Raw genomic sequence first — 48,345 nt, 5'->3', positions numbered from 1 at the left:
TCTGACGGCGCTTAGTGCTGAATTCACTATCGGCGAAGGTGAGTTGATGGCTCATGATGTCCCTCTGGGATGCGCTCCGGATGAATATGATGATCTCATATCAGGAACTTGTTCGCACCTTCCTTAGTTGTAGGTTGCGCTGGCTGGCTAGTCTGTAAGGTTATACCCAATGAAGAAAATGAAAAGCAGCACAACTTGTTCATGGGGGAAATTGTCGGAGCATGGAGTGATGACCGCGTTTTCAGGAATGGGCACTGGATTTTTGATGATGCGCCTGATGAACTACGTACTGTCCATTACGTAGCTGGCGGACAGTTTTACGCCATTGGCAAAGGTACAAAATTTAATTATGGTCCGGGAAAAGACTAATCCTTACTTCTGTATAAATGTAGCCATAGAAAATGGCTCCATAGAGGTAAGAACACCAAAATCAACCCATTAAAGATGTCCGCTCTTCGCTCTTAGCAGACCTAACGTTACCTCCCCCACCTCTTCCCCCAACGCTACCAGCCATAAAACCTGGTAGCTATACAAACACGCCAGACTGTTACGTTAATACGTGTTTACCCTTTAACGAGGAATCGTGCATGACCCCACATCCGCTACGCCAGATAATCGAATCCTGCGACCACGCCATTACCACCAAAAACTATGACGCGCTGATGGAATACTACGCCGAAGACGCGGCTCTGGTAGTTAAGCCCGGCATGACGGTGAAAGGCAAAGAAAACATCCGCAACGCGTTTATTGCCATCTCGGATTATTTCCTGGACCAATTGATTGTGGAACAAGGAGAGATGCAGGTGATCGAAGGTGGCGGCAATGCCCTCGTTATCATGGAAACCGTTCTGCGTTTTCCTGATGGTCAGGGTGGAATTACGGAAATGTCGCGCCGCGCGACCTATGTTTTTCGGCTGGAAAGCGACGGTCGCTGGCTTTGTACTATCGACAACTCCTACGGTACGTCGCTTCTGGATACCGGGAACCGATCGCGCTAATCACGGTTTCAAAGGGGCGCTGCCGCCCCTCCACGCCAGCCACTTAATGCGCAGTAATGCGCGGCTCCTTCACAAACTCAGCCAGCAGCCACACCATATCGTGCAGCAGGCCCGTCAGCTCTTTCGCTACGTGAGCGGGCAGCGTTCCACCCATCACCGCCTGTGTCAGCGCCAGAACATAGTCCACCTGAGTCAGCGTGTCCTGCCAGCAGTCCGGCACGCAGGAGTTTATTTTCTCACCCATGATCAACTGTTCAATCAGGTATGGCGGAAGCTCGACATCACAGAGTTCACGCAGCCTGCGCAGAGCCTGAAGGAGACGCTCGTACAGCGCAGTACGGCTCGCGACATCATCGGTTTCGACCAGCACGCTTACCAGCGCGGCGCAGTTGTCGGCGACGTCAAAGAGATCGGCATCGGCCGGAAGCGGTCGGGAGATACGTTGCAGAATGACGTTTTTGTCAGACGGGAGATAAGTCAGAGTTGGGATAGTCGCCATACAAGGCTTCCTTCTATATGGAGTTTATTTACCACCCTTTGAGTTCCTACGCTCGGGGGGTAGCGCTGACAGAGGTAGGAATACCGCCCATATAGAAAACGGCCAGCCTAACGGCTGCTCCGTCAGCGCCACCGTTATTGTAACGAGATCGGCACTGCTGCGACATACGTAATGTCACTATATGGTTGACGGGTTCCTACGCCCGATTGCGGATGTGCCGCAACGCAGGCACTTTACGACCGCGACCCGTTGAGGAAAAGACATAACGCTGAATTTCATAAGGTTACTTTGCGGTTTGCGAGGCGCCTTCCAGAAACATTCACCGGGGCCACACAGAGCACACCCCACCAAATTTTGCCCCAACCTCTCTGGCACATCTGGTGTATTGTTTTTAAACAATAACATCCATTAAAGGACACCTGCGCAATGATCAGCATCCTCGGCAAAACCACTTCCATCAACGTTCGTAAAGTGCTCTGGACCTGCGAAGAAGCGGGCATAGCCTATCAGCAGGAAGATTACGGCAGCGGTTTTGCCTCGACGGAAACGGATGCCTTCCGCGCACTGAACCCCAACGCCATGGTGCCGGTGCTGATTGATGGCGATTTCGTGCTGTGGGAGTCCAATTCCATCTGCCGTTATCTGGCGCGCAAGGCCGAACGTCACGATCTGCTGCCCACAGAACCGCAGGCCTGCGCCAACGTTGAGCGCTGGATGGACTGGCAGGCCACTGAATTTAACAACGCCTGGCGCTATGTCTTCCCGGCCCTGGGGCGTAAAAACCCGGACTTTAACGACCCTGAGCGCATTGCGGCGGGAATCAAAGAGTGGAACCACTGCATCACCATTCTGGAAAACCAGCTGCAGCGCACCGGGGCTTTTGCGGCGGGCGAGACGTTTACCCTTGCGGACGTGGTGCTTGGGCTGTCGGTGAATCGCTGGAAAATGACGCCGTTTGATAAGCCAGACGTGCCCGCCATTGAGGCGTGGTTCGAGCGCCTTAACCAGCGTCCGGCATTTTTGCGTCACGGCAATAACGGTATGGTGTAAAACTTAATGCCTGAATGAATACCGCAACGAGGCTGTTTTATTTAATTACGAAACCCTGAAAGTCGTCAGAGGGAATAATAATTAAGCCATATCCTGGACAGCCCGTTGAATCGCTTTGCTAGCCTGAATAGGCAGGCAAAGCTCAACCCGGAGGTATTCTTGCTGATAAGACTCAAGAAAGAACGAACGCATAAGGAGGATCGCCGGCTTGCTCTCTGGCTGGCGACCTCGGCAGGTTTGCTTAACGCCATCGCCCTTGGGGCATTTGGTTTTTTTCCCTCACACATGACCGGCAACACCTCACAGTTATCCAGCGAAGTTTCTTCTACCGATCTGAGCGATATTATTTTCTTCGGCTCGATTATTCTCTCATTTGTGGCTGGCGCCATTATTGCGCGCACAATTGTCATATGGGGTATTATCCATAACGTCAGGCTGGTTTTTTGCCAGATCCTTTTTGTCGAGGGGATATTACTGACCGGCGTTTCCTTCTACGAAATGTATTTCCATGCGCTCAACAACAACCGCGAAATTATTCTTTTTCTCTGCTTTCTGATGGGCATTCATAATTCCACCTCCACGCAGCTTTCCGGCGGACGAGTGAGGTCGACGCACATTACCGGCACGCTAACGGACGCGGGGATTTCCCTGGCCTCCGTAATGGTCGCGATGCTGCGCAGGGATTACTCCAAAGATACGGCGGCGCAAAAAAGTCAGCTAAAAACCCACTTAACCACCCTGTTTTCGTTCATTACGGGCGGTATCGCGGGGCTGCTGCTGTTCAGATGGATTGGCTTCAACGCCATGCTGGCGCTGGGGTTGATGCTTGCGGTTGTCGCCGTGGTATCAATTATCACCGTCTCGTCGCGGGTTCGACGGGTGCGTGCCACTCTATGAAGATAATGACCTTTTTTCGGTGTAAGATCTCTTTAGATGTGACGTTGTCACATCTAAAGATTCGCTTTAGGACTATTCTGCCCGCCACACAATCAGGCCTTTCGCCGTAAGGCCTGGCTTAAGGTTGCCACTGTTTTCATAGGGTTACTGATTTTACCCCTTCGCTGGAACCCTTCCCAAACGCTTGCTATAGGTGAAATACCCCTGCCGAAACATGGCATAACAACAGGCAACCGGTGGTTGCTATAACGCATGCGCACAGGGAGACACACCGCAATGCACCCTTTACTCAAACGTTCGCTGCTGTTTGTCGGCGCCATTATCGTGGTCCTCGCCCTCCTCGTCTGGGGTATCGGACTGGAAACGATCAAGGCGCGTCAGGTTGACCTGGTCTACCTCGGGCAACAGCACATGATTCTGGTTTTCTCATCAATGTTCTTTGCCCTGATGGTGGGTATTCCGGCCGGTATTCTGCTGAGCCGCCCGGCCGCACGGGGTATCGCCGAATATGTGATGCAAATCTTCAACGTAGGCAACACGCTGCCGCCGCTGGCCGTGCTCGCACTGGCGATGGTGGTGATCGGCATTGGCGATACGCCCGCCATTATCGCCCTGTTCCTCGCCTCGCTGCTGCCGATCGTCCGCAATACCTATGCCGGGCTGTGCTCGGTCCCGCCGTCGCTGCTGGAAGCGGCAAACGGCATCGGGATGACCAAATGGCAGCGTCTGCGCCAGGTTGAGCTGCCTGCCGCCTGGCCGGTGATGCTCTCCGGCATTCGCATTGCGACCGCCATTAACGTTGGTACCGCGCCGCTGGCGTTCCTGATTGGCGCCAGCAGCTACGGCGAGCTAATTTTCCCCGGCATTTACCTGAACGATTTCCCGACCCTGATCCTCGGCGCGGCTGCCACCGCCCTGTTCGCCCTGATCCTCGATACCCTGCTGGCGGCGCTGGGTCGCGTGATGAGTCCCCATCTCCCCCGATAACAATAACAAGGAGCTTTTATGAGACTGATATCCGGCCTGGCGGCGCTGTGTGCCGCGGCGCTGTTTACCAGCCAGTCGATAGCGGCCCCGCTGATTCTGGCAACCAAGAGCTTTACCGAGCAGCACATTCTCTCGGCGATGACCGTGCAGTACCTGCAGAAGAAAGGATTCCAGGTGCAGCCGCAAACCAATATCGCCACGGTGATCTCCCGCAACGCGATGATCAACAAGCAGATTGATATGACCTGGGAGTACACCGGCACGTCATTAATCATCTTTAACCACATCAACAAGCGCATGTCGCCCCAAGAGTCTTACGAGACGGTGAAACGCCTGGACGCGAAGCACGGTCTGGTCTGGCTCAAGCCCGCCGACATGAACAACACCTATGCGTTCGCCATGCAGCGCAAGCGCGCCGAGGCGGAACATATCAACACCATGTCGGAGATGGTGGCCAAGATTGAGCAGGTCCGTAAAACCAACCCGGACAAAAACTGGCTGCTGGGCTTAGACCTGGAATTCGCCGGGCGTAGCGACGGCATGAAGCCGCTTCAGGCCGCCTATAAGATGGACCTGGACCGCCCGCAGATCCGTCAGATGGACCCCGGACTGGTCTATAACGCGGTGCGCGACGGCTTCGTCGACGCCGGGCTGATTTATACCACCGACGGCCGCGTGAAGGGCTTCGACCTCAAGGTGCTGGAAGATGATAAAGGCTTCTTCCCGAGCTATGCGGTGACGCCGGTGGTACGTAAAGACACGCTGGAGGCCAACCCCGGCCTGGAAGAGGCGCTCAACACCCTCTCGGCCCAGCTCAACAACGACGTTATCACCGAGCTAAACAAAAAGGTGGATATCGACCATCAGTCACCGCAGCAGGTCGCCCGCGATTTCCTGCGTAGCAAACAGCTGCTGTAGGAGGCACTATGGAGACGATTCACTACATTCTGGACAACTGGGATTACCTCTTAACCCTGACGCTGCAGCACCTGTGGCTGGTGGCGCTGGCCGTGGGCTTAGCCATTCTCATCGGCGTACCGCTGGGCATTCTGATTGTCCGCCACAGGTGGCTGGCGACGCCGGTGCTGGGGATTGCCACCATCGTGCTGACCATCCCGTCCATTGCGCTGTTTGGCCTGATGATCCCGCTGTTTTCGCTGATCGGTCAGGGAATTGGCGCCCTGCCTGCGATCACGGCGGTATTTCTCTACTCGCTGCTGCCGATTGTGCGTAACACCCATACGGCGCTCGACAGCCTGCCGCCGGGCCTGCGTGAAGCCGGACGCGGCATCGGCATGACCTTCTGGCAGCGCCTGCGCTGGGTCGAAATCCCGATGGCGCTGCCGGTGATTTTCGGCGGGATCCGCACCGCCGTGGTGATGAACATCGGCGTGATGGCGATTGCCGCGGTGATCGGCGCGGGCGGTTTGGGCCTGCTGCTGCTCAACGGCATCGGCGGAAGTGATATCCGCATGTTGATTGCGGGCGCGCTGATGATTTGTCTTTTAGCGATTGTGCTCGACTGGCTGCTGCACCGTCTGCAGGTGGTTCTGACTCCGAAGGGGATTCGATAATGATAAAACTGGAAAACCTCACCAAACAATTTTCACAGAAGCACGGCCAGACCTTTAAGGCCGTCGACAACGTCAACCTGAACGTGCCTGAAGGGGAAATGTGTGTGCTGCTGGGCCCGTCCGGCTGCGGGAAGACCACCACACTGAAGATGATTAACCGCCTCATTACCCCAAGCAGCGGGACGATCCTGATCAACGGCGAAGACACCAGCGGGATGGACACCGTCACACTGCGCCGCAACATTGGCTACGTGATCCAGCAGATTGGCCTGTTCCCGAACATGACCATCGAAGAGAACATTACCGTCGTGCCGCGCATGCTGGGCTGGGATAAAGCGCGCTGTAAAACCCGCGCCGAAGAGCTAATGGATATGGTGGCGCTGGATCCGCATAAGTTCCTGAATCGCTATCCGCGCGAGATGTCCGGCGGCCAGCAACAGCGCATCGGCGTGATCCGCGCCCTGGCGGCGGATCCTCCGGTACTGCTGATGGATGAACCTTTCGGCGCGGTGGACCCGATCAACCGCGAGGTGATCCAGAACCAGTTCCTGGAGATGCAGCGCAAGCTGAAAAAAACCGTCATGCTGGTGAGCCACGATATCGACGAAGCCCTGAAGCTCGGCGACCGTATCGCGGTGTTCCGTCAGGGGAAAATCGTGCAGTGCGCCAGCCCGGACGAACTGCTGGCGAAACCAGCAAACGAGTTTGTCGGCTCGTTTGTCGGTCAGGACCGCACCCTGAAGCGCCTGCTGCTGGTATCGGCGGGCGACGTCACCGACCAGCAGCCGACCATTACGGTGCGGGGCTCTACTCCGCTTTCCGAAGCCTTTGCGACCATGGATGATAATGATATTCGCGCAATTACCGTAGTCGACGAGCACGGCAAGCCGCTGGGCTTTGTGAAGCGTCGCGAAGCGCGTAACGCCAGCGGGACCTGCGCCGACATCCTGCATCCGTTCCGCATGACCGGCAAGGCGGAAGACAACCTGCGCGTGGTGCTGTCACGCCTGTATGAGAGCAACACCAGCTGGATGCCGATCGTAGATGAGGACGGGCGCTACAACGGCGAGATTTCTCAGGACTATATTGCCGAGTATCTGAGTTCAGGTCGTACGCGCCGGGCGCTGAATATTCACACCGACAGCTAACCTTTCTGGCCGGGCATCGCCCGGCTTTTCCGCACGCATACCTTTTGCTACCCCCGCGATTTCCCGCCACAATATTATATCTTTCCCGTTTACTCGCGACCCATGCAACGTCTTCATACGTACCCAGACATCCGCGCGATGTTTCGTCGACTGCTGATTGCTACCGTCACCGGCGTGCTGGCCGCGCTGGCTGTTGCGGTGTTCCGCCACAGCATGTATCTGCTGGAGTGGCTGCTTCTCAGCAACGACAGCGGCAGCCTGGTGAATGCCGCCGCGTCGCTCTCACCCTGGCGGCGCGCGCTGACGCCCGCGCTGGGAGGGCTGGCTGCCGGGCTGCTGCTCTGGGGATGGCAGCGCCTGACCGCTCAGCGGCCACATGCCCCTACCGATTACATGGAAGCGCTGGAGACGGGCGACGGTCAGTTTGACTACGGCGCCAGCCTGGTTAAATCCCTTGCCTCTCTGCTTGTCGTTGCCAGCGGAAGCGCAATCGGGCGTGAAGGGGCGATGATCCTGCTTGCTGCCCTCGCCGCCTCCTTTTTTGCCCGGCGCTTTACGCCCAAGTCCGAATGGAAGTTATGGATCGCCTGCGGCGCAGCGGCCGGGATGGCCAGCGCCTACCATGCTCCATTAGCCGGAAGCCTGTTTATTGCGGAGATTCTGTTTGGCACCCTGATGCTGGCCTCGCTCGGCCCCGTCATTATCGCGGCGGTGGTGGCGCTGCTCACCACGCAGCTCCTGGCGCCGGGTACCGGCACGCTCTACGCGGTCCATTTGAGCGGCACACTCACCGCAGCCGATTATGCCCTGCTGGTCGCCATGGGGCTGCTGGCAGGGCTTTGCGGACCGCTGCTGATGTGGTTGATGGCATTCAGCCACGGTCTTTTCCTGCACTTAAAACTCTCGCCTCCGTGGCAATTAGCGCTGGGCGGTGCGCTCGTTGGGCTGCTGTCTCTTCTGACGCCGAAGGTGTGGGGGAATGGCTACAGCGTGGTTCAGGCTTTTCTGCTCGCGCCGCCGCTGCTGTCGGTGATTGCCGGAGTGTTCATCTGTAAGCTGCTGGCTGTACTGGCGAGCAGCGGATCGGGTGCGCCGGGCGGGGTGTTCACGCCCACGCTGTTTGTCGGCATGGCAACAGGCATGCTATTCGCGCAGTTTTTCGCGCTGTGGCTGCCGGGTTCTGAAACGGCTATTTTGCTGGGGCTGGCAGGGATGGCAACGCTACTCGCCGCGACCACGCATGCGCCCATTATGTCGGCGCTGATGGTCTGTGAAATGACCGGACAGTATTTTTTACTGCCCGGTTTGCTGGTCGCCTGCGTGGTGGCGTCCGTATTGTCGCGGACGTTACGCCACGACTCGATCTACGGTCAGCACGCCACCGAGGGCAGAGAGATCGATGTACTGCGCTAGCTCGCGCTGCTCGGCGCGTGGCAAATAAGGCAGCTCGCCGACTAATGGGCCAGGCAGTTTGGTGCTCAGCACGTCAATAATCTCGGCGTAGTGCGCCAGGCCCGGGTTGATGCGGTTTGCCACCCAGCCAATCAGCGGCAGGCCGTCATTGGCAATCGCCTGCGCCGTCAGCAGCGCGTGGTTGATGCACCCTTCCTGGATCCCTACCACCATTACCACCGGAAGCTGCTCCTGCACAACCCATTCAGACAGCGGGCGCAAATCATTCATCAGGCTGCGCCAGCCGCCCGTCCCTTCAACCACTACGTGGTCAACCTTCTCGCTCAGGTTCGCCAGTCCGTCGGACAACAGGGGATAATTAATCAGGCCGCTGTGCGCTACGCTGCTCTCCTCTTCGCTTAACGCAATGGGATTGACCGCGTGATAAGGCAGTTCCAGTGACGAGACGCTTTGCAGCACCAGGGCGTCTTTATTACGCAATCCTTCTGGCGTCTCTTTACTGCCTTTTGCGACCGGTTTGTACCCTGCCACGCGTTTACCGCTTGCTGCCAGCGCCTGCAGCAATGCGCGGGATACGACGGTCTTGCCGACAGAGGTATCTGTACCAGTAACAAAGAAACGCTTAAGCATGACTCACTCCACCTCTTGGGTATGCTTCGAAAATATAAACCAGGTAAATAATTCAGTGGAGGAAGTCTACGGGATGCATGCGCTACCCGGCTTGAGATAGCGCAATTTTTCTTACATCAGCGGAAAAGAGTTAACCCTGTAGCAGGCGGATCAACAGCGAGCCGTTATACATGGCATCTTTGACCAGCGCCGCGCCTGCCATCGTGCCCTGGTTGGAAAACTGGGTGCTTTCTACCGCAATATTTTTGCTGTAGGCGGGAAGCGACTGCTGATGGATACAGGCCGAGATCGCCGGGAAGAGGATTTCCGCCGCCTGGCTCAGCGGTGAGCCAATGAGGATTTTTTGCGGGTTGAAGAGGTTCACCATAATGGCCAGAATGCGGCCAACGTTGTTCCCTACTCCAGTAATAATGTCCTTCGCCAGCAGATCGCCCTGGCGCGCGGCGGCGCAGAGAGAATCCACCGTTAAGGGTTGTCCGTGCAGCGAGGAGCTCATGGACTGGCTGAGCCGGACCTGCGCCAGTTCCAGCACGCTTTCCACGCTGGCAATGGTCTCCAGACAGCCGTGGTTCCCGCAGTAGCAGCGCTTGCCGTAAGGGTCGACCTGGGTATGTCCGATTTCCACCAGGCTGCTGCTTCCGGCGTGGAGAAGCCGTCCATCGGTAATCACGCCCGCCCCGACGTTATGGTCGATAACCACCTGAATCACATCCCGCGCGCCGCGGGACGCGCCGAACAGCGCTTCCGCCATCGTCCAGGCGCTGATGTCATGCTGAATATAGACCGGCACGCCGGTATGGTTTTTCAGCACCTCTCCCAGCGGCATCTCTTTCACATCGTCGTAGAACGGCATGCGGTGAACAATACCATTTTCGGTATCAATAATACCCGGCATGGTGATGGCGATCGCCGTTAAGCGTTCAAGGCGCTGCTGATGGCGGATAAAGAAGCGATCGATGTGCGAGACAATCGCCTCAAGGAGCGACTCCTCGGCGTTGAGCGGCAGTTCAAGACGGTCTTCCACCACCAGCTTGCTGCTCAGGTCGCGCAGCGCAAGGAAGATCTCCCCCCGGCTGATGCGCAGCGACAGATAGTGCCAGGCCTCCGTCTCCACCACCAGCCCAACGGCCGGACGGCCACGGCTGCCCGGCTCCTGAATTTCCGTCTCCTGAACCAGGTGTGCTTCCAGCATCTCGCGGACTATCTTGGTGATACTGGCAGGTGCCAGCTGTGCCAGGCGCGAAAGATCGATACGCGAAACCGGACCAAGCTGATCAATCAGGCGATACACCGCGCCAGCGTTGGTCTGCTTAATCTGATCAATATGCCCTGGCTGACTATCCGCGACCACCTCGTACTCCCTTATTTTCGAGCTTCGAAATAAACTGTTGGCTATGGTGAAGCACTTGTATGGCTGCCGTCAAATATTTACTTAGCCATGTGATTTACCGCACATTTTTGCCCACTTTTGCCTGAAAATGCTGCCCGGCAGAGGCGTTCATCAACTGCTGTTTGAAGCGCTGCGCGGCGTGGCTCTGTTCTCGATGTTTTGACCAGACCAGCCACATCTCTGAAACGGCATCCTCTTCGGCAATGGTTACCCAGCGCATTTCGCGCAGTTGTACCCGTTTAAAGGAGGCTGGAAGAATAGAGACGCCCAGCCCGGCGGCGACCAGGCCGATAATCGTCATCGCTTCCCCGACTTCCTGGGTGATGACCGGGGCAAGATCGTAGCGGCGCATCAGCCCCAGAATATCGTCATACAGACCCGTTCCAACCTGCGGGTCAAAAAAGACAAACGGCTCTTTTGCCAGCTCAGCCAGCGAAACCGTCGGACGCGACGCCAGCGGGTGATCGTGTGGGATCATGGCCATCAGCGGCTCACGCAGGATCACCTCCCACTCCATCGAGTCCGCCAGCTGGGTATTACGCATCAGCCCCAGATCCAGCGAGCCTTCATTCAGCGGCGCGATCTGCTCGCGGGTGTTGATCTCGCGCGTTTGAATGTGAACATCCGGGAAATGGCGGCGGAATGACGACAGGGTTTCCGAGACGGCGCTGATAAACGGCGCGGACGAGGTAAACCCGATGCGCAACTCTCCGGCTTCCCCGAGATAGAGCCGTTCTGCCCGAGCGGCGGCGTCATCGACCATGCTCAGAATTTGTCGGCTGTCGTTCAGAAACTGCTTACCCGCCGCCGTCAGGCTCACGCTGCGGTTGGTGCGGGCCAGAAGGCGCGCCCCGACCTGCTGCTCCAGGATCTGAATCTGCTGGCTTAACGGTGGCTGAGAGATGTTTAGCCGTGCCGCCGCGCGGCCAAAATGCAGCTCTTCGGCGACGGCGACAAAGTAGCGGAGATGACGCAGCTCGATATTCATATTTCTAAAGTATCATTTGAGATTATTAATATATTAGACAGAATATTTACATTTTCCTACCCTAAACAGGTGGTCATACCCGTCACCAGAAATCACGGGGATGTTTAAGCAAGGAAACTGTGTGAGTCGTACAACTACTATTGATATCGATCCGGCCAGAGATATCAATGATTTACCCGCAGCATCGCAGCCGGTTCAGTTCATTAAACGTGGTACTCCCCAATTTATGCGCGTCACGCTGGCGCTCTTTTCCGCCGGTCTGGCAACCTTCGCCCTGCTCTATTGCGTACAGCCGATCCTGCCCGTTCTCTCCCATGAGTTTGGCGTATCGCCTGCCAGCAGCAGCGTTTCACTCTCTATTTCTACCGGCATGCTGGCGATTGGCCTGCTCTTTACCGGGCCGCTGTCCGACGCCATTGGCCGTAAACCGGTGATGGTAACCGCGCTGATGCTGGCCTCGGTCTGTACGTTACTCTCTACCATGATGACCAGCTGGCACGGTATTCTGGTGATGCGCGCGCTGATTGGGCTCTCGCTTAGCGGCGTGGCGGCGGTCGGGATGACCTATCTCAGCGAGGAGATCCACCCGAGCTTTGTTGCCTTCTCTATGGGGCTTTACATCAGCGGGAACTCGATTGGCGGAATGAGCGGACGTCTGCTGAGCGGGGTATTCACGGACTTCTTTAACTGGCGTATTGCGCTGGCAGTCATCGGGTGTTTTGCGCTGGCATCTGCTCTGATGTTCTGGAAAATTCTGCCGGAATCGCGTCATTTCCGTCCGACCTCGTTGCGCCCGAAAACGCTGTTTATCAACTTCCGCCTGCACTGGCGCGACAAGGGGCTGCCGCGCCTGTTCCTGACCGGCTTCCTGCTGATGGGCTCGTTCGTCACGCTGTTTAACTATATTGGCTACCGCCTGATGCTCTCGCCGTGGCATCTGAGCCAGGCGGTGGTCGGCCTGCTTTCCGTGGCTTACCTTACCGGCACCTGGAGCTCGCCGAAGGCCGGGGCGATGACCGCACGCTATGGCCGCGGCCCGGTCATGCTGTTCTTCACGGCGATGATGCTGGTCGGCCTGTTGCTGACGCTCTTCTCCTCCCTGTGGCTGATTTTTGCCGGCATGCTGCTCTTCTCCGCGGGGTTCTTCGCCGCGCATTCGGTCGCCAGCAGCTGGATTGGACCGCGCGCCCGTCGCGCCAAAGGTCAGGCATCGTCGCTGTATCTGTTTAGCTATTACCTGGGGTCCAGCATCGCCGGGACGCTCGGCGGTGTCTTCTGGCATAACTACGGCTGGAACGGCGTGGGCGGGTTTATCGCGCTGATGCTGTGCGCCGCGCTGCTGGTTGGCGCAAGTCTTCATAAACGTCTGAGATAATACGCCTGCGGGCTGATGTCCGTTAAGACGCTCCATCCACAAAAACGGCACCAGCGTACTGGTGCCGTTTCACGTTCAGGAATCCCAGGCCTGCTCTATCTTACCGGCTTCAAACTGCGGAGGCGGTTTGCGGAAACGGCGCGTGAGCCACGTCAGGTAAAGGATCCCCAGTGCCGCCCAGATGAGGCCAAGCGTCAGGGACGTCGCTTCGAGGTTTATCCACAGCACGCCGACCGTGACGGCACCGATGAGCGGCAGCAGGAGATAGTGGAAACGATCTTTCCACGTTTTGTTCAGCCCCTTACGCCGCCAGAAATGGTTGTACACCGAGAGATTAACAAACGTAAACGCCACCAGCGCGCCGAAATTGATCAGCGCCGTCGCGGTCACGAGATCGAAGTACAGGGCCGACAGCGCCACTATCCCAACCATAATGACGTTCAGGGCCGGCGTACGCCATTTCGGATGCACGTAGCCAAACACCCGCTCCGGAAACACGTTGTCACGCCCCATCACATACAGTAAGCGCGAGACGCTGGCGTGCGAGGCCAGGCCTGAAGCGAGCGTATTCACAAACGTGGTACACAGAAACACCGACTGGAAGAGCTTGCCGCCCACGTACAGCGCTATTTCCGGCAGCGCGGCGTCCGGGTTCTTGAAGCGCGCGATCGTCGGGAAAAAGAGTTGCATGAAAAACGAGGCAACAATGAATATCAGCCCGCCATACAGAGCGGTGAGGAAAATCGCTTTGGGGATCACCCGCGCCGCGTTTGGCGTCTCTTCCGACAGCGTGGTGACCGCGTCAAAGCCGAGGAAAGAGAAGCAGACGATAGTCGCGCCGGTAATAATCGGGATCAGGTGCGCGTTCTCGCTGATAAACGGCTGGAGCGACCAGACGGTGCCGACGCCCTCCCCCTTGTGCAGACCGTGCACCACGAGTATGACAAACACCACCATGATGGCGATCTGCACCAGCACAAACAGGGTGTTAAAGTTGGCGACCAGATTCACACTCTTGAGGTTCGCCAGCGTCAGGATCGTTACAAACCCCACCACCCAAACCCACGGCGGGACTTCAGGGAACAACGCGGAAAGGTAGATCTTCGCCAGCAGCACGTTGATCATCGGCAGGAAGAGATAATCCAGCAGCGATGACCAGCCGACCATAAAGCCTAAGTGGGGTCCGATCGATTTCTGCGTGTAGGTATACGCAGAGCCTGCTTCCGGGAACTGTCGTACCAGTTTACCGTAGCTGATGGCGGTAAACATGACGCCAGCCAGCGCCAGGAGATACGAGGCGGGCACGTGGCCGTTGCTGATACCGGACACAATGCCGAAGGTATCAAACACGGTCATGGGGGTGAGATAAGCCAGCCCCATCATGACCACCTGCCAGAGCTTGAGGGAACTGCGCAGCCGGGTTCTTCCGGCCATGCCCGGCGAGTCAAGAGAGGTGTTAGTCGCCATAAACCGTCCCCCCCATGCTTACCGTGGTTTGCAATCGCGCTGTCCTTAACGCAAACCTGCTTAGCAAAGGGGGAAGTTGTAAAGAACACACGCGATCGTACCAGCGCACCGTCTCTGGCTCGCACTCACAGCAGGCGCCTGACTGGCCCCCTTCGCCCTGCGGATAGTTGAACATCTGCATCATTTCCTACCTCGTCACACAGTGTCGTTAAGAAAATCCCTGTGCCGCCTGCGCTCCATAACGCGACTCCCGGGAGATAGCTGGCGTGCCAGCAAACAGTTAGGCCAGGCTCCGCGCAGGCCGTTTGGTGTTACGTATGAGATGAAACAAAGCGGCCCCTTACCGGGGCACGTCATCAGGCGTTTTTCAGCATCCACTCAATTTCCGTTTCGGTAATCAGGCGTTCAAACTGCAGTAATTCATCGTTTTTGCAGGCGTGATAGACGTGGCAGAAGCGTTCGCCCAGCCGCTCGCGCAGGCTATCGTTTTGCATAAATTCCCACAGCGCATCGCTCTGGCGGATCGGGAACGGCAGTCCGTCCTGCTCCAGACCATTTCCTTCCACTTCTTCCTGCAGCGGTAAATCGTTATCCAGGCCATGTAAAATGCCGGCAAAAATAGCCGCCATCACCAGATACGGATTCGCGTCAGCGCCCGCTACCCGGTACTCGACCCGATGGTTATGGCGATCGCCGCAGGGGATACGCAGGGCAACGGTGCGATTATTGTGTCCCCATGACGCCTGCGTCGGCACGTACATTCCCGGCTGGAAACGGCGGTAGGAGTTGACGTTCGGTGCCAGCAGCGCCATAGACGCAGGCATCAGGTCGATCATCCCGGCCAGCGCGCGTTTCAGCAGCGCGGAATCCTCGCCGCTGGCGTCTGCGAGCACGTTTTCGCCTCGGTTGTTTTGCATGCTGATATGGATGTGCATCCCGCTGCCCGCATGTTCTTCATACGGCTTTGCCATAAACGTGGCGTGCATCTTATGTTTTTCTGCCATCTGCCTGACGAGACGTTTTAGCGCCAGCGCATCATCGCAGGCATCGAGCACGTTTTCCGTATGGTGCAGGTTTATCTCAAACTGGCCCGGAGAGGCCTCAGCCACTGCCCCGTCGGCGGGGATCAGCTGCAGCTGCGCCAGTTCGTCAATGTCGTTCAGTACGTCAGCAAAGTGGTTCAGATTATCAACCGAGTAGACCTGACTCTGCGTGTTGCGCACGTCGGTCCCCGGCGCGCAGGGTGGCTGCAGATAGCCGTCGGCATCGCGTTTACGGTCAAGTAAATAGAACTCCAGCTCTACCGCTACCACGGGGAACAGGCCGCGCTGGCGCAGCTGCTGCCAGAGTCGGTTGAGTACGTTCCGCGGCTCAACGTCAAAGGGAGCGCCATCTTCATCGACCATGGTGAGCTGCACCTGACCAATGTATTCCGGGTCGGCGGCGGACGGCGTCAGGGTGCCCGGTACCGGCACGCAGATACAGTCCGGCTCGCCGAGCTCCTGTCCCAGGCCCGCCTCTTCCACGACGTTACCCAAAATGTCCATGGCGAAAACCGATGCCGGGAAATAGCAGCCTTTTTCAAGCTTGCTCAGTCCGGCAACCGGGATGCGTTTACCGCGAAAACAGCCGTTCAGGTCGGTCAGGAGGACATCAATAAACTGGGTGTCAGGATACTTTTCTAAATAGCGCTTCACTTCCTGCGTAAAGGCGCTGCCCCGCCTCTCATCCGTGTGCTGAACAAAGTTCTCAACTTCTACGATATTGGTTTCCATGATTTACCACCGTTTTTGGGATTTGCGTTCGCTGCTCTGGACTGTCAAATATAATGTCCACCCTATCGAATCTGTATGCAAATAAATTGTTTGTCAAATGTTAAATTAAGTTTGCAAAAGGCAGATCCCGTTGCTAGATTGAGAAAATATTGAACGAAAAGGCCGTTTATCTGGCGAAAATGGCCTAAATTTAGTCCACTTTGTGAGGGCGATCATGGAAAATATAATGAACAAGCCAGTTATTGGCGTGGTGATGTGTAGAAACAGGCTTAAGGGTCATGAGACCCAGACACTGCAAGAAAAGTACCTGAATGCCATTATTAACGCGGGGGGTTTACCAATTGCCTTACCGCATGCGCTGGCAGAGCCAGAGCTGCTCACCGCTCTGCTCCCAACCCTGGACGGGATTTACCTGCCGGGCAGCCCAAGTAACGTGCAGCCGCACCTTTATGGTGAAAACGGCGATGAGCCTAACGCCGATCCCGGGCGAGATCTTCTGAGTATGGCGCTGATTGCCGCCGCGCTCGAAAGGCGCATCCCCATTTTCGCCATCTGCCGGGGGCTGCAGGAACTGGTTGTTGCGACGGGGGGGACGCTGTATCGCCGCCTGTTCGAGCAGAACGACCTGCTCGAGCACCGGGAAGATCCTGAACTGCCGGTTGAGCTACAATACGCTCCGTCTCATGAAGTTCAGGTTCAGGAGGGAGGACTGCTGTCTCAATTAATACCAGGCTGTAACACATTTTGGGTAAACTCGTTACACGGGCAAGGTGCACGGACGTTAGGACCACGGCTTCGCGTGGAGGCCCGCTCGACGGATGGGCTGGTCGAGGCGGTCAGCGTTCATGACCACCCTTTTGCCCTCGGCGTGCAATGGCACCCCGAATGGAACAGCAGCGAGTACGCCCTGTCCCGTATGTTGTTTGAAGGTTTTATCACCGCCTGTCAAAGCCACATTGCCGAGAAGCAGCGGCTTTGACCACTACCGTAAAGGAAATGCAACTATGAGCGATGACGGACTGGCGCCAGGGAAACGTCTGTCTGAGATCCGCCAGCAGCTGGGTCTCTCGCAGCGGCGTGCCGCCGAACTGTCTGGGTTAACACACAGTGCCATCAGCACCATTGAGCAGGACAAAGTCAGTCCTGCTATCAGTACGCTGCAAAAGCTGCTGAAAGTCTATGGGCTGTCGCTCTCGGAATTCTTTTCGGAACCGGAAAAACCTGATGAACCGCAGGTGGTTATTAATCAGGAAGACCTTATCGAAATAGGCAGTCAGGGAGTTTCGATGAAGCTGGTTCATAACGGAAATCCGAACCGTACGCTGGCGATGATTTTTGAAACTTACCAGCCTGGAACCACGACCGGAGAGAGGATCAAACATCAGGGTGAGGAGATCGGTACGATACTGGAAGGTGAAATATTGTTGACCATTAATGGCCAGCAATATCACCTGGTTGCGGGGCAAAGCTATGCCATCAATACCGGCATACCGCACAGCTTCAGCAACACCTCGGCAGGCGTCTGCCGCATTATCAGTGCCCACACCCCCACCACGTTCTAATTACCACTCAGTCCCGGCGTAAGCGCGCTTACGCCGGGAAATATAAAAACGATCGCTGTCGGCATTTAACGGGTTAATTCCCGGGATGCCCCACGGCTTCGTATTGCCTGAAACGGCCATGCCTTTATTTATCTGATTGCGAAAGAAAGGAGTGAATATGCATTTTCAGCACCTGACTTACTGGCAGGATAAAGCAAAAAACAGCGCCATTGAGACCCGGTTATTTATTAACGGTGCCTATTGTGACGCCGCCGATAACACCACGTTTGCAACCGTCAATCCCGCGACCCAGCAGACGCTGGCGAACGTCGCCCGGGGCAAGCAGGCGGACGTGGACCGCGCGGTTCAGGCCGCGCGTGAGGTATTTGAGCGCGGTGACTGGTCGCAGGCGTCTCCGGCGCAGCGCAAAGCCGTGCTAAATAAGCTCGCCGATTTAATGGAACGCCACGGCGAAGAGCTGGCATTACTGGAAACGCTGGACACAGGTAAACCCATCCGCCACAGCCTGCGCGACGATATTCCCGGCGCGGCGCGCGCCATTCGCTGGTACGCCGAAGCAGCGGATAAAGTCTACGGCGAAGTGGCGCCTACGGGTCCGGGCGAGCTGGCGATGATCGTGCGCGAGCCAATCGGAGTTGTTGCGGCCATCGTCCCCTGGAACTTCCCGCTGCTGCTGGCCTGCTGGAAGCTGGGCCCGGCGCTGATCGCGGGCAACAGCGTGATACTGAAACCGTCGGAGAAATCGCCCCTCACCGCCCTGCGGCTGGCCGGACTGGCGAAAGAGGCGGGCCTGCCTGACGGCGTGCTGAACGTGATAAGCGGTTACGGCCACGAAGCGGGCCAGGCGCTGGCATTGCATCCGGAGGTCGAGGTGCTGACGTTTACCGGCTCTACCCGTACCGGCAAGCAGCTGTTGAAGGACGCGGGAGAAAGCAACATGAAGCGCGTCTGGCTGGAGGCGGGCGGCAAAAGCGCCAACATTATCTTTGCCGACTGTCCGGACCTGGACAAGGCCGTGAGCGCGACCGCCGCCGGGATTTTTTATAACCAGGGGCAAGTCTGTATCGCCGGTACCCGTCTGCTGCTCGAAGACAGCATCGCCGATGAGTTCCTGGCCAGGCTAAAAGCGCAGGCTCGTCACTGGCAGCCGGGCGATCCGCTCGACCCGGACAGCACGATGGGCATGCTCATCGACGCTGCGCACGCCGATACCGTCCACACGTTCATTCGCGAGGGAACCCGGAAAGGCACGCTGCTGCTGGACGGGCGGGAACAATCATGGCCTTCCGCAGTCGGTCCAACCATTTTTGTCGACATCGACCCCGCCTCCCCGCTGTGCCGGGAAGAAATTTTCGGACCGGTGCTGGTCGTCACCCGTTTTAAATCCGAAGAGGAAGCCTTAACGCTGGCCAACGACAGTGAATACGGGCTTGGCGCAGCGGTATGGACCCGCGATCTTTCCCGCGCGCACCGCATGAGCCGCCGCCTGAAGGCCGGCTCGGTCTTCGTCAATAACTATAACGACGGTGATATGACCGTTCCCTTTGGCGGCTATAAGCAGAGCGGCAACGGTCGCGATAAGTCCCTGCACGCGCTGGAAAAATTTACCGAACTGAAAACCATCTGGATTGCCCTGGAGCCTCAATCATGACCGAACATACCACCAGCTACTACGCGGCCAGCGCGAACGCTTACGAACCCTTCCCGACGCTTAACGAGTCGATCAGCTGTGACGTGTGCGTGGTGGGCGGCGGCTATACCGGCCTCTCCTCCGCGCTGCATCTCGCCGAAATGGGCTACGACGTGGTGCTCCTTGAAGGGGCGCGCATCGGCTTCGGCGCCAGCGGACGCAACGGCGGCCAGCTGGTTAACTCCTACAGCCGCGATATCGACGTGATCGAGAAAAACTACGGGCCCGATGCCGCCAGAATGCTCGGGAGCATGATGTTTGAAGGCGGGGAAATCATCCGGGAACGCATCCAGCGCTATCAGATCCAGTGCGACTATCGTCCCGGCGGGCTGTTTGTGGCGCTTAACCATAAGCAGCTGGAGACGCTGGAGGAGCAAAAAGCCAACTGGGAACGCTACGGCAACACGCAGCTGGAGTTGCTGGACGCCAGCGCCATTCGCCGGGAAGTCGACAGCGAACGCTATACCGGCGCGCTGCTGGACCGCAGCGGTGGGCATATTCATCCGCTGAACCTGGCGATCGGCGAAGCGGACGCCATTCGCCTGAACGGCGGGCGGGTATATGAGCAGTCCCCGGTGACCTCCATTCAGCACACCAGCCCGGCCGTGGTGAGCACGCAGCATGGCCAGGTGACGGCCCGCTACGTGATCGTCGCCGGGAATGCCTATCTCGGCGATAAGATCGAACCGGAACTGGCAAAACGCAGCATGCCCTGCGGCACCCAGGTTGTAACCACCGCCCCGCTGCCGGTAGAGGTCGCCCGCACGCTGATCCCCAATAACTACTGCGTGGAAGATTGTAACTACCTGCTGGATTACTACCGTCTCACCGCCGACAACCGCCTGCTGTACGGCGGTGGCGTAGTGTATGGCGCGCGCGATCCGGACGATGTCGAGCGCCTGGTGATGCCAAAGCTGCTGAAAACCTTCCCTCAGCTGGCAGGCGTCAAAATCGACTACCGCTGGACGGGCAACTTCCTGCTGACCCTGTCGCGTATGCCGCAGTTTGGTCGTCTGGATAAAAACATCTATTACATGCAGGGCTACAGCGGCCACGGCGTGACCTGCACCCACCTGGCCGGACGGCTGATCTCGGAACTGTTGCGCGGCGACGCCGAGCGCTTTGATGCGTTTGCTAACCTCCCGCACTACCCCTTCCCGGGCGGCCGCAGCCTGCGGATTCCATTTACGGCGATGGGCGCGGCGTACTACAGCCTGCGCGATCGTCTTGGCGTATGATCGTTTCGACAAAAGGGTATCTGACATGAGTAACCAGGAATTTCATCAGCGCAGACTTTCTGCCACCCCGCGCGGCGTAGGCGTAATGTGTAATTTCTTTGCCCGCTCGGCGGAGAATGCCACGCTTACCGACGTGGAAGGCAACGACTATATTGATTTCGCCGCCGGGATCGCGGTACTGAATACCGGCCATCGTCATCCTGAACTGGTAGCCGCAGTAGAAAAACAGCTTCACCAGTTCACCCACACGGCCTACCAGATTGTGCCGTATGAAAGCTACGTTTCATTAGCTGAAAAACTTAACGAGCTGGCCCCGGTGCAGAGCCCGGCCAAAACGGCGTTCTTCACAACGGGCGCGGAAGCGGTGGAAAACGCCGTTAAAATCGCCCGGGCCCACACCGGCAGACCGGGCGTGATTGCCTTCGGGGGAGGCTTTCACGGCCGCACCTATATGACCATGGCGTTAACCGGCAAGGTCGCGCCTTACAAGCTGGGATTTGGTCCCTTCCCGGGGTCGGTTTATCACGTGCCGTATCCCTCCGAGCTGCACGGCATCACGACGCAGGATGCCATCACGGCGATAGAGCGCCTGTTCAAAGCGGATATTGAGGCGAAACAGGTAGCGGCGATTATTTTTGAACCCATCCAGGGTGAAGGCGGATTCAACGTCGCCCCACCAGAGCTGGTATCCGCCATCCGCCGCATCTGTGATGAGCACGGGATCGTGATGATTGCCGACGAAGTGCAGAGCGGCTTCGCCCGAACGGGTAAGCTGTTTGCCATGGAACACTACGCGGACAAACCCGACCTGATGACGATGGCTAAAAGCCTGGCAGGCGGAATGCCGCTGTCCGGCGTGGTGGGCCGCGCCGAAATCATGGACGCGCCGGCTCCCGGCGGCCTGGGGGGAACCTATGCCGGCAACCCGCTTGCGGTGGCCGCCGCGCACGCGGTGCTGAATATTATCGACAACGAGTCACTGTGCGCGCGCGCCCGTCAGCTGGGCGATCGGCTGAAAGCCACGCTGGAGGAGATTCAGGGCACCTTCCCTGCGCTCGTGGCGATAAGGGGAAGAGGATCGATGATCGCGGCGGAGTTTTTTGATCCCGAGAGCCGTGAACCTTCGGCCGCCATTGCGCAGGCGATCCAGCAAAAGGCGCTCGCCCAGGGCCTGCTGCTGTTGATCTGCGGCCAGTACGGCAACGTGATCCGCTTCCTTTATCCGCTGACCATTCCGGATGCTCAGTTCAACCAGGCGCTGGCAATCCTGCAACAGGTTATGCGCGATAAGTCCTGAGTGCCCACCGAAAACCGTCTCCCGGAATGCCGGGGACGGTTTTCTACGGAGGAGATCGGCACAGATTTCCTCCGTGTGGGAAATGTTGGGGAATTTGCTCGGTTTCATTGTATGCTCCCTGAAACACATCCCCGGCATGAGGAAATAAGAATTGCAAAAAACATCAGCCTATCAGTCACTTGTGAAAACCTTCCAGCGTCTCTCCCGCTTCTCGCACCTCTCCTCCATCGCCAGCTGGGACATGTTCACCATGATGCCGCCCGGCGGCAGCGCCGCGCGCGGCGAGGCGCTGGCAGAGATGAGCGTCCTGCAGCACCAGCTCCTGACCGATAAAAAAGTCGGCGACCTGTTAGCGGCGGCGGCAGGAGAAGATCTGAATGACGTCGAACAGGCCAACCTGCGCGAAATGACACGCCACTACCAGCAGGCGACCCTGCTGCCGGAATCGCTGGTGGAAGCCAAATCTCTGGCGGGCAGCAGGTGTGAACACGCCTGGCGTACTCAGCGCCCCGCCAACGACTGGCAGGGCTTTTCCGCCAACCTGAAAGAGGTGGTTAAACTCAGCCGCGAAGAGGCTCGCCTGCGGGCTGAAGCAAAAGGCTGTACGCCTTACGACGCGCTGCTGGACATTTTTGAACCCGACATGACCAGCGCGCGTCTGGACGTTCTGTTCGGCGACATGAAGTCCTGGCTACCGGACCTGCTGGCAAGCGTGGTGGAAAAACAGGCTCAGCGGTCGTTTATTCCCCCGCAGGGCCCCTTCCCGACGGCAACACAGCGTGAGCTGGGCCTGGAGGCCATGAAGATGCTCGGCTTCGATTTTAACGGCGGTCGCCTCGACGTGAGTGCGCACCCCTTCTGCGGCGGCGTACCGGAAGACGTGCGCATCACCACGCGCTACGACGAGGATGAACTGCTCAGCGCGCTGTTTGGCGTGATCCACGAAACCGGACATGCGCGCTACGAACAAAACCTACCGCGCGCGTGGGCAGGACAGCCGATTGCGCTGGCCCGCTCAACCGCGATCCATGAATCGCAGAGCCTGTTCTTTGAGATGCAGCTGGGACGGAGTGAAGCCTTCCTCAAACATCTTCTCCCTGCGGTGCACGCCCGTTTTGGCAGCCAGGCGGCGTTCAGCGAAGAGAACTTTATTGCCTGGAACCAGCGCGTGAAGCCGGGCTATATCCGCGTCGATGCGGACGAAGTGAGCTACCCGGCACACGTGGTGCTGCGCTATGAGATTGAGCGGGCGCTGATCAACGGCGAGATTGAGGTAGACGATATTCCCGCCCTGTGGGACGAGAAAATGCAGGCCTGGCTCGGGTTGTCCACCAAAGACAACTACCGCAACGGCTGCATGCAGGATATCCACTGGACCGACGGCGGTTTTGGTTACTTCCCGTCGTACACGCTGGGGGCTATGTATGCCGCACAGCTGTTCCACGCCGCGAAAACTGCGCTTCCGGGTCTGCAGGCCTCCATCGCTGAAGGCGACTTTTCCGCACTCTTTGAGTGGCTGCGCCAGAACATCTGGCAGCACGGCAGTCGCTTCAGCACGTCGCAGTTAATCACCCAGGCGACGGGTGAAGATCTGAATATCCGTTACTTCCGCGAGCATCTGACCTCCCGCTATTTGTAATCTGTTTGGCCGGGGGTGAGGGACCTCAGGTAAAAGAGCCGTATGTTCCCCCTCACCCCAGCCCTCTCCCTCATGGGCTGAGGAATCCCCAGTAATTTTTTACCTGAAGCGATGAACGTTGCTTCGTCAAAATTAATGACTTACAGCGACAACCTGGTCCGGCTGTAAATCGCCGAAGCGTTTCCGTAAGGCCGGGGCGAGGCGCAGGGATGCGCCGAGAGGGCGTGGCCTGCAGGGATGCAGGCTCATGCCCGACCCGATAGCCTGAAGGAATAAGCTGAGGGCACCGCGAAGCGGCGATTTACCGCCGGGAGCCCGGGTCGCCAGGGTGGTGGCGATTGAGCCACCCTGGCACGTTCACCGGTCATGGCGTTACAGAGTAGCAAGGAACATGAAGTGAACGGAATGACCACTACAGCCGTATGTTCCCCCTCACCCCAGCCCGTCCCCCCTCATGGGAGAGGGAGCCGTCTGTGCAGGACCCCGGCAATGTACATATGGTTACACGCCGATACCAATCACTCACGGAAACCCCGAATTTACAGGGATATAGTTATTTCAACGGCCCCGCAGTGGGGTTAAATGAAAAACCAAATTCGAGGGTATGAACATGAAAAAAGTATTAGCTCTGGTTGTTGCCGCTGCTATGGGTCTGTCTTCTGCTGCGTTCGCTGCTGAAACCACTGCTGCACCGGCTGCTGCGGCACCTGCTGCAACGACCACCGCGGCGCCAGCAAAAACTGTCCATCACAAGAAACATCATAAAGCCGCTAAACCGGCTGTAGAGCAGAAAGCTCAGGCTGCTAAAAAGCACCACAAAAAAGCGACCAAACCGGCTGTAGAACAGAAAGCTCAGGCTGCTAAAAAGCACCACAAAAAAGCGACCAAACCGGCTGTAGAACAGAAAGCTCAGGCTGCTAAAAAGCATCACAAAAAAGCAGTAAAACACGAAGCTGCTAAACCAGCTGCACAGCCAGCTGCGTAAGAGTACAAGCTTAACCGTGCCTTTCGGGGCACGTTGGTAAACCGGCGCTGAACCGGACAGGTTCCGCGCCGTTTTTTTTATCCGGAGGGCGTATGCTGCGACGCTATCGGTTTGAGCTGATTCTGATCCTGCTTATTTTATGCGCGCTCATTGCCAGCCATTTTTATCTTTCCTGATTGTAGCACGCTGATTTTACTCCCACTTTAGCGCTGTCCCGTCTATAGTATTTTCATAGGGTTCACTTTTAATAATCATAATTACCCCCCACCAGAGTGAGATATGCGTAAATCTGTTGTGTTGTTACTGGGAACGTTTGGTCTTTTTTCTGGATTCTCACATGCGGATGATGGCGGTGATGACACCATTAGCGCGAAAGAGTTAAAGACGCTTTTTTTCAATCATGACGACCGCACGCGCGTCGCCGATCCCACCCAGGCGCCCTGGGATGCTATAGGTCAACTGGAAACCGCCAGCGGTAACTTATGTACTGCGACGTTGATCACCCCTCAGCTTGCCCTGACGGCAGGCCACTGTCTGTTAACGCCGCCAAACGGCAAGCCGGATAAAGCGGTGGCCTTGCGGTTTGTGTCGCAAAAAGGGACCTGGCGCTATGAAATCCACGGCATTAAAGGCCGTGTCGATCCGTCTCTCGGCAAACGCCTGAAGCCGGATGGTGACGGCTGGATCGTGCCACCGGCGGCCGCCTCATGGGACTTTGGCCTGATCGTTTTACGCTACCCCCCTTCCGGCATTACGCCGCTGCCGTTATTTGATGGCGATAAAGACGCACTCACCGCCGCCCTGAAAGCCGCCGACCGAAAGGTGACGCAGTCCGGCTATCCTGTCGACCATCTGGATACGCTTTACACCCACACCGACTGTATTGTGACGGGCTGGGCGCAAAACAGCGTACTTTCGCACCAGTGCGATACGTTGCCGGGTGACAGTGGTTCACCGCTGATGCTGAAAACAGATAACGGCTGGCAGTTAATTGGCGTGCAGAGCTCTGCACCGGCGGCGAAAGATCGCTGGCGCGCAGATAACCGGGCCTTGTCCGTGACCGGTTTTCGCGACAAGCTGGAAGCGCTGGCACAGCAATAAATCAGCATCGTCTGACCTGATGCAGTGCCCTGATTGACTCAATCGGCATCGGCTGGCTGAACCAAAAACCCTGCAGTTGATCGCAGCCAGCCAGCCGCAGCAGTTTCATTTGCTTCTCGGTTTCCACCCCTTCGGCGACCACCGCCATCCCCAGCGCGTTGGCGATCCGCACCGTGCCGCTCACCAGCGCGGCTGCCTGTTCATCGTTGTCCACCAGCCCGGCCAGGGATTTATCGATCTTGATGGTGTCGAAGTTAAAACGCCGCAAATAGCCAATGCTGGAATAGCCGGTGCCAAAGTCATCCAGCGCCACCGCGGTACCCAGCGCTTTAAGATTGGCTATTGCCATGCGGGCACGATCCGGATTTTCCAGCACATAGCTCTCCGTTACCTCAAGCTGCAGCCGGTGGGCCGGGAAACGGGTACTCTCCAGCACGCTGGCCACTTTGTCTTCGAAGGCGGGATCGCGAAATTGCGCGGGAGAGATATTAACGGAAAGCTTTAAGTCACCGTATGGCTGGAGATCCTGACAGGCGCGCTGCAACACAAACTGGCCCAGTTTGTAAATCAGACCGCTGGTCTCCGCGATGGCGATGAAGGTATCCGGGCCCAGCGGCCCTTCCGGGCGACGCGGCCAGCGGACCAACGCTTCGACGCTGCTCATCGTCTGAGTGCGGGCGTCAACGATCGGCTGATACCAGACCTCAAACTCATCGCGCTCCAGACCGCTACGGATCTGATTTTCAATCGCCAGCTTGCGTTCCCGGACGCTGTTCAGCTCCGCATCGTAGTGGGTAATCCGCCCTTTTCCACTCATTTTGGCGTGATACATGGCAATATCGGCGCGGCGAAACAGTTCTGAGCTGGTGCATTCAATCAGAGTTCCGCTGGCGATACCGATGCTGGCCCCGATATGGATGGTGCGTTCCCCCAGCTGAACCGGGGTGGCGAGGAAATCCAGCACCGAAACGGCAAAGGCGGTGGCTCGGGCCTCTGCATCATCACCGCCGATTGTCATGGCAAACTCATCCCCGCCCATGCGGGCCAGCATCCCGCCCGGCGGCACCCGTTCACTCAGCGTTTTCGCAATCGCCACGATGAGATCGTCCCCCACGCTGTGGCCGTAGATATCATTCACATCTTTAAAACCATCCAGATCGATAAACACCACGCTTTTGACGTCGATATCTCCGCGTAAGCTCACCCGATCCAGCGCCTCGATAAGCGCTCGCCGGTTCGGCAGATGGCTTAACCAGTCCGTTCTGGCCACCAGACGTGCCTGGCTTTCTCCTCGTGCAAGCTTGTACAGCCCCACGCTGCTCACCAGAATAAAGAGCAGGATCAGGGCCGATGCCAGCACAACAATCTGCGTGATATCAGAGGATGCCGCCCGGGCGGCCTGCGCCCCCGGAAGCCGCGCCTGCCAGTTCAGATAGCCCAGCAGCTCCCCAGCCGAACTGCGCAGCGGCATACTCATCTCGTTAACTTTATCTGGCGTAAAGTGAAGGTTATCGATCTGAAAGGTCGTCCCCAGGTCGGATAAGATTCTGGCGTTCAGATGACGGGTGATCACCAGATAGCGGCGCGTTCCGTCGGTAACCTGTAATCTTCCGACCATTGGGCGAATCAGCCCAATGCCCACAAAGGCGACGCCGCTTCGCGTTTTGCTGATCCCGGCATAGATATTTTTATCGCTTGATAAGGCGCGCGCATGCTGAGCAATAAGGGCTTTCAGCCCCTCACCGAAAAAATCGAGATTCGTCTCCTGAAAAGGCTGACTTTTAAACGATCCCCAGAGGACGTTGAAATGTTCATCCAGCACGAAGGTGCCGTCATAGAGGTTATTAATTTTAAAGCCGGTGCCCCAGGTGTCGTACAGCCAGTCGGTATTAAGCGTGGGACGGTAGGCTTCCCGCACAGCATCGTCCCAGACGGCGTTGTCAAGCACCAGAGATGAGACGCGGTTAACCGATGTCTGAATAGCCCCCTGCACGGAAAGCGCCGTGCGGTGTTCATCAATTTCATTGGTTTTGGTGCTGATAAGATTCAGGGAAAGATAGAGGAGTGCGACGACGGAGATGATTAAGCCGATGCCCGCCATAAAGACCATGGCAAACAACGTTCTCGCATTGGGAATATTGCGCCAGCTTAATGTGCGATACATCAGCCTTCCTCTTCATGTTTTGCTTTTCTAAGCGTAATACAGGCAGCGAATTTCGCTGCCTGTAAATCATGGATTGAGGACTGTCAGGCGAGTTTTATCATGATCATGCCGGCAAGCAGCAGGATGAGCCCCATCCAACCCTTGTTATTTAAGCGCTGGCCGAAGAGCACCCAGCCTGCAGCCAGCGTGGCGGCGATACCAAAACCGCCCCACAACGCATAGGCGACCGAAAGATCGATACCTTTTACCGCCTGGGACAGCGCGCTGAACGCCCCCAGAACCGCTGCAATCGACATCAGGCCGTAGAATTTACGACGAAAACCATCGGAGAATTTCAGCAGAACGTTCGCCAGGATCTCAAGCACGATGGCGAACCCCAGCCAGGCCGCATGAACCCACTCAAACTGTTGCATGGTTCTGCTCCTTCTGCTGTTTGCCAGGTTTACGGGTACCGGACTTAATCAGCACAATACCCGCGACCAGCGTCGTTAAACCGGCGACCTTCATTGTTGTTAATGTTTCGTCAAATATCAGCACGCTGAACAGCGTAATCAACAAAATACCGATCCCCTCCCACAGGGCATACGCGACGCCCAGCGCAATTTTTTTCACTGCAAACGAGAGGAAAATATAAGACAGTGAAATCATCACCAGCATCAAAATAAAACCGGTATTGCCATCGCTGACGCTTGCCCACTTCATAGACAGCGTGCCGGTAATTTCAGCGATAATAGCCAGCGCTAATAAAATCCAGTAAAACATGTTTTTCTCCTGCTTGAGAATATAATCCATCGTGGCCCGCTGCGTGCAGCAAACCCAAAAATACGAATTGAAATCAGACAGCTAAGCGCTTAGCGCCAGCTCAGGCAGAAGAAATGACTATAGTGCGGTGCGCCAGTGTTGCTCACCAGAAAGCAGGCAGAAAGAAGTGGAGTATACAGCAGTATTGTTTGAAGAGTACGTCCTGAACATATTGTCCATAAAATTACAATTATCCGCGTTGTTGCTTCTCGTCTTTGCGGATGAAAATTGTCCTCGGTAGTTAAACACACCGAATTTGTACCATAAGCCAGGATTTTACTCAAAGTCTTTGCAATTCTTTACCCACTCCGTTTGATTTTGGTTAGTTTATTGCAAAGCCTTTCACCTTTATTATAAATATAAAGAAAATTTCGGAGTCACCATGGCTAAACCCATCATTACCCTGAACGGGTTAAAAATTGTCATCATGCTGGGCATGCTGGTGATCATATTGACAGGCGTGCGCTTCGCCGCCGACATTATTGTGCCCTTTATTCTGGCCCTGTTTATTGCGGTGATCCTCAACCCGCTGGTGCAGCGCATGACGCGGCTACGCATTCCGCGCGTGCTGGCTATCACGCTGCTTATCAGCATCATTATTGTGGCGATGGTACTGCTGGTGGCTTATCTGGGTACCTCGCTCAATGAACTGGCGCGAACGCTGCCAAAATACCGCTCTTCGCTGGCTATCCCCCTGCTGCAGCTAGAACCCTGGCTGCAGCGGGCGGGTATCGAAGTCTCGGTGGAAGAACAGCTGAAATATATCGACCCCAACGCGGCGATGACGATCGTCACCAGCCTGCTGGCGCAGCTTTCCAATGCCATGACCTCCATTTTCCTGCTGTTTTTAACGGTGGTGTTCATGCTGCTGGAGGTGCCGCAGCTGCCAGCAAAGCTGCAGCAGATGATGGTCCGTCCGGTCGAAGGAATGGGGGCGATTCAACGCGCGCTGGACAGCGTTTCCCGCTATCTAGTGCTGAAAACCGCCATTAGCCTGGTGACGGGCGTTGTCGTCTGGTTGATGCTTCTGGCGCTGGACGTTCGCTTTGCGTTTGTCTGGGGGTTGCTGGCGTTTGCGCTTAACTACATTCCCAACATTGGCTCCGTGCTGGCGGCGATCCCCCCTATCCTCCAGGTGCTGGTTTTCAGCGGGCTTTATGACGCGCTGATCCTGCTTGCCGGATACCTGGTCATCAATCTTGTGTTCGGTAACATTCTTGAGCCACGCATGATGGGTCGTGGCCTGGGGCTCTCCACGCTGGTGGTCTTTTTGTCCCTGATTTTCTGGGGCTGGCTGCTCGGGCCCGTTGGGATGCTGCTCTCCGTCCCGCTAACCATTATCGTCAAGATTGGTCTGGAACAGACGGCAGGCGGGCAAAGTATCGCCGTGCTGCTGAGCGATATGAGCCATAAATAGCGCTCAGTCCTCCATCGACAGGAGGGGCTTGCGGGTCCTTCCACCTTCACGATAAGCGCTGAGCGCCCTCTGCCAATCCGCCAGCGGGTAAACCGTAACGTCGCTGTACTCACTGTCGGGCAACATCCGCCAGATGCGCTCGAACTCCGCGCGCCACGCCTCAACGCCGAGCGCATCCAGACCGTTTCGGATATGGAACCACGCCACGCGCGGCGCAGGGAGCCGCTGTGTGAAGGCTTGCCCGGAGAGCAGCCCGTAGCAGACAAACATGCCCTGCTCGGGCATCACGCTGAGGATCGCTTCCGCAAGCTGCCCGCCGGTAGCATCGTAGACGATATCGCTACGGGCGGCGACGATGCCGATTCTGTTTGCGTCATGCTGCGCGACAGGCGTGATGCCCATCGCCTCCAGCCGTTCAGCATGCACGGCAGAACGGTGAATGCCGTACACCGCTTCCGCCCCCGCCTGACGCGCCCACTGCCCCAGCAGAATGGCGCAATCCGATCCGGCAGCCGTGAGCAAGACCCGCTTTCCGCGCGGCGGGTAGCGGGTCAGCATCATCTGCGCCGCCAGCGGGTTGATATAGGCCCGCGCGGCCAGCTGTGCGTCGACGGTGTCCGGAACGGGTATCGCATACTCTGCCGGGCAATCAACATAGCGCTGCCAGGTTCCCTGACCGCGCAGCGGCAGGACGCGCTGACCCACCAGATGCTTAAACGAGGCGGGCGCCTCGATGACAACCCCAACACCTTCATACCCCGCGATCGCCGGTAACGGGGTTCGGTGGCGATAGGCGCCGGTGATGGGAATAAGATCGGACGCGTTCACCGGAGAAAACAGCATCCGCACGCGGAGCTGTCTCGGCGCAAGCGCGCCCGGGGGCGCGGTTTCAGGTTGCAGAACGGTTTCTGGCTCGCCAAAACGGCGATACCAGAGGGCCAGATTTTCCATTACGATCTCAAGGCTGATAGCGGAACTACTCGCGCCAGCCCATTGCCGGTGCGACATGCTTGAGAATAGACTCAATCACGTGCGCATTATAATCCACACCCAGCTGGTTCGGTACGGTCAGTAAGAGCGTGTCCGCCTCGGCAATTGCCTCGTCTTTTTTCAGCTGTTCAACCAGCTTGTCCGGCTCCGCGGCATAGCTGCGCCCGAAGATGGCGCGCGTTTTCTCATCAAGGTAACCCACGCTATCGCTGTCGTTGCGGCTGGCACCGAAATACATCCGGTCACGGTCGTCCATCAGCGCAAAAATACTGCGGCTGACCGACACCCGCGGCTCGCGCGTATGCACTGACTCTTTCCAGGCCTGACGGTACGCGCGGATCTGTTTTGCCTGCTGAATATGGAACGGCTCACCGGTTTCATCGTCCTTCAGGGTTGAACTTTGCAGGTTCATTCCAAGCTTTGCGGCCCATATGGCCGTCGCATTGGAACCTGCGCCCCACCAGATACGCTCGCGCAGCCCTTTAGAATACGGCTCCAGGCGCAGCAGCCCCGGCGGATTCGGGAACATTGGCTGCGGGTTCGGTTTGGCAAACCCTTCCCCACGCAGCACCTCAAGCAGCACCTCGGTATGACGGCGCGCCATGTCCGTCTCGTTTTCCCCTTCCTGCGGGACATAGCCGAAATGACGCCAGCCATCAATAACCTGCTCCGGGGAGCCGCGGCTGATGCCGAGCTGCAGGCGACCGCCGGAAATCAAATCCGCCGCGCCCGCATCCTCGGCCATGTACATCGGGTTTTCGTAACGCATGTCGATCACGCCGGTGCCGATTTCGATGGTTTTCGTTTTTGCGCCAATAGCGGCCAGCAGAGGGAACGGCGAGCTAAGCTGTCGGGCGAAGTGGTGCACGCGGAAATAGGCGCCGTCTGCCCCCAGCTCCTCAGCCGCCACGGCTAAATCAATGGACTGCAGCAGCGTGTCTGCCGCCGAGCGCGTGCCCGACTGTGGCGAAGGCGTCCAGTGACCAAAGGATAAAAATCCGATCTTTTTCATAACCATTTTTCCTGATAATACGTTGCGTTCTGTCAACTTTACGCATTACCCGATAAGAATAAATGCCGTTTATTTAACGGAAAGCATCAAATAAATTGACAGAATAGCGCGGTTCTTCATTCCGCCCCATAATGGGATATAATCTTCCCCACTCTTTTCATGGCAGGTAAAATCGGCAATGGCTTTGATCCCCAAAAACTACGCGCGGCTGGAAAGCGGCTATCGCGAAAAAGCATTAAAAATCTATCCATGGGTGTGTGGACGCTGCTCGCGCGAGTTTGTCTATTCCAATCTTCGCGAACTCACGGTTCACCATATCGATCACGACCATACCAACAACCCGGAAGATGGCAGCAACTGGGAGCTGTTGTGCCTGTTTTGCCACGATCACGAGCATTCGAAATACACCGAAGCGGATCGGTACGGCACCACCGTGGTCGCCGGGGAAGACGCGCAAAAAGACGTGGGCGTCGCCACGTTTAACCCGTTTGCCGATTTAAAGGCGATGATGGATAAGAAGAAGTAATCCTCTCGCCCCCTCGCTCACATCGTGATCCACGAATTTAGAATGTCCAGGTGATAGCGGCGGTTGCAGACCCCTCATTACGCCGCATCACTATCGGGCTGTCATTGGCATGGTCGCCAAGCCAGGTATAGTCCGCGCTCAGGACCGTCCCCCAGTGGGCATCAAACTGATGGCTCCAGGTCAGGCTGGTGTCGACGCCGTAAAATCCACCCGGCGCAGCATAGCGGCGATAGCCGGTGCGGCGGCTCTGCTGCTCGCTGACCCCATACCAGGTATTCAGGTAACGGCTGTCGCCAAACAGGGCCGCAGACTGCAAGGCGATCGTGTCCTGGTTATTTTGTACCGGGATCAGCGTAACAGAGGCCTGATAGCTTGCCCCCTGGCTGTCGGTTAACGGCAGCGTCGCTTTGCCTTCCATACTCAGCCATGGCGCGGCCTGCCAGCCCACGGCAAGGCCGGTATTCAGGGTGGCATCAATGTCCCCCATCCCTTTCAGATTGTTTGCGCCCTCACGCCAGCCAGAATTTTTATCAGCCCTTCCGAAGTCGTAGCCCAGCGTGTGTTCGAAATACCAGCCGCTGTCGTTTTGCAGGTCATACCCCACCCCTTTTTGCGCATCAACGAAGAAAGCGCCTTTGCGTCCCTGCAGCACAGGAACCACCTGCCACACCTGCTTGTCTGAGCCTGAGTAACGCGGGGCGTATTGCCCTCCCAGCCCGACGGTTAGGGAATCGGAAGCGGTGCCATCATCCGCCTGCGCGCCGGAAGCCACGGCCATCAGAAGCGGGACGGACATATACAGGACTTTATTTATCGCTATCATACTGCTCTCCATATAGACGCTGGCGTCTCCTGATACAGGGCGGCCACACAATGTTGGCGCAGTATGATTTGGCTGAATCAATGAATCGTCGGGATAGTGTTAAGAAATGGTCAAGGTGAACGGATGTTGTCCAGAAGAGTGCTGATTATTGAAGATGACGCCGATGTGGCCGGCGTGCTCGAAGCCTATTTACGGCGGGAAAATTACGACGTGACCATTACCGGGGACGGTCATTCCGGGCTGGATATGGCGCAGCGGTGGAAGCCAGACCTCATTCTGCTGGACGTGATGCTGCCGGGGCTTAACGGCACCGAAGTGCTGGCTGGCCTGCGTCGTAAAAGCGATGTGCCGGTGATTATGGTTACGGCCATGGGGGATACTCCCGATCGCATTGGCGCCCTGCGTTACGGTGCCGATGATTACGTTGTGAAGCCTTATCATCCGGGCGAAGTGGTGGCGCGGGTGCAGGCGGTGCTGCGGCGCAGCAGTAAAAAAGAGGCTGACGAAGAGATCCTTCGCTGGCAAACGCTGGCGGTGGATGTCGCCGCCATTGTGGCGAGCGTGGATAACGGCGGCGACGCGCCCGTGATGCTCGATCTTACGCCAACGGAATTCTCGCTTCTGGCAACGCTGCTGCGCTCGCCTGCACACCCGTTTTCCCGCCAGTATTTACTGGAACACTGTTTGCCGGAAAGCGAGGCGCTGGAGCGCGTTGTCGACACCCATATTTATAACCTGCGTAGAAAACTCGAAGCGGTGGGCATCTCCGGCGTGCTGATCAACGTTCGCGGCGTGGGTTACAGGTTCAGACAGCCATGATAAAAAACCGGCACTCCTCTCTGTGGCGCTGGATTTGCGCGCGCATCCTGGCGCTGGCTATCGGCAGCGTGATCGTCATTGCCACCTGCATGTGGCTGCGCTATGCGGTCCAGAACTACTGGATCATGGGCAGGATGCCACCGGCGGTCCGGCAGGAATTTCTGACGCTCAGCCAGAACCCACAGGCCGATCCGGCCCGCTTCCACAGCATTGTGGATACCTGGTGGGGGCTGAGTTATTCCACGCCATCCATCGCCTCAGCGGACTGGGTCACGGTGGCCCTGCTGGTGCTGGTGATGATCCCGTTTATTGTGGTGATGGGGCTCAAACACGCCCGACCGCTGGCACTGCAGTTCAGCCGCCTTCTCGATGCCGCCAAAGATGTCGCCGACGGGCAGTTTGGCCGTCAGGCTGAACTCGTCAAGGATGCGCCAGCGGAAATGGTCAGCTTTGCAAACGACTTTAACTCCATGACGGGGCAACTCGCCCGCTATGAAAAAGAGCTCCGCGCCTCGCACGTCGCGATGGCGCACGAGCTGCGCTCGCCCCTGACGGCCGCCATTGGTCGTCTGCAGGGCATGTTGGACGGCGTGTTTGATGCCAGCCCGGCACAGCTGGGCATGGTGATGAAACAGCTTCAGCATCTTAATCGCCTGACCGATGAGCTTCACCTTCTCTCGTTAGCGGACGCGGGAAATCTGGTGCTGGAAGAGCAGGCCTTTTCTCTGGATGAGCTTATTCAGGAGCGGGCGGCCTGGATCATGCCGCAGGCCGAAGCGAATCATTTTACGATTACGCTGCGTAACCCGCGTACGTGCCCGTTCAGAGGCGATGCGTTCCGCATGGGGCAGGTTGTTACCATCCTCATGGAAAATGCACTACGCTACGGGCGCGAGGGCGGACATCTTGATGTGGCGCTGCGTTACGCCAGCGGGCGTTACACTCTCGACTTTACCGATGACGGGCCGGGCGTTTCGCCCCAGTTTTTACCGGAAATGTTTAAACGCTTTAGCCGCGAGGAGCAGTCCCGCGCGCGGCATTCCGGCGGTAGCGGCCTCGGATTGTCCATCGCGCGGGCAATTTGCCAGGCGCATGGGGGTGAGATTAGCGCGTCATTACCCGAAACGGGCGGCCTCGCCGTACGCATCGTATTGCCCTGGCACCCGTCCGGTAATGAAAATTTCCACTCTTGATAAAGCCTTGACAGAACATCGAATCTTTCTCGACGTGCCGCGCATTTAATAACGCCATTCACTTTATGGAGCGGCGTTATGTCAGACGAATTTTTTCTCTCCCTCCGCCACTGCCTGCATCATTTGTACGGCGTGGCGCGCACCCTTTCCTGGCTGCATTTTCTTCCCCTGGCCCTGCTTGCGCTGGCGATTTTTCCGCTGACCGGCTGCGGTGATAAACACGAAAACAAACCTGACCCAGTGCGTAAGGTACGCTACGTCGTCGTTGGCACCGCCCAAACCCTTCCCGCGCTGGAAAGAACCGGTGAGATCCATGCCCATGATGAAACGACCCTGAGCTTTCGTACCGGAGGCCGGATACTGACGCGCAGCGTTGATATTGGCGACCGGGTCACTGCCGGACAGCTACTGGCCACGCTTGACGATACGACCGGGAAAAACCAGCTCGACAGCGCCGCGGCCGACTATGAAAGCGCCAAAGCCTCTGCCCAGGTCGCCGCGCTTAACGTTAGTCGAATGCAAAAGCTCATGCCAACGGGTGCTATCGCCCGCACGCAGCTCGACAGCGCCCGTGCGGACTGGCTTGTCGCCCGCGCGCGCTTAAAAAGCAGCGAGGCCGCGTGGCGAAATGCTCGCGAAAGCCTCGGCTGGACGCGCCTGATCGCCCCACAAGCGGGCGTCATCACGGCCGTGAGCGCCTCAGCGGGGCAGGTTGTCAGCGACGGCCAGTCCGTGCTGACTCTGGCGACCGGGGAAGCCCGCGACGTGGCGTTTGATATTGCCACGCCCGATGCGATTCCGCCTCTGGATAAGACAGCATTGCGGGTTTCCCTCCTCAGCGACCCGTCGGTACAGGCCTCTGCCGTACTGCGGGATATTACCCCGCAGGCCGATCCTCAGACCCGCACCTGGCGCGTCAGAGCGACCCTGCAAAACCCGCCGGAGGCCATGGCGCTTGGTGCCAGCGTCACCGTGACGTTGCCCTCCGCCGCCCCGCACGGGTACGCGCTTCCCGCGTCGGCGCTGACCCGCGTCGGCGACAAACCGGCCGTTTTTGTGATCTCTTCACAGTCGCGGGCGCAGCTGCGCGCGGTAGTGCCCGCAAGCTATACGGCCATCTCCGTTATGATTGACTCCGGCCTTGAGCCAGGCGACAGGGTGATTACGGCGGGCGTGAGCACATTACGATCCGGCGAGCCGGTGGTGCCAGGGGAGGTTCAGCCATGAGTACCGGAGCGGAAGCCAAATTTAACCTCTCCGCCTGGGCGCTTAAGAACCAGCAGATGGTCAGCTTTTTTATGCTGCTGGTGATTGCGATGGGCGTGTTCTGCTATGAGAAGCTGCCGCGTAATGAAGATCCGGCGTTCACTATTAAAACGGCCGTCGTCTCCGCGCAGTGGCCGGGAGCATCCGTGGCGGATACCACCCGCCTGCTGACCGATACGCTTGAAAAAAAGCTGCAGGAAACGCCCTGGCTGGATTATCTCGAAAGTGAAACCCGTGCCGGACGCACCGTTATCCACGTCAACCTCCGTGACGATACGCCCCCGCAACGCGTGCCCGATATCTGGTATCAGGTTCGCAAAAAAATGCAGGACATCGCACCGTCCCTGCCTGACGGGGTGCAGGGGCCTGCCGTGGACGACGAGTTTGACGACACGTTCGGCACTATTTATGCCTTTATTCCCGACGGTTTTACCCTGCGGGAGGTGCGGGATCGCGTAGAGACAATACGTCGCGAGCTCATGTCCCTGCCGGATATGGGTAAGACCACCCTGCTGGGCGAACAGCAGGAGCAGTGGGTTCTCGCCTTTTCTCCGGCACGCCTGGCCGGTATGGGGCTCGATATTCAGGAAGTTGCTGACGCCCTCCGGGCGCAAAACGCGGTTGTCCCGGCTGGCGTTATGCGAACCGGGCAGGAGAACATGGCGATAAAGGTCAGCGGAGCGCTCACCACCGAAGAGAGCTTACGCGCCGTCACGCTGCACGTTAACAATCGCTATATTCCGCTGACCGATATTGCCACCGTCACCCGTGAAATCGCCGAGCCACCGGCTCCGGCCTACCGGGTGAACGGCAAGCCGGCTATCGGGCTGGCGGTGTCGATGGCGCCGACAGGCAACATGCTTCGTTTCGGCGCTGCACTGAATGCCAGAATGGCGACCCTCAGCGCCGGGCTGCCGCACGGTATCGAGATGGTGAAAGTCGCCGATCAGTCCGCGGTGGTGAGTGACGCGGTAAGCGGGTTTATCCGGGTGCTTATCGAAGCCGTTGTTATCGTGCTGGCGGTTTCATTTGTCTCGCTGGGTTTACGGGCCGGACTGGTGGTGGCGACGGCCATTCCGCTGGTGCTCGCCATGACGTTTGCCGGCATGATGCTCGCAGGCATTGGCCTTCAGCGTATCTCGCTCGGGGCGCTGATCATCGCCCTGGGCCTGCTGGTGGATGACGCCATGATCGCCGTCGAAACGATGGTCTCCCGGCTGGAAGCGGGGGATTCCCGTCGGCACGCGGCCACCCACGCATTCAAAACGACGGCCTTCCCGATGCTCACCGGTACTCTGGTAATGATTGCCGGTTTTATTCCCGTTGGTTTTGCGGCCTCCAGCGCCGGTGAATACTGTTTTTCCCTCTTTGCGGTGGTGCTCATTGCCCTGCTCTGCTCCTGGATTGTCGCGATCTTGTTTTCGCCGCTAACGGGTACGTGGCTGCTGCCGGAAACAGTCAGACATCACGCGGCAGAACCCGGAAGGATCGCGCGCGGGTACGGACGGCTTTTACGCCTGGCATTGCGTCACCGAGTCGCTACCGTGCTGCTCGCCCTTTCCGCGCTGGGGCTGTCAGCGTACGGCACGACGTTTATGCAGGGCGAGTTTTTCCCCGCCTCGGACCGGCCCGAGCTGCTGGTCAGCCTGACGCTTCCGGCCAACGCGTCGCAGCCGGAAACGCTCAGAGAGGTGGAAAAGCTGGAAAAGGCGCTGGCCGACAACAGCAATATCGATCGCTTTTCGACGTACGTTGGCTCAGGCGCCATCCGTTTTTACCTGCCGATGGACGTGCTGCTGGAAAATGAAAATATCGCCCAGATGGTTGTGGTCGCGAAGGATCTTGCGGCGCGGGATCGTCTGCACGCACAGCTCAACACGATCCTGGCGACGCAGTTTAGCGACATCATCACGCGCGTGTCGCCCCTTGAGCTGGGGCCTCCCGTCGGCTGGCCCATCAAATACCGGGTGAGCGGGCCGGATTATCTGCAGGTCCGGGCGTTTGCGAACCGTCTCACGGACGCGATTGGCCGGTCTTCGTTCTCACGCGACGTTAACCAGACGGCCGGAGAGCCTGAAAGGGTCATCACCCTTAAGGTGAATCAGACGGCGGCCAGGGCGGCGGGAATATCGTCCGAAAGCCTCGCCCGCACGCTGAATACCGTCTGGTCCGGCAGCGTCGTCACCTCGGTCAGGGATAATGACCGCCTTGTCGACGTGGTGCTGCGGGCCGAGGACAGCGCTCGCCACAGCACCGCCACCCTCTCCTCGCTCACGATTCAGGGGAATGACGGTAAAAAAATTCCGCTCAGCGCCGTCGCGACGCCGGTCTGGGGCGTGGACGATCCGGTAATCTGGCGCCGCCAGCGCGTGCCCTTTATCACGGTGCAAACCGACCTTGCCCCGGGGCTGAAGGCTGAAGCGGTATCCGCCGCGCTGCGTCCGACGGTGGATAAACTGCGCGCGAGCCTGCCGGCAGGTTACAGCATTGAAGAAGGCGGCGCGGTCGCCGAATCGGATAAGGGGAACAGCTCCGTCTTTACCGTTCTTCCGGTGACGCTGGTCATCATGCTGTTGCTGCTGATGCTCCAGCTGCGGAGATACTCCCGGATGCTGCTGGCGCTCCTGATGGCCCCGTTTGGTTTACCGGGGATCGTGCTGGCTATGCTGCCCGGCGGCACGCCGATGGGGTTTGTCGCGCTGCTGGGCGTCATCGCCCTCGCGGGAATGATCGTACGTAACGCGGTGATACTGATTAGCGAGGTTGACAGCAATCTGGCTCAGGGGATGGCAAATGATGCCGCAATTATGGCAGCGGCGGAGCACCGGGCCAGACCCATCTGTCTGACCGCCTGCGCCGCCATTCTGGGCATGATCCCGATCTCTCACCAGGTTTTCTGGGGCCCAATGGCCTATGCCATTATCGGCGGGCTGCTGGCTGCGACGCTGGTGACGCTGACCGTGTTACCCGCGTCGTTTAGCCTGCTGTTACAGCGGGGAGCTCAGCGCAAAGCCGCAGAAGACGGACCGCGCTGAGGCCCTACCGTTCACCGGCAGATTACGCAGCGGTTAGCGCAAAACGGTCTTTCAGGACATGGCGGATTTCATCCTCCGCCAGTTTCCGCGTTTCAGTGCCGTTCGCCGTAATGGTTTTCAGCATATCGCCCAGTAAAATCTGGCGTCCCTCCGGGCTGTGCTGCACCACCACCCGCTTCTGCACAAAGATGGCATCCGGGTGCGTGGAGTTAAGGTAGTTGGCCGGAACGAAGTCAATCCATTCCTGAGGGGTGAGATCAAAGCCGTACTGCCGGGCCCACTCTCCCTCAACCTTCGCCTCAAGCAGATACTCTCCCTCCGCGCTGCGGCTCAGGCGAAACGTGTCGAAATCCTGGGTGATTTCCACGTCAAGCGTGTCCAGCGCCATTGGCGCGCGGATGCCGTAGCTGCCGAACCCGAGATCGCAAAGCCACTGGCGGCTCTCCACCTCGGCGATGAGCGCCATATGGGTTTTCGGCCGCCGCGCGGGGTAGAACATCGGGCGCGCCGCCACAAAACGGTAAGGTATCCCTAACGCCTCCAGCGCCATCGCAAAAAGCCCGTTTACCTCATAGCAGTAGCCGCCGCGCCCTTTCTTTAACACCTTATCGGCAATCTCGTCTGGCACCAGCGAGACAATTTTGCCCGCCTGCACGTCCAGATTTTCGAAGGGAACGGAAAAGAGCTGATGACGCATCAGCGCATGCAGGGTGGCCGTATCAGCAGCCGCCGGTCCGGTGTAGTTTATGCGCTTGAAATAGGTGGAAATGTTGAAATTATCGCTGTGCATAATGCCTCCTTGTCCTGAACATGCCGGACACTATAGATGGCACACATCATTGGCTGTATAGTCAGTTTCATCGAAAATTAGCCTGAACAGTTATCCATGTCTGCGCCGTACCACTCCTATCCTCACTATCGCCGTATTGCGGATATGCTGCGTCTTACCATTACGTCCGGCGCGCTGCGCGCCGGTGACAGGATGATCTCCGCGCGCAAACTGGCCGAACGCGAGCGCGTTAGCCTCCCGACGGCGCTGGAGGCCCTTCGCTGCCTCGAGGCTGAAGGGCTGATCGTTGCGCGTCCGCGTTCAGGCTATTACATCCGCCAGACCAGCCTCCCTCCGCGCGTGGAGCCCGCGCGTTCCTCACCCGGCCCGGTCCCCGTCACGATGTCCGCCGTGGCCCGGTCGCTGTTCAGCAGTGCAGAAGCCCGGCTGATCCCGCTGGGCGCCGCCCTGCCCGATCCCGCGTGGCTGCCGGGAGATGCGCTGCAGCGGGCGTTACACTCTGCGGGCCGTCGTCTGGACGCACATGGACAGAGCTACAGCCTGCCTCCGGGAAGGCGGGATTTGCGAAGTAAAATTGCCGCGCGCTCTGCGCAGTGGGGAGCCCGTTTCAGCGCGGACGATCTCATTATTACCGCAGGCGCGACGCAGGCGCTCCGCCTGGCCCTTCGGGCCGTATGCCAGCCGGGAGATGTGGTGGCGATTGAGCAGCCCGCCTACTTTGGTACGCTCCTGCTGCTGGAGGATTTAGGCCTGAAGGCCTTAGCGGTCCCCACCGACCCTGCAGAAGGCCTGCTGCTGGAACCGCTGGCGGACGCCATCCGCTGCCACCGCCCCGCGGCCGTTCTGGCCTCGCCCACCGTGCAAAACCCGTTGGGTGCCAGCATGCCCGTCGCGCGTAAGCAGGAACTGGTTTCTCTGCTTGAAGAAGCCGATATTCCTCTGATTGAGGACGACGTTTACGGTGACCTGGTCGGAGAGGGGCAACGCCCTCCGGCCTGCAAGGCATTCGACCAGAGCGGAAATGTGATCTACTGCAGCTCCCTGTCTAAAACGCTTGCGCCGGGATGGCGAATCGGCTGGATTGCCGCCGGACGCTACTCCCCGCAGGTCTTGCAGGCCCGCATGGCCGGAGACTGGGCCGGTGCGCCGCTGCTGGAAGCGGCGACGAGCGACGTCCTGGCAAGCGGCGACTACGATCGTCACCTGCGGCGGCTGAAGCGGCGGATCGCAGAGGGCGTTCGCGCCGTCGTGGCACAGGTCAAGGCGAGCTTTCCACCCGGTACACACGTTAACGTGCCCGCTGCCGGTTTCCTGCTGTGGGTCGAACTTCCTCCGCAGGTCAACGCGCTGGAGGTGCATCGTCGCGCGCTGGCGCTGGGTATAGGCGTCAGCCCCGGTCCCCTGTTTTCCCCTGCCGCCGAATTAACGCACTTTCTGCGGCTGAACTGCGCAAATGAACCCACGCCCCGCCTGCTGAACGCCGTGGAACAAATTGGTGCGCTGTGCCACGAGCTGGCCGTTTTCACACAAGACTCTCCAGCCACTCGGTAAAAACCCGCACCTTGCGGGAGAGGTGACGGTGTGGATAGAGCAGTGACAGCTTGCGGTCCGGCGAGCGATAGCCTGGCAAGACCTCAACAAGCAGGCCGCGGTCTATATAAGGCTGGAGAAAAAGATTCATCCCCTGCATTAACCCCAGCCCGGCCAGGCCTGCCGCGATGTAGGCCTCGGAGTTATCCACGACAAGCTTACCGGGTAGGGTAATCTCCGCGACGCCTTCTGGCGTGGTAAACGTCCACGGATGAATGTGTCTGCTGCTGGTGTTAATCCAGTTGATGGCCTGATGCTTGCGTAAATCATCCGGCGTTTCTGGCATACCGTGTTTTGCCAGCCAGGCCGGGCTGGCGCAGGTCGTGATTTTTATGTTCCCGATTTTACGCGCAATATAATCGCCGTCCTCCAGCTCTCCCACCCGCAGCACGCAGTCCAGTCCATCCCGCAGCATATCCCGACCGCGGTCAGAGCTGCTCAGAATGATGTCGATCCCGGGATGTTGACGATAAAAATCAGGCAGATTGGGTATCACCCGCAGCGTTGCAAACGAGACCGGCATATCGACTCTAAGCTGGCCATGTATTGCCCGATCCGTACCAAACGACTCCAGTAATTCGTCCGCCTGCGCCAGCAGAGGCTTACTCCGGCGATAAAAGGCTTCTCCATCCGGCGTAAGGCTAATCCGACGCGTGGTGCGCTGCAGGAGCCGCGTGCCGCTGTGTTGTTCCAGAAGCTGCAGCGCTTTGGTGACCGCCGGGCGATGGACCTGCAGATTCTCCGCCGCCTGGGTAAGGCTCCCCGAGTCGACAATTTCAATAAAAATCCGAATAGATTCAAAGAGGTTTATTTGCATAAGGGATGTTTTTGCCGCGAGCAGGATAAGGTGATTGTTATTAATTTTATAACAGTGATGAATATTTTTGGCTATTTTTCCTAACAATAGTGCGCCCTACACTCTTCCCCATTCAAACGTAAGGGAGAGTCTGCTATGAAAAATAACCGTATTTGTCAGATCCTGGGTATCGAAAAACCTGTTATTCAGGGACCATTGTCCTGGCTTACTGACGCCCGCCTGGTCGCTGCGGTCAGCAATGCCGGAGGGCTCGGCGTGCTGGGGCCCAACGCTGGGTTAACCGCCGATACCGCAGTCTCCACGCCGGAAGAGACCGCCGAAAAAATGCGTGAAGAAATACGAAAAACCAAACGGCTGACCGAAAAACCGTTTGGTGTGAACCTGATCCCTACCGCCGTTAATGACGTCTGGACAGGGCCTATTCTTAAGGTGGTAAAAGAGGAAGGCGTCAGGGTCGTAGTGTATACGGGCTATGGGGAAGGCAGCATTATTCCCTCGCTGTTCAATGAGTTAAAAGAGGCAGGTATCGCCATTGTCTACCGCGACATCAACCCAACGCCGGAAAACACCCGTCTCGCAGAAGAAATGGGGGCAGACATTATTGTCGCCACCGGTTTTGACGAGGGCGGGACGCTACCCGCAACGGTGCTTGGCACCTTTTCCATCGTGCCGCTGATTGCCGATGCCGTGAAGCATATCCCGGTGATGGCCGCGGGCGGCATTACCGATAATCGCACCGCCAGAGCGGCGCATGCGTTAGGCGCTGAAGGCGTGTTTGCCGGTTCGGTCTTTATCAGCACCGAAGAAAGCCGCGTGCCGCAGGGAGTCAAAGAGAAAATTGTTGCCGCCAACGGCCTGGACCTGCTGCTTTTCCGGACCGTGCCCCATTACTACCGCTCTCTACCCGGCAAGCTGGCGGAAAAACTGGCGGCGATGGATAAAGCAGGCGCAAGCAACGAAGCGCTGGGCAAGGCGATGGGAGGATTACGGGGCCTGCGCCTGGGCATGCTGGAAGATAACACCGATGAAGGCTATATCGCGCTCGGCACCGGGATTGGGAACATCCACAGCGTGAAAAGCGTGGCCGAGATCGTCAATATGTTAGCGGTTGAGTAAGCCCCAGGCGTCCTGACGGTTATCAGGACGCCCTGTGTTCTCAGGGAATAATCCGCGCGGCTCTCAGCTGCGCAAACAGGCGGAAAAACATCTCATCGGTCGCCTGCATTTGCGTAAAACCCGCCCTGCGCAGCTTGCTCCCGTCACCGAACATGTCGTAATCCCAGCTAAAGACAAAATCGGCAAACCGCCCGTCGCTCAGCTGCAGAATATCCGCTTCCACCAGCCGCTCTCCGGCAAGCTCGCGCCATACGCCGCGATAGTCGTTAAACAGCTGATGAAATGACAGCCTCACCGGCGGCGCAAAGTCCAGTTCAAACCAGCGTGCGATGCGCGGCCACAGCTCGCTCCAGCGCCAGATATCGCCATTGTTTACGTTGAAGGCCTGATTCTTTGCCGCAGGTGACGCGGCGGCCCACAGCGTGGCCTCGGCCAGCAGCCCGGCGTCGATATGATCCACAATGCTGTGCCAGGTCTGTTCCGAACCGGGAAAACGCAGCGGTAAACCCAACGCCTTGCACAGGGAGGCGTACAGGGCGATGCTCAGCGCAAGGTTCATGGCATTGCCCGGCACCGCGCTCCCCACCACGCCCGGCCTGATGGCATTCCAGTGCCAGCGTTTTCCCCGCTGAAACTGGCTTAGCCACGTGAGCTGTGCGGCGTTAAACTCGGCCCCCGGCACGCCGGGATCGCTTTCCCGTGCCGGGGTTTTAAACGGCCCCAGATGCGCGCCGTAGACCTTGTACCCCTGCATCAGGCTTATCGTCTGCAAAGGTGCCGCTGTTTCGAGGGTGCTGACCAGATTGCGCAGCATAGTGACGTTCGGCTCAACCATGTCCGTCCAGTTCGCCGCGTTCGCCCAGGCGCTGTAAAAGATGTGGGTGACACCGTTCAGGGAGCGCAGCGCCCGGGCGCTGTCCTGTTCATCCAGTAAATCGACCTTGACCATCGGAATGCCGTCAGGATGCGACCCGGCATGACGGCTAAGGCCAATCACCTCCCACTGATGGTTCAGGAGCGTGTTGACCAGCTGCCTGCCGACAATGCCGCTGGCGCCCGCGACCAGGGCGACGTTGTGTTGCTGCCTCTTACTCATGGTGTTTCTCCGGAAAGGGTGACAGCCACAGTGTGATATATTATTTTTTCTGCAAATACTCCCTGAAATCGATGGCACTTATAAGCAGAATCATTAAATGAATAACAAGCTCACCGCCATTTCTACCTTTCTACGCGTCGCTGAAGCGGGCTCGTTCTCAGCGGCCGCCCGTCAGACCGGGATTAAGCAGTCCGCCGTCAGTCAACAGATCGCGGCGCTTGAGGAAGCGCTTGGTGTGGTATTGCTGCATCGAACGACGCGTACGATGAAGCTGACCGAACAGGGTGAACGTTACCGGCGTGATATGCAGCTTGTGCTGGACGCCATGGGGGAAGCGGAGAGGCGTTTACATCCTGCCGATCATAGCGTTCAGGGACGCGTCCATGTCCAGTTACCGAGCGGCCTGGGTCAGATCTTTTTACCGCATCTGCAGGCGCTGCAGCGCCTGCATCCCGAACTGCAGCTGATGATTTCTCTCGATGACCGCCTTGCCGATCTGGTGACGGAGGGCGTGGATATCGCGATACGGCTGGGCAGCGAGCCTCCGCAGGCGCATGCGGCTCGCGTGCTGGGGCGTATTGAGGCGGCGCTGTTTGCCGCTCCCGATTTTCAGGCGGTACACGCCGTTAGCGAGCTGGCGACGCTCCCACACGTGCGGTTCAGCGGTATTCCGCTGGATGCCCCCCTGCGCCTGATTTCTGACGAGGAAACGTTCGAGGTCAACGTGAATACCGTTTTCCGTGCCAACACCAGCGACGCGCTGCTGCAGGCGCTGGAATCCGGCATGGGTATCGGCGGCATGCAGCGACCGCTCGTGGCCAGAGCGCTGCAGGTGGGCACGCTGGTACCGGTGCTGCCCGACTGGCGGTTACCCGATCGCTTCCTCTATGCCGTTTATCCTGATGCCCGCTTTATTCCGCAGCGCGTCAGAAAGGTCGTCAGCGTGATTGAGCAGTTACTGCCTGAAATAATAAAGAAATGCTGATGATTCCCCCCGTAAATTACGTGCATTTTTCAACCGCCAGGAATAGAGTATTTTTACCGTATCCCCTTTTTCTGGAGCACTTATGCCGGAGTACTGTTTTTTCCAAAAAGGCCCAAACCTCATAGCAATCGAAAGCGCAAACACCGATGCGGCTGCACAGCTCATCGCCCAGGGGTTCGAAAAACAGTTCGAGGAGATCGGCGCCGCGGATGAAAAAGAGGCGCTTACCCGCCTTGCCGATATCCGTAAAAATAACGAGATCGATCGCCATAACTTCCTGGCCGGTGCGGGCGAAATGCCGCTGATCGGCGCGCTGGCGGCTGCGGCAACCTGGTTGATTCAAAAGAAATAACGCAACGATACTCTACCTCGCCACCGGCAAATCGGCGTACCGCGTTGTATAGGCCGGTGACAACATTTCCCGCTTCATCGCCCACGGTTTCTCAATACCCTGCCCGGCAAACCATATCTTCCCTTTGCCGGAATGATTCAGGCTGTCGATCGTTTCCATCAGCGCCGCGCTGTTGGCGCGCAGGCGATTATCGTCAAACAGGTTAAGCTGGGCGACGCCGCTGCTGAAAAAGTCCGCCAGCATGACCCCGGCCTTCATATAGCGATACCCGTCGAGCCATATCCGCCCCAGCGCTTCCGTGGCGGCGCGGATGATATCGCGCGAGTCATTGGTGGGCGTCATCAGGGTGACCGAAGCCTGATTGCCGTAATAAATTTCGTTGTCCGCATGCGGGCTGGTGCGCACAAACACGCTGATAAAACGACAGTATTGATGCTCGCCGCGCAGTTTCTCTGCGGCGCGTTCCGCGTAGGCGCAAATCGCCTGGTGCATTTCCTCGTACTGCGTAATACGGTGTCCAAACGAACGGCTACAGATAATTTGCTGCTTCGTGGGGGTGAACTCCTCCAGGTCAAGGCAGGGCTCACCGCGAAGCTCGCGGGCCGTACGCTCCAGCACCACGTTAAAATGTTTACGAATGACCCACGAGGAGGCCTCCGCCAGCTCCAGTGCCGTGGTGATCCCCATCGCGTTGAGCTTTTTCGTGATGCGTCGGCCTACCCCCCACACCTCCTCTACCGGAACCTTTTCCAGCAGTTTACGCTGCCGCTCGCGGCCTGAGAGATCGACCACGCCGCCGGTGCCGGACCACCGTTTCGCCGCATAGTTGGCCAGCTTCGCCAGCGTTTTGGTCGGGGCAATACCGACGCCAACGGTTAAGCCCGTATTTTTAAAGACCTGCGAGCGCATCTGGTGACCAAACGCTTCCAGTGACAGGCAGTGACTGACCCCTGAAACGTTCACGAACGCCTCATCAATGGAGTAAATCTCTATTGCCGGGGCGAGATCGGTCAGCGTCTGCATTACCCGACTGCTGAGATCGGCATACAGCGCATAATTCGAGCTAAAGACGTAAATTTTTGACGGATATAGCTTTTCTTTGAATTTAAAATACGGCTCACCCATTTTTATGCCGAACTGCTTTGCCTCCCGCGACAGTGAAATAATGCAGCCGTCGTTATTGGAAACCACCACGATGGGCTTCCCCTCCAGATCGGGGCGGAAGACCCGCTCGCAGGAGGCGTAGAAGCTGTTCACATCAACCAGCGCGAACATGTTTATGCGTTTTAAGCGTGTGGGTGACGACGCCGAAGATCTGCAGCTCCTCTTCGGACTGAAAGGTAATCGGCTGATAGCGGACATTATGTGGCAACAGTCTCAGAACCGGGCGCGTCTGTAGCTCCTTCACCGTAAACTCACCGGCGACCGACGCCACGACGATATCTCCGTGTTCGGCATTTAACGAGCGGTCAACCACCAGCAGATCGCCGTCGCCGATACCCGCCCCAATCATGGAGTCTCCACTCACCTTAATAAAATAGGTCGCACTGGGGTGCCTTACTGCCAGCCGGTTAAGATCGAGACGATCCTCCACATAATCCTGTGCCGGGCTGGGGAACCCACAGGCAACACGTTCTAAAAATAAAGGTAATTCAATGATTTGTTTTGGTTGATAAGAAAAGAGAGTGTCCATAATGCCTTTCTCGCCGAATACTGTATATAAATGGGTCTTCCCCGATCATGGTGGGAAGGCTCAGAACGCCATATTCAGCTTTCCGTAGTGGAACATCACCCCCAGTTTAAAGCGCTCCCGGTTTCGGTATCCCCTGGCTTTTATCCTCAGCAGCCTG

The 48,345-nt window shown here is 57.8% G+C and carries 47 protein-coding genes and 1 pseudogene; 29 read left to right on the top strand and 19 right to left on the bottom strand.

Features of this window, described 5'->3' with window-relative positions:
* Positions 1-123 precede the first annotated feature (123 nt).
* Both ACWYRJ_RS11385 and ACWYRJ_RS11380 read left to right on the top strand, forming a co-directional pair.
* Positions 124-369: pseudogene (locus tag ACWYRJ_RS11385) on the top strand (flavin reductase); the annotation flags it as partial.
* A gap of 218 nt (positions 370-587) precedes the next feature.
* Complete coding sequence (locus tag ACWYRJ_RS11380) at positions 588-998, top strand: YybH family protein (protein WP_223582050.1); 411 nt, start codon at positions 588-590, stop codon at positions 996-998.
* Between the two features lie 43 nt (positions 999-1,041).
* On the opposite strand, the gene ACWYRJ_RS11375 is transcribed toward ACWYRJ_RS11380, so the two are convergent.
* Entirely contained in the window at positions 1,042-1,497 is a 456-nt protein-coding gene (locus ACWYRJ_RS11375; RefSeq protein ID WP_249577005.1) for a hypothetical protein, read from the bottom strand.
* A 426-nt stretch (positions 1,498-1,923) separates the two neighbouring features.
* Between ACWYRJ_RS11375 and ACWYRJ_RS11370 the strand changes: the two genes are divergently transcribed.
* The 7 genes from ACWYRJ_RS11370 (at position 1,924) to clcB (ending at position 8,566) form a co-directional block, all read left to right on the top strand.
* Positions 1,924-2,547, top strand: coding sequence for a glutathione S-transferase family protein (locus ACWYRJ_RS11370; protein WP_111965736.1), 624 nt, complete (start codon positions 1,924-1,926; stop codon positions 2,545-2,547).
* A 159-nt stretch (positions 2,548-2,706) separates the two neighbouring features.
* Positions 2,707-3,444: a YoaK family protein gene (locus ACWYRJ_RS11365; protein WP_111965735.1), complete on the top strand. Its 738-nt coding sequence runs from the start codon at positions 2,707-2,709 to the stop codon at positions 3,442-3,444.
* A 276-nt stretch (positions 3,445-3,720) separates the two neighbouring features.
* Entirely contained in the window at positions 3,721-4,431 is a 711-nt protein-coding gene (gene osmY / locus ACWYRJ_RS11360) for an osmoprotectant ABC transporter permease OsmY (protein WP_111965734.1), read from the top strand.
* A gap of 18 nt (positions 4,432-4,449) precedes the next feature.
* Positions 4,450-5,349: an osmoprotectant ABC transporter substrate-binding protein OsmX gene (gene osmX / locus ACWYRJ_RS11355; protein WP_111965733.1), complete on the top strand. Its 900-nt coding sequence runs from the start codon at positions 4,450-4,452 to the stop codon at positions 5,347-5,349.
* An 8-nt stretch (positions 5,350-5,357) separates the two neighbouring features.
* Positions 5,358-6,005 (top strand): osmoprotectant ABC transporter permease OsmW, encoded by a 648-nt coding sequence (gene osmW / locus ACWYRJ_RS11350; protein WP_021241193.1) that lies wholly within the window; start codon positions 5,358-5,360, stop codon positions 6,003-6,005.
* Positions 6,005-7,153 carry an osmoprotectant ABC transporter ATP-binding protein OsmV gene (osmV, locus tag ACWYRJ_RS11345; RefSeq protein WP_111965732.1) on the top strand — a complete coding sequence of 383 codons (1,149 nt, stop codon included), beginning with the start codon at positions 6,005-6,007 and terminating at the stop codon, positions 7,151-7,153. The genes osmW and osmV overlap by 1 nt, the downstream gene beginning before the upstream one ends.
* Positions 7,154-7,255: 102 nt before the next feature.
* Positions 7,256-8,566 (top strand): voltage-gated ClC-type chloride channel ClcB, encoded by a 1,311-nt coding sequence (gene clcB, locus ACWYRJ_RS11340; RefSeq protein ID WP_455507911.1) that lies wholly within the window; start codon positions 7,256-7,258, stop codon positions 8,564-8,566.
* Here the strand turns inward: clcB and bioD are convergent.
* From bioD to ACWYRJ_RS11325, 3 genes are all read right to left on the bottom strand, one after another.
* Entirely contained in the window at positions 8,501-9,196 is a 696-nt protein-coding gene (gene bioD, locus ACWYRJ_RS11335; protein ID WP_111965730.1) for a dethiobiotin synthase, read from the bottom strand. The two genes, clcB and bioD, sit on opposite strands and share 66 nt — an antisense overlap.
* A gap of 130 nt (positions 9,197-9,326) precedes the next feature.
* Positions 9,327-10,547, bottom strand: coding sequence for a sugar metabolism global transcriptional regulator Mlc (gene mlc, locus ACWYRJ_RS11330; protein WP_111965729.1), 1,221 nt, complete (start codon positions 10,545-10,547; stop codon positions 9,327-9,329).
* A gap of 94 nt (positions 10,548-10,641) precedes the next feature.
* Complete coding sequence (locus tag ACWYRJ_RS11325; protein WP_249577010.1) at positions 10,642-11,574, bottom strand: LysR family transcriptional regulator; 933 nt, start codon at positions 11,572-11,574, stop codon at positions 10,642-10,644.
* A 121-nt stretch (positions 11,575-11,695) separates the two neighbouring features.
* Between ACWYRJ_RS11325 and ACWYRJ_RS11320 the strand changes: the two genes are divergently transcribed.
* Positions 11,696-12,949, top strand: coding sequence for an MFS transporter (locus tag ACWYRJ_RS11320; RefSeq protein ID WP_111965727.1), 1,254 nt, complete (start codon positions 11,696-11,698; stop codon positions 12,947-12,949).
* 75 nt (positions 12,950-13,024) lie between these two features.
* On the opposite strand, the gene ACWYRJ_RS11315 is transcribed toward ACWYRJ_RS11320, so the two are convergent.
* The 3 genes from ACWYRJ_RS11315 to ACWYRJ_RS11305 form a co-directional block, all read right to left on the bottom strand.
* On the bottom strand, positions 13,025-14,416 hold the full coding sequence (locus ACWYRJ_RS11315; protein WP_045284883.1) for an APC family permease: 1,392 nt from the start codon (positions 14,414-14,416) through the stop codon (positions 13,025-13,027).
* Positions 14,406-14,591: a YmjE family protein gene (locus ACWYRJ_RS11310; protein ID WP_418251760.1), complete on the bottom strand. Its 186-nt coding sequence runs from the start codon at positions 14,589-14,591 to the stop codon at positions 14,406-14,408. The genes ACWYRJ_RS11315 and ACWYRJ_RS11310 overlap by 11 nt, the downstream gene beginning before the upstream one ends.
* A 181-nt stretch (positions 14,592-14,772) precedes the next feature.
* Complete coding sequence (locus ACWYRJ_RS11305) at positions 14,773-16,191, bottom strand: glutamine synthetase family protein (RefSeq protein WP_047075214.1); 1,419 nt, start codon at positions 16,189-16,191, stop codon at positions 14,773-14,775.
* A 214-nt stretch (positions 16,192-16,405) separates the two neighbouring features.
* Between ACWYRJ_RS11305 and puuD the strand changes: the two genes are divergently transcribed.
* From puuD to ACWYRJ_RS11260, 9 genes are all read left to right on the top strand, one after another.
* On the top strand, positions 16,406-17,170 hold the full coding sequence (puuD, locus tag ACWYRJ_RS11300) for a gamma-glutamyl-gamma-aminobutyrate hydrolase (RefSeq protein ID WP_045910614.1): 765 nt from the start codon (positions 16,406-16,408) through the stop codon (positions 17,168-17,170).
* A gap of 25 nt (positions 17,171-17,195) precedes the next feature.
* Positions 17,196-17,753 carry an HTH-type transcriptional regulator PuuR gene (gene puuR, locus ACWYRJ_RS11295; RefSeq protein ID WP_111965724.1) on the top strand — a complete coding sequence of 186 codons (558 nt, stop codon included), beginning with the start codon at positions 17,196-17,198 and terminating at the stop codon, positions 17,751-17,753.
* A gap of 157 nt (positions 17,754-17,910) precedes the next feature.
* On the top strand, positions 17,911-19,404 hold the full coding sequence (gene puuC / locus ACWYRJ_RS11290) for an aldehyde dehydrogenase PuuC (protein ID WP_455507910.1): 1,494 nt from the start codon (positions 17,911-17,913) through the stop codon (positions 19,402-19,404).
* Complete coding sequence (locus tag ACWYRJ_RS11285; protein ID WP_455507909.1) at positions 19,401-20,681, top strand: NAD(P)/FAD-dependent oxidoreductase; 1,281 nt, start codon at positions 19,401-19,403, stop codon at positions 20,679-20,681. Before puuC ends, ACWYRJ_RS11285 begins: the two co-directional genes overlap by 4 nt.
* 25 nt (positions 20,682-20,706) lie before the next feature.
* The gene (puuE, locus tag ACWYRJ_RS11280; protein WP_149366787.1) at positions 20,707-21,978 is read left to right on the top strand and encodes a 4-aminobutyrate transaminase; all 1,272 of its coding nucleotides are present in this window, start codon (positions 20,707-20,709) and stop codon (positions 21,976-21,978) included.
* Positions 21,979-22,129: 151 nt separating this feature from the next.
* The gene (locus ACWYRJ_RS11275; RefSeq protein ID WP_455507908.1) at positions 22,130-23,617 is read left to right on the top strand and encodes a carboxypeptidase M32; all 1,488 of its coding nucleotides are present in this window, start codon (positions 22,130-22,132) and stop codon (positions 23,615-23,617) included.
* Positions 23,618-24,227: 610 nt separating this feature from the next.
* Positions 24,228-24,602: an acid resistance repetitive basic protein Asr gene (asr, locus tag ACWYRJ_RS11270; protein ID WP_032668244.1), complete on the top strand. Its 375-nt coding sequence runs from the start codon at positions 24,228-24,230 to the stop codon at positions 24,600-24,602.
* A gap of 92 nt (positions 24,603-24,694) precedes the next feature.
* On the top strand, positions 24,695-24,778 hold the full coding sequence (gene ydgU / locus ACWYRJ_RS11265; protein ID WP_021241182.1) for a small membrane protein YdgU: 84 nt from the start codon (positions 24,695-24,697) through the stop codon (positions 24,776-24,778).
* Positions 24,779-24,881: 103 nt separating this feature from the next.
* Positions 24,882-25,703 (top strand): trypsin-like serine peptidase, encoded by an 822-nt coding sequence (locus ACWYRJ_RS11260; protein ID WP_455507907.1) that lies wholly within the window; start codon positions 24,882-24,884, stop codon positions 25,701-25,703.
* A gap of 1 nt (position 25,704) precedes the next feature.
* Here the strand turns inward: ACWYRJ_RS11260 and ACWYRJ_RS11255 are convergent, their stop codons facing one another.
* The 4 genes from ACWYRJ_RS11255 to ACWYRJ_RS11240 form a co-directional block, all read right to left on the bottom strand.
* Positions 25,705-27,867, bottom strand: a complete 2,163-nt coding sequence (locus ACWYRJ_RS11255; protein ID WP_249577072.1) for a bifunctional diguanylate cyclase/phosphodiesterase — start codon at positions 27,865-27,867, stop codon at positions 25,705-25,707.
* 83 nt (positions 27,868-27,950) lie between these two features.
* Positions 27,951-28,280, bottom strand: coding sequence for a multidrug/spermidine efflux SMR transporter subunit MdtI (gene mdtI, locus ACWYRJ_RS11250; RefSeq protein WP_045910373.1), 330 nt, complete (start codon positions 28,278-28,280; stop codon positions 27,951-27,953).
* Entirely contained in the window at positions 28,267-28,629 is a 363-nt protein-coding gene (gene mdtJ, locus ACWYRJ_RS11245) for a multidrug/spermidine efflux SMR transporter subunit MdtJ (RefSeq protein ID WP_029739354.1), read from the bottom strand. The genes mdtI and mdtJ overlap by 14 nt, the downstream gene beginning before the upstream one ends.
* A 117-nt stretch (positions 28,630-28,746) precedes the next feature.
* Positions 28,747-28,917: a protein YdgV gene (locus ACWYRJ_RS11240; protein ID WP_085930315.1), complete on the bottom strand. Its 171-nt coding sequence runs from the start codon at positions 28,915-28,917 to the stop codon at positions 28,747-28,749.
* 133 nt (positions 28,918-29,050) lie between these two features.
* Here ACWYRJ_RS11240 and ACWYRJ_RS11235 point away from each other — a divergent pair, with 133 nt between their 5' ends.
* On the top strand, positions 29,051-30,085 hold the full coding sequence (locus ACWYRJ_RS11235) for an AI-2E family transporter (protein WP_455507906.1): 1,035 nt from the start codon (positions 29,051-29,053) through the stop codon (positions 30,083-30,085).
* Between the two features lie 3 nt (positions 30,086-30,088).
* On the opposite strand, the gene ACWYRJ_RS11230 is transcribed toward ACWYRJ_RS11235, so the two are convergent.
* Positions 30,089-31,036 (bottom strand): zinc-dependent alcohol dehydrogenase family protein, encoded by a 948-nt coding sequence (locus ACWYRJ_RS11230; RefSeq protein ID WP_455507905.1) that lies wholly within the window; start codon positions 31,034-31,036, stop codon positions 30,089-30,091.
* Between the two features lie 25 nt (positions 31,037-31,061).
* Positions 31,062-32,087 (bottom strand): LLM class flavin-dependent oxidoreductase, encoded by a 1,026-nt coding sequence (locus ACWYRJ_RS11225; protein ID WP_455507904.1) that lies wholly within the window; start codon positions 32,085-32,087, stop codon positions 31,062-31,064.
* A gap of 178 nt (positions 32,088-32,265) precedes the next feature.
* On the opposite strand from ACWYRJ_RS11225, the gene yajD reads away from it, so the two are divergent.
* Entirely contained in the window at positions 32,266-32,613 is a 348-nt protein-coding gene (yajD, locus tag ACWYRJ_RS11220) for an HNH nuclease YajD (protein WP_023617218.1), read from the top strand.
* Positions 32,614-32,650: 37 nt separating this feature from the next.
* On the opposite strand, the gene ACWYRJ_RS11215 is transcribed toward yajD, so the two are convergent.
* On the bottom strand, positions 32,651-33,436 hold the full coding sequence (locus ACWYRJ_RS11215; RefSeq protein WP_455507903.1) for a MipA/OmpV family protein: 786 nt from the start codon (positions 33,434-33,436) through the stop codon (positions 32,651-32,653).
* 123 nt (positions 33,437-33,559) lie between these two features.
* Between ACWYRJ_RS11215 and ACWYRJ_RS11210 the strand changes: the two genes are divergently transcribed.
* From ACWYRJ_RS11210 to ACWYRJ_RS11195, 4 genes are all read left to right on the top strand, one after another.
* Positions 33,560-34,255 (top strand): response regulator, encoded by a 696-nt coding sequence (locus tag ACWYRJ_RS11210; protein ID WP_455507902.1) that lies wholly within the window; start codon positions 33,560-33,562, stop codon positions 34,253-34,255.
* Complete coding sequence (locus tag ACWYRJ_RS11205; RefSeq protein ID WP_455507901.1) at positions 34,252-35,448, top strand: sensor histidine kinase; 1,197 nt, start codon at positions 34,252-34,254, stop codon at positions 35,446-35,448. The genes ACWYRJ_RS11210 and ACWYRJ_RS11205 overlap by 4 nt, the downstream gene beginning before the upstream one ends.
* Before the next feature lie 78 nt (positions 35,449-35,526).
* Entirely contained in the window at positions 35,527-36,675 is a 1,149-nt protein-coding gene (locus tag ACWYRJ_RS11200; protein WP_455507900.1) for an efflux RND transporter periplasmic adaptor subunit, read from the top strand.
* Positions 36,672-39,749, top strand: a complete 3,078-nt coding sequence (locus tag ACWYRJ_RS11195; protein WP_455507899.1) for an efflux RND transporter permease subunit — start codon at positions 36,672-36,674, stop codon at positions 39,747-39,749. The genes ACWYRJ_RS11200 and ACWYRJ_RS11195 overlap by 4 nt, the downstream gene beginning before the upstream one ends.
* 22 nt (positions 39,750-39,771) lie before the next feature.
* On the opposite strand, the gene ACWYRJ_RS11190 is transcribed toward ACWYRJ_RS11195, so the two are convergent.
* Positions 39,772-40,539, bottom strand: coding sequence for an arylamine N-acetyltransferase family protein (locus ACWYRJ_RS11190; RefSeq protein ID WP_455507898.1), 768 nt, complete (start codon positions 40,537-40,539; stop codon positions 39,772-39,774).
* Between the two features lie 96 nt (positions 40,540-40,635).
* On the opposite strand from ACWYRJ_RS11190, the gene ACWYRJ_RS11185 reads away from it, so the two are divergent.
* On the top strand, positions 40,636-42,090 hold the full coding sequence (locus ACWYRJ_RS11185; protein WP_455507897.1) for an aminotransferase-like domain-containing protein: 1,455 nt from the start codon (positions 40,636-40,638) through the stop codon (positions 42,088-42,090).
* On the opposite strand, the gene ACWYRJ_RS11180 is transcribed toward ACWYRJ_RS11185, so the two are convergent.
* On the bottom strand, positions 42,062-42,946 hold the full coding sequence (locus ACWYRJ_RS11180; RefSeq protein WP_455507896.1) for a LysR family transcriptional regulator: 885 nt from the start codon (positions 42,944-42,946) through the stop codon (positions 42,062-42,064). The genes ACWYRJ_RS11185 and ACWYRJ_RS11180 overlap by 29 nt on opposite strands.
* Before the next feature lie 135 nt (positions 42,947-43,081).
* Between ACWYRJ_RS11180 and ACWYRJ_RS11175 the strand changes: the two genes are divergently transcribed.
* On the top strand, positions 43,082-44,062 hold the full coding sequence (locus ACWYRJ_RS11175) for an NAD(P)H-dependent flavin oxidoreductase (RefSeq protein WP_249577063.1): 981 nt from the start codon (positions 43,082-43,084) through the stop codon (positions 44,060-44,062).
* A 40-nt stretch (positions 44,063-44,102) separates the two neighbouring features.
* Here the strand turns inward: ACWYRJ_RS11175 and ACWYRJ_RS11170 are convergent, their stop codons facing one another.
* Complete coding sequence (locus ACWYRJ_RS11170; protein WP_455507895.1) at positions 44,103-45,158, bottom strand: SDR family oxidoreductase; 1,056 nt, start codon at positions 45,156-45,158, stop codon at positions 44,103-44,105.
* A gap of 97 nt (positions 45,159-45,255) precedes the next feature.
* On the opposite strand from ACWYRJ_RS11170, the gene ACWYRJ_RS11165 reads away from it, so the two are divergent.
* Positions 45,256-46,143 (top strand): LysR family transcriptional regulator, encoded by an 888-nt coding sequence (locus tag ACWYRJ_RS11165; RefSeq protein ID WP_455507894.1) that lies wholly within the window; start codon positions 45,256-45,258, stop codon positions 46,141-46,143.
* 82 nt (positions 46,144-46,225) lie between these two features.
* Positions 46,226-46,495, top strand: a complete 270-nt coding sequence (locus ACWYRJ_RS11160; protein ID WP_149366774.1) for a hypothetical protein — start codon at positions 46,226-46,228, stop codon at positions 46,493-46,495.
* Between the two features lie 12 nt (positions 46,496-46,507).
* Here the strand turns inward: ACWYRJ_RS11160 and umuC are convergent, their stop codons facing one another.
* Entirely contained in the window at positions 46,508-47,770 is a 1,263-nt protein-coding gene (umuC, locus tag ACWYRJ_RS11155; RefSeq protein ID WP_115874895.1) for a translesion error-prone DNA polymerase V subunit UmuC, read from the bottom strand.
* Complete coding sequence (gene umuD, locus ACWYRJ_RS11150; RefSeq protein WP_111965702.1) at positions 47,754-48,188, bottom strand: translesion error-prone DNA polymerase V autoproteolytic subunit; 435 nt, start codon at positions 48,186-48,188, stop codon at positions 47,754-47,756. The genes umuC and umuD overlap by 17 nt, the downstream gene beginning before the upstream one ends.
* Positions 48,189-48,345: the final 157 nt, after the last annotated feature.

It is taken from the genome of Enterobacter sp., from assembly GCF_977039595.1.
This window is presented reverse-complemented; position numbering and strand designations above follow the sequence as displayed.

What these genes read in the sequence shown, in the direction of transcription:
- ACWYRJ_RS11380 (WP_223582050.1), top strand. Translation starts at nt 588, where the DNA reads ATGACCCCACATCCGCTACGCCAGATAATCGAATCCTGCGACCACGCC.
- ACWYRJ_RS11375 (WP_249577005.1), bottom strand. Translation starts at nt 1,497, where the DNA reads ATGGCGACTATCCCAACTCTGACTTATCTCCCGTCTGACAAAAACGTC.
- ACWYRJ_RS11370 (WP_111965736.1), top strand. Translation starts at nt 1,924, where the DNA reads ATGATCAGCATCCTCGGCAAAACCACTTCCATCAACGTTCGTAAAGTG.
- osmY (WP_111965734.1), top strand. Translation starts at nt 3,721, where the DNA reads ATGCACCCTTTACTCAAACGTTCGCTGCTGTTTGTCGGCGCCATTATC.
- osmX (WP_111965733.1), top strand. Translation starts at nt 4,450, where the DNA reads ATGAGACTGATATCCGGCCTGGCGGCGCTGTGTGCCGCGGCGCTGTTT.
- osmW (WP_021241193.1), top strand. Translation starts at nt 5,358, where the DNA reads ATGGAGACGATTCACTACATTCTGGACAACTGGGATTACCTCTTAACC.
- osmV (WP_111965732.1), top strand. Translation starts at nt 6,005, where the DNA reads ATGATAAAACTGGAAAACCTCACCAAACAATTTTCACAGAAGCACGGC.
- clcB (WP_455507911.1), top strand. Translation starts at nt 7,256, where the DNA reads ATGCAACGTCTTCATACGTACCCAGACATCCGCGCGATGTTTCGTCGA.
- bioD (WP_111965730.1), bottom strand. Translation starts at nt 9,196, where the DNA reads ATGCTTAAGCGTTTCTTTGTTACTGGTACAGATACCTCTGTCGGCAAG.
- ACWYRJ_RS11325 (WP_249577010.1), bottom strand. Translation starts at nt 11,574, where the DNA reads ATGAATATCGAGCTGCGTCATCTCCGCTACTTTGTCGCCGTCGCCGAA.
- ACWYRJ_RS11315 (WP_045284883.1), bottom strand. Translation starts at nt 14,416, where the DNA reads ATGGCGACTAACACCTCTCTTGACTCGCCGGGCATGGCCGGAAGAACC.
- ACWYRJ_RS11310 (WP_418251760.1), bottom strand. Translation starts at nt 14,591, where the DNA reads ATGTTCAACTATCCGCAGGGCGAAGGGGGCCAGTCAGGCGCCTGCTGT.
- ACWYRJ_RS11305 (WP_047075214.1), bottom strand. Translation starts at nt 16,191, where the DNA reads ATGGAAACCAATATCGTAGAAGTTGAGAACTTTGTTCAGCACACGGAT.
- puuD (WP_045910614.1), top strand. Translation starts at nt 16,406, where the DNA reads ATGGAAAATATAATGAACAAGCCAGTTATTGGCGTGGTGATGTGTAGA.
- puuR (WP_111965724.1), top strand. Translation starts at nt 17,196, where the DNA reads ATGAGCGATGACGGACTGGCGCCAGGGAAACGTCTGTCTGAGATCCGC.
- puuC (WP_455507910.1), top strand. Translation starts at nt 17,911, where the DNA reads ATGCATTTTCAGCACCTGACTTACTGGCAGGATAAAGCAAAAAACAGC.
- ACWYRJ_RS11285 (WP_455507909.1), top strand. Translation starts at nt 19,401, where the DNA reads ATGACCGAACATACCACCAGCTACTACGCGGCCAGCGCGAACGCTTAC.
- puuE (WP_149366787.1), top strand. Translation starts at nt 20,707, where the DNA reads ATGAGTAACCAGGAATTTCATCAGCGCAGACTTTCTGCCACCCCGCGC.
- asr (WP_032668244.1), top strand. Translation starts at nt 24,228, where the DNA reads ATGAAAAAAGTATTAGCTCTGGTTGTTGCCGCTGCTATGGGTCTGTCT.
- ydgU (WP_021241182.1), top strand. Translation starts at nt 24,695, where the DNA reads ATGCTGCGACGCTATCGGTTTGAGCTGATTCTGATCCTGCTTATTTTA.
- ACWYRJ_RS11260 (WP_455507907.1), top strand. Translation starts at nt 24,882, where the DNA reads ATGCGTAAATCTGTTGTGTTGTTACTGGGAACGTTTGGTCTTTTTTCT.
- ACWYRJ_RS11255 (WP_249577072.1), bottom strand. Translation starts at nt 27,867, where the DNA reads ATGTATCGCACATTAAGCTGGCGCAATATTCCCAATGCGAGAACGTTG.
- mdtI (WP_045910373.1), bottom strand. Translation starts at nt 28,280, where the DNA reads ATGCAACAGTTTGAGTGGGTTCATGCGGCCTGGCTGGGGTTCGCCATC.
- mdtJ (WP_029739354.1), bottom strand. Translation starts at nt 28,629, where the DNA reads ATGTTTTACTGGATTTTATTAGCGCTGGCTATTATCGCTGAAATTACC.
- ACWYRJ_RS11235 (WP_455507906.1), top strand. Translation starts at nt 29,051, where the DNA reads ATGGCTAAACCCATCATTACCCTGAACGGGTTAAAAATTGTCATCATG.
- ACWYRJ_RS11230 (WP_455507905.1), bottom strand. Translation starts at nt 31,036, where the DNA reads ATGGAAAATCTGGCCCTCTGGTATCGCCGTTTTGGCGAGCCAGAAACC.
- ACWYRJ_RS11225 (WP_455507904.1), bottom strand. Translation starts at nt 32,087, where the DNA reads ATGAAAAAGATCGGATTTTTATCCTTTGGTCACTGGACGCCTTCGCCA.
- yajD (WP_023617218.1), top strand. Translation starts at nt 32,266, where the DNA reads ATGGCTTTGATCCCCAAAAACTACGCGCGGCTGGAAAGCGGCTATCGC.
- ACWYRJ_RS11215 (WP_455507903.1), bottom strand. Translation starts at nt 33,436, where the DNA reads ATGATAGCGATAAATAAAGTCCTGTATATGTCCGTCCCGCTTCTGATG.
- ACWYRJ_RS11210 (WP_455507902.1), top strand. Translation starts at nt 33,560, where the DNA reads ATGTTGTCCAGAAGAGTGCTGATTATTGAAGATGACGCCGATGTGGCC.
- ACWYRJ_RS11205 (WP_455507901.1), top strand. Translation starts at nt 34,252, where the DNA reads ATGATAAAAAACCGGCACTCCTCTCTGTGGCGCTGGATTTGCGCGCGC.
- ACWYRJ_RS11200 (WP_455507900.1), top strand. Translation starts at nt 35,527, where the DNA reads ATGTCAGACGAATTTTTTCTCTCCCTCCGCCACTGCCTGCATCATTTG.
- ACWYRJ_RS11195 (WP_455507899.1), top strand. Translation starts at nt 36,672, where the DNA reads ATGAGTACCGGAGCGGAAGCCAAATTTAACCTCTCCGCCTGGGCGCTT.
- ACWYRJ_RS11190 (WP_455507898.1), bottom strand. Translation starts at nt 40,539, where the DNA reads ATGCACAGCGATAATTTCAACATTTCCACCTATTTCAAGCGCATAAAC.
- ACWYRJ_RS11185 (WP_455507897.1), top strand. Translation starts at nt 40,636, where the DNA reads ATGTCTGCGCCGTACCACTCCTATCCTCACTATCGCCGTATTGCGGAT.
- ACWYRJ_RS11180 (WP_455507896.1), bottom strand. Translation starts at nt 42,946, where the DNA reads ATGCAAATAAACCTCTTTGAATCTATTCGGATTTTTATTGAAATTGTC.
- ACWYRJ_RS11175 (WP_249577063.1), top strand. Translation starts at nt 43,082, where the DNA reads ATGAAAAATAACCGTATTTGTCAGATCCTGGGTATCGAAAAACCTGTT.
- ACWYRJ_RS11170 (WP_455507895.1), bottom strand. Translation starts at nt 45,158, where the DNA reads ATGAGTAAGAGGCAGCAACACAACGTCGCCCTGGTCGCGGGCGCCAGC.
- ACWYRJ_RS11165 (WP_455507894.1), top strand. Translation starts at nt 45,256, where the DNA reads ATGAATAACAAGCTCACCGCCATTTCTACCTTTCTACGCGTCGCTGAA.
- ACWYRJ_RS11160 (WP_149366774.1), top strand. Translation starts at nt 46,226, where the DNA reads ATGCCGGAGTACTGTTTTTTCCAAAAAGGCCCAAACCTCATAGCAATC.
- umuC (WP_115874895.1), bottom strand. Translation starts at nt 47,770, where the DNA reads ATGTTCGCGCTGGTTGATGTGAACAGCTTCTACGCCTCCTGCGAGCGG.
- umuD (WP_111965702.1), bottom strand. Translation starts at nt 48,188, where the DNA reads ATGGACACTCTCTTTTCTTATCAACCAAAACAAATCATTGAATTACCT.